Here is a 57,671-nt window from a genome sequence, read left to right on the forward strand (position 1 = left end):
AGCAGGGCGACGGGGCCGCTTTCGCTCGCCGTCTGGCGTGCCGCCAAGCCGCCAATGTCCTGCAGCGCGACCGTTTCGCTGCCTTCTCCACTGGTGCCGATCACCAGGATCTGCGACCAGGGCCCGATCCCGCGCAGTTGCAACGTGTCGCGGGCGCGGTAGCGGAACTCGGCGGCGGCAAGCGCGCGCGCAACGGCGTCGCGCGACTCCGGGTCGAGCATGGCGCCGCGCCTGCTCAGCTCTTCGGCGCTCCCGAGCGGGAGGACGAGCGCGCCGCCGGTCGGCGCCTGCTGCGAAAACTGGACGGGGCGGGCTGCCTGAGCGATCCCGGACGCGGTCAAGGCGAGAAAGGCGAAAGCGGCAAGGCGGTGCATATCATCTCCTACGAGCCCGCCGCTTCATTGGCGGAGGCCGGCATGGGGCACAAGCCTATCGTCGACAGTTGAAGGCTTCGCGACTCGGAGACGCGCAGGGGGTCGCGCGCGGCTCTCCCAATCGTTCGAGATCCGGGTTAATGGCGCCTCTGGGATGCTGACCCTGCCGAACCTTCTCACGCTTTCGCGCATCCTTGCGGTGCCGCTTCTCGTCGTTCTGCTGTGGAGTCCGGGTCGGGTCGATTATGCGATCACCTTCGTCCTCTACTGCCTTGTCGGAATCACCGACTATTTCGATGGTTATCTCGCCCGAGCGCAGGGGACGGTCTCCCGCCTGGGGGTCTTCCTCGACCCCATTGCCGACAAGATCATGGTTGCGGCGGTGATCGTCATGCTGGTGGCGCGACCATCGCTCAACGGTCCGCCGATCATCGCCGACTGGCATCTCATTCCCGCTTTGGTCATCCTGCTTCGCGAAATCATCGTCTCCGGGCTTCGCGAGTTCCTCGCCGGACTTCAGATTTCGGTGCCGGTGAGCAAGCTCGCCAAATGGAAGACGACGTTCCAGCTGGTTTCGCTGGGGGCACTGATCCTCGCCGGGGCGACTCCTCAATGGGAGTGGGTGGAACTGGTCGGTCTGACGACGCTCTGGGCTGCCGCCGTGCTCACCCTCGTCACCGGCTGGGATTATCTTCGCGTCGGCGTGAAGCACATGGACTGAGCCGGAGCGTGTGATCGGATTTTCCGCTCTCACTGACGGAATCAACTTGTTTCAGTAAGCACAATTCCCGTCCTAGCTTCCTGAGGGCAAACTGATGGAGGCATGGAGATGGACGCTAAGACTGGCCAAATGGGTTGTCCGGTAGACCGACCGACAACGGTCCGATCGCTGCTCGGACGCACGAACCGCGACTGGTGGCCGGAGGCTCTCCCGCTGGAAGTGCTCAACCAGGGCGGAACCTCGCCCGATCCGATGGGCGAGGATTTCGACTATGCCGAAGCCTTCAACCAGCTCGACTATCAGGCGCTGAAGGATGATCTCAGGGCCTTGATGACCGACAGCCAGCCCTGGTGGCCGGCCGATTATGGGCATTACGGCCCGCTCTTCATCCGAATGGCCTGGCACGCCGCCGGAACCTATCGCACCGCCGACGGACGCGGCGGCGCCAATAGCGGTCAGCAGCGTTTCGCTCCGCTCAACTCGTGGCCGGACAATGGCAATCTCGACAAGGCGCGTCGACTGCTGTGGCCGATCAAGCGCAAATACGGCAAGAATATCAGCTGGGCCGACCTCTTCATCCTTGCCGGAAACGTCGCCATCGAATCGATGGGCGGCCCGATCTTCGGTTTCGGCGGCGGCCGCCAGGACGTTTTCGAACCCGAGCGCGACATCTACTGGGGCGCCGAGGAGAAGTGGGTCAACGAGGGCGCGGAAACGCGCATCCAGCCCGACCGGGAAAAGGAACTCGAACATCCGCTGGCGGCAATCCAGATGGGCCTCATCTACGTCAATCCGGAAGGTCCGGGGGGAGTCCCCGACCCGCTTCAGTCGGCGCGCGACATCAAGGTGACGTTCGAGCGCATGGCGATGAACCATGAGGAAACGGTGGCGCTGACCGCCGGCGGGCATACGTTCGGCAAGGCGCATGGAGCCGGCGATCCAAGCCTCGTCGATGTCGCTCCCGAAGCCGCCGACATCGCGCTCCAGGGCCTGGGCTGGGCGAGCGCTCATGAAAGCGGATTTGGCGAACACACGATCACCAGCGGGATCGAGGGGTCGTGGGTGAACACGCCGACCGAGTGGTCCGAAAACTATTTCCGGCTGCTTCTCGACTATGAATATGAACTGGTCAGGAGCCCGGCCGGAGCCCAGCAGTGGCAGCCGATCAACCAGAAGCCGGAGGATATGGCGCCGGCCGCGCACGACCCGTCGAAGCGGGTTCCGACGATGATGACCACGGCGGACATGGCGCTGAAGATGGATCCCGAATTCCGGGCGATCTCGGAGCGGTTCCGCAACGATCATGAAGCGTTCAAGGACGCCTTCGCCCGGGCCTGGTTCAAGCTCACCCATCGCGACATGGGGCCCAAGATTCGCTATCTCGGACCCGAAGTTCCGGAGGAGGATCTCATCTGGCAGGATCCGGTTCCGCCTGGCACGATGCCTTCGGATTCGGACGTCGCCGAGTTCAAGTCGAAGATCCTCGAGTCCGGTTTCACCGTCGGTCAGCTCGTCAAGGCTGCCTGGGCATCGGCTTCGACCTATCGCCGGTCCGATCATCGCGGCGGCGCCAATGGCGCCCGGATCCGGCTTGCACCGCAAAAGGACTGGGCGGTCAACGAACCCGAGGAGCTGGGCCGTATTCTGGCCCGGATCGAAGAGCTTCGCGGACCATTGTCGATGGCGGATGCAATCGTCCTGGCGGGTACCGCCGCGGTCGAAAAGGCTGCAAGGGACGCCGGCTTCGACGTCGCGGTTCCCTTCACTGGCGGGCGCGGCGACGCCACCCAGGAATGGACCGATGTCGACAGTTTCGCGGTGATGGAGCCGGCGGCCGACGGCTTCCGCAACTATCTCAAGAGCAAGCATTCGGTGAAGACGGAGGAGCTTCTGCTCGACAAGGCGTCGCTGCTCGGGCTCTCGGTTCCGGAGATGACGGTGCTCCTCGGCGGGCTTCGAGTCCTCGGCGCCAATCACGATGATCGGCCGCACGGCGTCTTCACCCATCGCAAGGGGCAGCTCACCAACGACTTCTTCGTCAACCTGCTCGACAACGACACTTTCTGGCAGGTGGTGGATGAAAGTGCCGACGAGGAGTTTATCGGCTATGACCGAGGCGGCGGTCAGGAAAAGTGGCTCGCGACCCGGACCGATCTGATCTTCGGTTCGAACAGCCAGCTTCGAGCCACGGCCGAGGTCTATGCCGAGGGGGGCAATGAGGAGAAGTTCGTCCGCGACTTCATCAAGGCCTGGACCAAGGTCATGAATGCCGACCGGTTCGACCTTCCCCAGAATACCAAACAGGAAGAGCCGATCGGAGTCGCCGAACCGGCCGTGGCGAAATAGCCGGTCGACTGGAACGGAGCTGTGGCCGGCCTAAGCCGGTTGCGGCTCCGGCCCGATCGCTTCCAGGTCGGGAATGAGATCGCTCAGGATTCGCCGGAGCGCGGCTGCAAGCAGCTGGAACTCGCGTTCGCGCGGGCTCGATCGGCGCCAGATCAGGGCGATCCGGCGAAAACCGTGGTTCGAACGAAGCGGCTTGGCATCGACGCCCGTCCCGTCGAGGATACCCGCCTCGATCGCCATGGACGGGATGAAGGTAATCCCCAACCCATTGTCCACCATCTGCACGAGCGTGTGCAGGGACGTTCCCATCATCGCCGCCTGGGCGCGAAGCTCCGGGCGGTTGCATGCCGAGAGCGCATGGTCCTTCAGACAATGGCCGTCCTCAAGCAAAAGCATCCGGTTCTCGTCGATCGAATCGACATCGACCATCTTCCCGCGCGGAGCCTCGCCGGCCGGAAAGGCGACGAACAGGCGGTCGTCGAACAAGGGCGCCGAATCCACTTCGCCGCAGGCATAGGGCAGAGCCAGCAGGACGCAGTCCAGCCGGCCGCGGTGGAGCGCCTCGCAGGCGGCCTGGCTCGTTTCCTCCCGAAGATAGAGCTTGAGGCTCGGCCACTCGCTTCGGAGCCGGGGAAGCATGGCCGGAAGGAGAAAGGGAGCGATGGTCGGGATCACGCCCATCCGAAGTTCGCCATGAAGCGGCTGCCCTTCCGCCCGGGCCATCTCCGCCAGTTCCTCAGCCTCGCGTAGCACCCGAACCGCCTTTTCGGCGATCTTTTCGCCAAGCGCGGTGAATCGCACCACTCGGCGGGTGCGCTCGACCAGGATCACGGCGAGCGAGGTTTCGAGGTCCCTGAGGCCCGCGGACAGCGTCGATTGAGTGACGAAGCAGGCATCCGCCGCCTTGCCGAAATGGCCGTGCTTGCGGAGCGCAACCAGATATTGAAGCTGCTTGATGGTCGGAAGATGGACGGTCATGGTGATCGATATTTCCAATCAATCCATTTGCTATAATGGACTTGAACGATCAACGCCAGCACCATAGATGCTGCAACGCCGCACGAAATTCACCGCAACGCAACATAGAGGAGAATCCGATGCTCACCGTTGGTGACAAGCTTCCCGAACTCACGCTTCCGGTTCAGCAGGGAACCGACGCCCTTCCGGCGGGCGAGACGATCGATCTCGCCGAGACGAACGGAAAGTGGAAGGTGCTCTTCTACTGGCCGAAAGACTTCACCTTTGTCTGCCCCACCGAAATCGTCGGCTATGGCGAGCTGAAGCAGGATTTCGAGGATCGTGACGCGGTTCTGATCGGCGCTTCGACCGATACTGCTCATGTCCACTTCGCCTGGCGCCGCTCGGACGAGCAGTTGGCGAATGCCGATTTCCCGTGGATCGCCGACAATGGCCGTCTGCTCGCCGATGCGCTCGGAATCGTCGACAAGAACGAGCATGTCGCGTTCCGCGCCACGTTCATCATCGATCCGGACAATGTGATCCAGCACGTCACGGTCAACGGCCTCAACGTCGGCCGCAACCCGCAGGAGACTCTTCGAGTCCTCGATGCTCTTCAGACCGACGAGCTTTGCCCGTGCAACTGGACCAAGGGTGAAGAGGTCCTGAAGCCTGCCGCTTAAGGGCGAAGCAGGGTCGTGCTTCGGCACGACGGCGGAAGGCCCCTCCGTCCGCACCTGCTTTCCCCCTGGCCCTTAAGCAGTCCCGAACCAGGCTGGGACCTCGGAAGGGGCGCGGCGCGTGAAGTTTGCCGCGCCCCTTTTCATTGGAGAAGGAGATCAAGAATGTCTCTCAAGGAATTCGCCGACACCCTGCCGGATTACGCCAAGGACCTTCGGCTCAACGTCGGTTCGCTGCTCAACGACCAGACTTTGGGCAACGAGCGCAAATATGGGCTGATCCTCGCCTGCGCTCATGGCTCCGGCTACCGTCCGCTCGTCGCGGCTGCGGAAGCGGAAGTCGCGGACAAGCTCGACGAGGCCTATGCCAATGCCGCCCGGGCGGCTGCGGCGGTCATGGCGATGAACAATGTCTATTACCGGTTCGTCCACCTGGCATCCAACCCGGTCTATGGTACGCTTCCCGCCAAGCTTCGAATGAACGTGATCGGCACGCCCGGAATCGACAAGGCCGATTTCGAGCTGTTCAGCCTTGCGGTGAGCGCGATGAACGGTTGCGGCATGTGCATCGACAGCCACGAACGCGTCCTGACCCAGCATGGCGTCAAATCCGAAGTGATCCAGTCCGCCGCCCGCATCGGCGCGGTGATGAAGGCGGTCGCAACCGTCCACGCCACCCTCTGAACGTGCCGGGCCGGCCTGCACCTAGGTGCGGCCGGCCCGATCGAACCTGGCTGAAGGGCGCCAAGGAATGGAGCGAAGCTTCTGTTCCGCCGATCAAGACGGGTGATCGGTCGGTCGTCGTTCAGGATCGAGGGGTTCGAAGGTGGCAGCTCCAAACCGTTTCAGTCGCGGCGAACAATTGCCAGGAGAGGAGCTTTGAACGCGATCCGCTAGGGGATGGATCGCGCTCTTCGCTCCTCTCCTGATTTCCTCTCCCTCAGAACCGGATCTTGGCGCCGAGGCTGAAGGTTCGACCGAGATCGTAGCTGTTGATGTCGATCCGGTTGCCGTCGACGCTCTGATACTCCTCATAGTCCTGGCCGGTGAGGTTGCGCGCCTCGAAGCTGAACTCGACCGCCTTGCCAAGAAGTCGGGCTTCCTGCCGAAGCACGAAGTCGAGCCTCAAGCCCGGCCGCTCGATGAAGTCGGGCTGACGAAGCTCGCCCTGGATGGGGCCGCGGTTGGTTACACGCTCGCTCGCATAGGTGAGCAGAAGCGTGGCCTGGGAAAGGCTGTCCGTATCCTCGATCCCGAGCTGCAGGTTGACGAGATGGTCGGACTGGCCGGTGAGCGGAGCGCCGTCCTGGAACAGCAGGTTGGCCGCGATCGGCTGCAGATCCGGACCGATGATGATCGAGTCGTCGGATCTGATCTCCGACTGGGTGTAGGTGTAGTTGGCGATCACCAAGAGGCGGCGCGTGGCGAAGAAATTCCCACCAAGACCCTCAAGCGGCAGGTAATATTGGAGTTCCGCCTCCAGGCCGTAAAGTTCCGCCCCAGGCGCATTGGCAAAGCCCGCCCGAAGCTGGTTCTGGCCGCTGGCGAAGAAGGCCGCGGTTTCGATCGGATTCTCGATATCCTTGTAGAAACCGGCCAGGCTGAACCGCTGGTTCGGCGCGAAATACCATTCCCAGCGTGCCTCGGCATTGATCAGCTCGCTGTCGACCAGGAACGGATTGCCGGTGAACTCGCGATCGGATTCGAAGTCCTGATAGACCTGCGGCGCAAGCTCGCGGAACTGCGGGCGAGCGATCGTCTTCGATCCGTGCAGCCGGAGCTGCATGTCCGGAAGGAAGGACCAGGTCAGGGTCGCGGCCGGGAGCCAATACTGGTTTTCGAGGTTGGTCGGAGTCAGCGAGGTCCCGATCGGCAATACCGTCTGGTCGCCATCCTCGAAGCGGACTCCGAACTGGGCCCGGAGCCCGTCGATCGGCTCCACCTCCGCCTGGACATAGCCGGCATGCACCCTGAGATCCGCTTCATAGGAAGCGGCGCCCTCGACGCCGGAAATATCGCGCAGCTGGATATCGTAGAAGTTGATGTTGAAGTCGGAAAGCAGGAAATCCGGCCGCTGTTGCGCCACCTCGATCGGCAGAGCGCCGTCGGGCCGGAAATATTGGAACTGGAAGCGGTCCGATCGGCGCTGCGTATCGGTGTAGCCGTAGCCGGCGGAAACCGTCGCCGGGATCGCCGTCGGAAGCCGGTAGGCGAAATCCAGGCTTGCACCGTACACGTCCTCGTTCAGGTCGCTGAAGGAGATCGTCGCGCCCTGTCCAGAGGAAGTCAGGTCGTTGACATAATCGTCGACGTCGCCCGGCCCCTGGGTGCTCGGATCGTTGTCGCCCGCATAGCGATAGTTGATGCTTCGCTCATAGGGGGACTCGCGCTGGGTGTTGGCATAGCTGCCGCGCACGTCCAGGCTGAGGTCGCCGAACTCGAACTCGCCCACCAGCTGGGTGTTGATCAGCTGACGCTCGAACCAGTAGGTATTCTGTTCGAGCAGCGAGGGCGGCAGGTCCGGATCCTGGTCGTTGACGTTGCGGTTGAAACCGGCGGCGAGGCGCGCCTGCTTCAGAGTGTCGCGGATATAGAGGTTGGTCCAGCGGATCCGGTGCTCGGCAATGTCGAGCCCGAGCCCGAACAGACCGTTGACGATGATCCGGTTGTCGGTGGTGACCGCGTTGAACGAGGTCTGCGGAGTTCCCGCCAGCGACGGATCGGTCGACGTCTGCTGAAGCGCATCGCGGGTGCGCCAGGTATTGCTGTAGCCGGCCGAGGCCAGGACGCCGAGACGGGCGCTGCCGATGTCGAACGAAGTTCCGCCACTGATCTCGCCCGAGAAATTGGCGGGTGTGTCCTTCATCCGCTGGAGAAGCGTCGTTTCGGCATTGACGAGGCTCGTCGCGAAGTCGCGACGCTGCTGCGGTGTCGTACTGTTGAACGTCCCTTCCCGCATCACCTGGCGCAGGGCGGCGGGAAAATCTCGAGTTCCGTCGTCGAAGCCGAGCGGATCGAGATCGCTCCCGAAATAGCTATAGCCAATCTGGGCCGTCGTCTCGGTATCAGCGGTAACGCTTCCGCCAATCTCGAGAAAGGTGTCGCGCGGCACCGCGGGAGTGGTGAGGTTGATGACTCCGCCGCCGAACTCGCCGGGATAATTCACCGAATAGCTCTTCTGGACGAGCGCGCTGGCGATGACACTGGTCGGAAAGATGTCGAGCGGGACGACCCGGCGCAGCGGTTCGGGACTCGGCAGAGGCGAGCCGTTCAGCAGAGCAAGGCTGTAGCGGTCGCCGAGGCCGCGAACGAAGACGAAGCCGTTGCCGACCACCGAAAGGCCGGTGACGCGCTCGAGCGCGCTGGCGATGTCGCCTTCGCCGGTTCGGGCGATATCCTCGCTCGACAGGACCGACAGGACCTGCGGCGTGGAGCGCACAACGTTGCGCGTCCGCGATCCGGTGACGACGATATCCGGCCCCTGCTGGAGATTGGCTCCGGGTACCGAAATTTCGATGTCTGACGGATCGCCGCCGGCTTGGTCCGCTTGCGCGAATTCTTCTTCGGCCGGCGGGGGATTGTCCTGCGGCGCAGCGGTCGGCGTCTGGGCGAGCGCGGCCGGCGCGACCAGGGCAGTCGAGAGGAGCAGGCCTCCCAACAGGATCGATCTATTCATGAGGTTTCCCCCCTTATGGTAGCAAGAGGGGCGGCGACCATGGCCGCCGCCCCATTCTCACACAGTGGCGGCGATCAGGTGGTCGGAAGGGCGGTGCAGTTTCCGCTGCTTGCGCCGAACGACACGTAGCTCGAATTGCAGGCCCAGCCGGCGAACCAGGTGTCGCTGGCGTCCCGGACCGCACCGATATAGGTGACGGCCTGGAGCCGGTTCGGCGCCGACGCATTCGGCTGCCCGGTCCCGGCGAACTGGTCGGCATTGAACGGCGTCGGATCGGTGGCAGCCACCGTCGTCTCGTTCGCTCCGTTGACGTAGACGTTGGTCAGCGTCGACGTGTGCGTAGACGAATTGTTGTTGCTGCCGCTGCCGAAGATCGCCGCCACCGTGTCTGTGGTGACATTGTTGTCGTTGCGGAAGGCGGTCGGGCAGGCGAGCCGCACCGAGCGGAACTGCGGCGCACCGAGGTCCTGAACCGAAGCGTCGGCGGCGCGGGTGGTCGTGCCACCGGTCTCGTCGATGTCGAGGCAGGCCGCGGGGCTGACGACGATGCTGTTGAGCAGCGCGTAATCGGCACCGCCGCGGATCAGCATGGCGTTGCCGCCCGAGCCGACGCGGGTCTGGACCGCGGTCATGTTCGAGATCCGGGTATATTGACGCGGCAGCGCATCTTCATTGCCGCCGGAATCGGCTTCGATGATCGAGTCGCCGTCGCCGGTCGGCTTCTGTACCGCAATCACGAACTGCATGGTGCCGCGATAGCCGAGGTCGGTGTCGAGGCTGTCGTCGTCCGCGCCGCTGACGATCAGATATTTGAGGTTCGCGCGGCCACCGAAAATCTCGATTCCGTCGTCCGAGCTGTTGTGGATCTGGATGTGATCCAAAGTGGTCAGCTGGCCGACACCGCCAAGGGTAAGCCCCTGAAGCTCGTTGCCGGCCGAAATGGCAAAGCCGGAATAGCGGATCTGAACATATTGCATGGTGCCGCTATTGTCGTTGGGCGAAGAGCCGCCGTAGAGCGAGCCGGTCGTTCCTTCGATCACCTGCTGGCACCCTGCGGACCCGCCCGGGACCGAGGCGTTGCAGTCGCTGATCGGAGCGCGGCCAAGCAGGATCACGCCCCCCCAGAGGCCCTGGCTGCTATCGGTCACCGTGCCCTCGATATTGGCTCGAGCGGTGAAGATGATCGGGTTGGACGCGTTGCCGACGGCGTTGATCCGCGAACCCCGATTGACGACCAGATAGTCGTTGCCGGCCGACCCGAACAGAACGGTTCCGGCCTGGATGGTGAGCGTCACCGGCTGGCAGCCCGCAAGCGGCGCCGCGGTATCGCCACCGCAATCGGTGCCGACATTGACCGGTCCGGAGATGGAATAGGCGACGCCCGGCAGGTTCTGGATGGTCGTGTCCTGGGTGAAGCGAGTCGGAAGCTCGCACGACCGCTTGTTGGCGATCACGCCCCGGTCGACGGTGCCCGACGGGCAGCTTGCGGCGGGACCGCCTGCGGCCGGCGGCGGCGGCGGCGGCGGCGGCGGGGCGGGCGGGTTGACGACGACGAGGCCGCCTTCGCCGGGCGACGCGACGTCATTCGGTCCGCAGGCGACGGCAAGCGGAATCACGGTGGTGAGCAGGAACAACGTGCGAAGCTTCGACATGGCGGAATTCCCCTTTTGTAGTTCGGCAGGGCGATTCGCCGGGTGGCGCTGCCCTTGCCGCGCCGAGCTAGGCCGGCTTCATGATAATTATGTTACAAGTTGAACAAGTAACGAAGTGCAACAAGTCCTACACTGTACCGAAATAATAAAGTCGCGAAGGCGTAACATTATTGTAACCGGACTATCTTGCGCTCGTTATGGTCATCCGGCGACCATTGCGTTCAATCTCGAACTCCATGCGGTCGGAATTATCCATTTGCCAGGCAAGCTCCATCATCCGCTCCTCGTCGAACGTGCTTCCATTCACTCGAAGAATGAGGTCGCCTGGGCGCAGTCCGATTTGCTCGAGTTTGGGGAGGCGGGCGCCGGGCCGAATGGTGAAACTCGTAACCCGCCCGTCCACCTGGCGCGGTTCGAGGCCAACCCGATAGCGCAGCGTTTCTTCGCGCCAGCGGGCTTCGGGCCGCGCCTGGTCCGGAGTTTCCCGGCTTGGCTCCGGTGATCGCGGTTGGGCCACGCCGTCGAACCCCAGTCTCACCTCGCCGCCGGCCGACTCGAGGACGACGTGGCGAAGCTCGATCCTGGCGACGCTCAATCCGGGCAGGACTTCCCTCCCGACCTGAACGAAGCGTTGGCTGCCGTCGGCAAGCCCGATGATCGCTCCCCGCCCGAGCAGACCGAACAGCCGAAGTCCCTCGGTGGAGGGAATGGCTGCCGGAGCACTAGGCTGGGCCTGCGGAAGAGACGAAGCAGATGGGGCCGAGGCCTGACGCTGCTGGGGCGGGACGAGTTCGATCGCCGGAACGGGCTCCGATGTCCGTGGCGCGAGCAGGTATATGAGCAGAAGCCCGGCGGGCACGCTCGCCGCCGTCCACAAACGCCGGTCGCGAAACTCAAGCCGCGTCATCGTCAAGTGCATATCCGGCCGATCGGACCGTCCGGATCAGTTCCGGATGGCCTGGTGTGTTGATCGCCTGGCGCAGCCGGCGAATGTGGACATCGACCGTTCTGAGTTCGAGATCCTTCTCGCGCCCCCAGACTGCGTCGAGCAGGCGCTCGCGCGAGAAAACTCGCCGGGGATGTTCGAGGAAGTGGCGAAGCAACCGGAACTCGGTCGGGCCGAGGGCGATCGTCTTCCCGGAGCGCCGAACCTTGTAGGCGGTGAGGTCCATGACGAGGTCGGCGAAGCTCAGCTGCTCGCCGGCAAGCGCCGGCCTCATCCGGCGAAGCACCGCGCCGACCCGGGCGATCAGCTCACGCGGCGAAAAGGGTTTGGTGACATAATCGTCGGCGCCGGTCTCGAGGCCGCGAATCCTGTCCGCTTCATCGCCGCGTCCGGTCAGCATGATGATCGGCACGTTGGAGGTACCCGGGCAGCGGCGAAGCCGCCGGCAGACTTCGATCCCGGAAAGCCCTTCGATCATCCAATCGAGCAGGACGACATCCGGCGGCGATTCCTTGGCGAGCAGCAACGCCTCCTCGCCGTCGGGCGTGTGGGCGACTTCGAACGCTTCCCGCTCGAAATGCCAGGTCAGCAGCTCGGTGAGGCTCGGATCGTCCTCGACGAGAAGCAGCCGGCCCTTCACGCGCGGCTGCCTTCTGCGCCGGAGAGCGGGGTCGATGGTCTTATCACATTGTCGGGCTTAGCGTGTCAGCGACACGCTCTTGTGACTGAGTGATGACGGTTTGATGAAAGCTGGCGGCTGCCCTCAGCTTGGACGGGGCTTGTCGATCCAGCGGCGGCCGGCTTCCAACCGCGCCATTTCCCGTGCGCTCATTTCCGCCACGAGGCGGCTCGCCGACGCCGTGCCTCGCGCGAGGGTTTCCAAGGCCGAGTCGATGTCGGGCTGAGCCGTAGCGAGTTCGCGCAGAGCGGCAAAGCGAATCCGGTCGCAGGGGTGCCGCCCGGCGAAGCTTTCGACCAGGTCCCGCCCGTTGCCACTGTCGCGATTGGCGGCGAGCGCGAGCAACGCCTCGATCGACGTGCGATTGAGAATGCCGGCGATTTCGCAATTCTTCACGTCGAAACGATACTGATCGAGGAAGGGAAGGGTGTCGGTCGCTTCCATGATGTTGATCGAGACCGAGAGTTCGTCGGCCGGCAACTGGTTGTGAACGTCGCGATGGGCCCGATAGAGCATCACCTTGCCCTGCTCGAGTCGGCTCTTTTCGACGAACTTGAGGTCGACCTTCTCGCCCGGAACCCCGGCCACCTGTTCATAATCATATTCATAATATTCGCTCCAGTAGCCCGGCCCCAGGTAGCCGACGGTCAGGAACGAAAAGTTGTGGTCATGCGGCACTTGGTAGAAGAAGGGGGAGGTGCCGCTGGCCTTGAACAGGCTGTCGCGAGGGGACGGCCAGAAATTGGCGCGGATGAAGTATTTTTCCGAGGCCCGATGAAGCATGAGAACCTGCGCGCTGTAGCGATTCTCGAGGCTTTGCCGGCTGCAGCGATCCTTGAGCTCGACAACGGCGAGCTCGGCAAGAAAGTCTCGATTATTGGAAAGCCGCTTCAGAAGCGGGGCGGCCGCGGCGAAACTCTCCTCGTCGGCCGGATCGAAGCTTTCGTCGTTCAGTGCCTGGATGAGGTCACCCAGGCTGATGGCGTCCGTCTCCGAAGCGGGAATGACCCGTGCCATCAGGCCGCCTTCTTCTGGTCAGCCGCGGCCTCGACATAATCGAGGGTCGCTCGAGCGGCATGGCGCACTTCCGGGTGAGGATCGTGTGCGGCCATACGCTTGAGGTGCGGAAGCGCGGCTTGTGCGTCGAGTCCGAGCAGTTCTCGCATCACGTGCCAGCGAACGAAGAAATGCGGGTGTCGAAGATATTCGGAAATGACCGGGAATGCCGCTTCGTACCCGAGCTTGCGCAGCAAGGTCGTGAGCATCTGAATCCGAGAGGCGCTGTCGTCGGCGGCGCTGGAGCCGACATATTCGTGCGTCTGTGCATCATACTCGACGCTGAGTGGCGCCTGATCAGGCTTGATGCTTGCCTGCAAGATGAAGAGGTTCGCGCGCGCATGCTCGACCACGAAGCTTTGGTGGCGGCCGTCGACGATCAGTGTCTCGCCGTCTGCAATCGCTCGTTCGCCCGTGCGGATGCACCTGCCCGCGTCGGTTGCAGTAAAACTTCCGTCAATAGTCGGCGCTTCCCAGAATGAGAGTCGCGCCTGTCCCGATTTCAGGAACCTGATGACGGACATCTGTCCGGAGAAGACGATCGAAGTCTTGCCACGGGGGCCACCCTTGCGGGCCGCCAGATCGATGACCCGGCTGACTCCCGCCGCCAGTGAGAGATGATCGTCCTCGAACAGAACAAGCCCGGTATGGAGATCGCCGCTCAAATATCGGAACGGAGGATTGAAGTAGGGCTGTCGACTAGCGGCGTCCGTCAGCTCGTCGATGACATTGGAAACCCACTCATCCTCGTTCAACAGTCTTGCGGCAACCGAGGCGATTTCCTCGGCATCCATGCTCGCCGCCGAAGCCATGACGGCCGAGATTCTCTGGTGTACCGGGCCGTCGTTCCAGCTTTGGGCGAGTGTGTCCGCGGCTTTCCGGGCGGCCCGGCGCGCAGGCTGGTCGCTCAACCAGCGCCGAAGTTCGTCACCAGCGATCATTGATCAGACGTCCTGGATGGTCCCGAGAATGTCGGCCCGTCGGAAGTTGCAATGCCGATCGGACCCGGGCGCGCCTGGACGTTCCCGGAGATCAGTTGGCGACGTAGAGCGCGATCCCCGCAGCAACCATGAAGCAAGCGGCTCCGCCCACCTCCTGCTGCTTCGTGGAGCTCGAGATCGCGACTTCTGTCCTGAGCTCAGGGAGCTTCTCGACTTCGAGACGGAGGGGTAACGAGTTCGTGCTCATCCGCAGCGCTCCTCTAGATTCATTCGGATGGCACTTGTCTCGCAGCGAAAGATTGAAAGATCGCTAATGGCGATTGCGGGTCCGCTACTCCGGAAATCCGGTCGGCTACTCCTGGCGATAGGCTTGCCGAAGCGACCGCAGTCTCTCCAGCTCCCTTCGATTCTGCCGATAGGAGCGGATGAGGTGAATGGCACCGATAACGAGGGCTGCTCCAACGCCGAAGTCGATCACTATGGCGACAAGCGACCCGGGCTGTAATTGCGGGAGGAGTTTGCCCTCCGAACTCCTGTCGACGATGTAGGCGAAGAGAAGGCCGAGCATCATTCCAGGCGCAGCGAGAAAGGCCGTCAACCGAATTCTCTTCTGTCTCACCTCGATCCGGTCGATGGACTGACTCAACATTTCCTCGACAGTTCCGGTCAAACTCTTGATTTCCAAGCTGCGAAGCTTCCGCTGGCGCACATGGCTGGCAAGCAGGAACAGCAAAACGGCGACGCCGATCAGAATCGTGTCGGGTTCCGGGTTCAGAGCGACGAGCGAGACCACGACTCCGCCCAGAGCGAGAGCGGCGATCATGTCCAACAGCTCGGCCCAGCGGGCGCGGCGGCTAACTCCGGCGGCGGTGCGCTTGAGGGCGTCGATTTCTTCAGGATCGGGCTGCTGGCGCCACACGTCGCCGAGCCGGTCGAGATCGAAGTCCGTCATCGACCCTGCTCCAGCATGGACTTGAGCGCCGCCTTTGCGCGCGACAGGCGCAGTGCCAGCGCGTTCGGCGCGATGTTCAGCATTTCGGCGATTTCGGCATAATCGAAGCCTTCGAGGACGAGGATGATCACCTGGCGCTGCGGCAGCGGCAGGCGTCGGGTCGCTTCAAGCAGGGCGCGGCGCTGGCTGGCGCCGATTGCGTCATCCTCGGGGGTGGGCAGGTCCGATTCGATCCGCTCCGGAATTTCGGCGACCGGCGGCTGGCGGACCTGCCTGGCAACATAGGAAATGGCGCGGTTCTGGGCGATCTTCGCAATGAACGTCTTCAGGCTCGAATCGGCGCGGAAGCTTGGCAGGGCCTGCCAGATGGCGAGGAATATCTGCTGGGTGAGGTCCTCGCGAAGCACGGGATCGGCTTCGTAGGACATGGCGATACGGGAGATCAGGGGCCCATATTCGCCGACGATCTGGTCGAACGGCGGCGGGTCGCCCACGGCAGTCACGGCGCCCTCATATCCCAAAGCTCAGGCTCGGCCCCCCGCATGATCGTGCGCTAATCACATTGCTGACAGGCTTGCCAGCCTGCTGCAACCTTCGTCCCGCCGCGGAACAGCGGTGCCCGCCTGTCGCCTGCTCGGTAGACGTGCCAACTCCAGTCGGCTTCAATATGAGACCATTCGATGAGCGGGGTACAAGTCGAAAACGGGCCTGAGAACGCGCCACCCGTCGGGTTCGCGCTTCGACATTGGCGAACGATTGCCGCAATTTGGGTGATGTCGGCCGCCGCATGGAGTCCAGCGGCCAACCTCGCCAGCAACGACCCGGATCTGTCCATGGGGGGGATTGCGGCTTCGTTCGCCCAGATGCTGCTCCACTTCGCACCTTGGGCGCTCGCCACGCCGATCTTCCTTGGACTCAGCCGACGATTTCCCATCGGACTTCGCCGAACTACGCGTCACATCCTGGTTTTCGTCGTCCTGTCCCTGGTTGTCACGCCTCTTCTGACCGCGATGGGAATCGCCGCGGCCCGGCTCCTGATGGCGGCGTTCTCCGCAACGGGCGTGGAGCAGGCATTCGTCAACTTTGCGCCGGCGACTTTGATCACCAGCCTCTTCGCCCTGCCGACCTATGCAGCGATGGTCGCGATTGGGCAGACCGTCGCCTATTTCGGCCGCTACCGGGCCCGTGAGCGGCTTCTGTCGCAAGTCAAGGCCGAGGCCCTGCGCGCGCAGATCGCCCCTCACTTCCTGTTCAACGCGCTCAACGCCATCTCCGCGCTTGGCTATCGGGATCCCGCCTCGGCGGATCGGGCAATGGTCCGGTTGTCGGCGCTGTTGAGGGCGACTCTGGAGCGGCCGGACTCAAGTGCCCTTCGCGACGAGCTTGCCTCGATCGCCGACTATGTCGAACTGCACCGTCTGCTGCTTGGCGATCGCCTCGATTTCACCCTCGAAGTCGCGCCGGAAGTTTGGGAAGCGCGGCTTCCTTCCATGTTGCTCCAGCCGTTGGTCGAGAATGCCATCGTTCACGGTGTTTCTCGAATGCCCGACGGCGGAGCAATCGCGGTTTCGGCCTCGCAGGACGGAGGCATGCTTCGGATCGAGATCACCAACGATATGGCGGCCGAGCCGGCGGCTTCCGGCCCCGGCCTTGGACTCGCCAACGTCAGGCAGCGCCTTGCGACGATCTATGGTGAGCATTCGGAGTTTCAGTTCGAGCGCACCGCCGGCCGTGCCCACGCCATCCTTCGAGTGCCGTTGGAAGTCGATCCGTGATCATTCGGACGGCGATCATCGAGGACGTGGTGCTGGCCCGCGAGCGTCTGCGCCGAATGACCGAAATTCATCCGGATCTGCGGATCGTCGGGGAGGCGGGAGACATGCGGACCGGGGCCGCCCTGCTTAGATCGGCCGAGCCGGATCTACTCTTCCTGGACGTGACGCTACCCGACGGAGAAGGGCCGGACCTGATCCGCGCAACGCCCGTGGAGGTGCGTCCGCTGATCGTCTTTCTGACTGCTCGGGCCGATCATGCGCTGCCTGCCTTCGAGCTTGAGGCGATCGACTATCTGTTGAAGCCGGTCGGAGAAGCCGAGCTGGCCCGAGCCCTGGATCGCGTACGTCGGCGGCTGATCGACGTGCCGAGCGACGGCAATGCCGATGATCATATCGCCGTTCGCAACGGTCGCCGGACGGACCTGATCCCGGTCGACTCGATCGACTATGTCGACGTCGCTGGCCATTATCTCTGCCTTCATGTCGGCCGGGAGGTGCATCTGCTTCGTGAGCCGATCGGAGTTCTGGCGGAACGCCTCGGCCGGTTCGGGTTCGTGCGCTGCCATCGATCCGTGCTGGTGCGCGTGAAAGCCGTCGAAGCCGTGACCGAGCGGCGCAACGGCGATGCGGATCTCACCCTCACATGCGGCGCTCGACTCCCGTTGAGCCGGACTTTCCGTGCCGAGCTGGAGGCGCAGCTGCGGCTCCGTCGCTGATCGCACGGTTCGCGCCACCCCTGGCCCGATTCCCGCCATTTCCTCGCTGACGCTCTTTCCGGCGGGCTCCTGGGTGCGCACAGGCGGAGCATTGCTCAAATGGGAGAATGACATGCACCTGATGCGCTTCTTCATCGCCGTCTGCCTCGCTGCCCCGTGCGCCGCGGCTCAGAACGACGCGCCGGAAGCGACGGAAGCGACCGCCGCCGTTCGAGCTGCGACTCCGAACATGGCCTTCGTCAACGGCCGCTGGTTCGATGGAAGCGGCTTTGCCCCGGCAACCTGGTACTCGGTTGGCGGTAGGCTCACCGCCGCACGACCGGCCCGAATAGATATCACCGTCTCGCTTGACGGCCGATGGGTGATGCCGCCGCTCGTGGAAGCGCACAATCACGATCTGCAGAACGCTCACATGGCGCCGAATTCGAACGACAAGAACCTCCGGCAGGGCGTTTTCTATTCGGTTCAGATGTGCTCCCGCCCCGACCTGCGCCGGGACTTCGCCGGTTTCTTCAATCGAGCGACCAGCATGGATGTCGTTTATGCCGACGCCTGCATCTCATCGTCTGACGGCCACCCGCTGGGAATCGCGCTCGCTTCGATGCGCGAGGTCGGGATGGAGGCCGATGTCGATGAGATCCGCCGCAACTATGATCCGATCGACACGCTCGCCGACCTGGATCGCCTCTGGCCGGAGATCGTCGCCCGCCAGCCAACATTGATCAAGGTCATCCTCATCAATTCCGAACGGCGGGAACAGGATCGGTCCAATCCTGAGCTATTCGGCTATCTCGGCCTGGACCCCCAACTTGTCCCAGTGATCGTCGAGCGGGCGCATGCGTCCGGGATCCGAGTGGTTGCCCACGCGGACAGCGCCGCCGATTTCGCTATCGCCGTTCGGGCCGGTGCAGACATCATCGCCCATCTTCCCGGCTACCGGATTGCCGAAGGAATGACGGCAGCGGACTACCGCATTGCCGACGCCGTGATCGCGGAGGCGGCACGACGTGGAACGGTGGTCATCACGACGGCGAGTGCGGCTCGGCACGACATGCTTCGGCGACCGCAGAATGCCGAGGCACTTCGTGCTCAGCAGATCGACAATCTCGCTCGGCTTCGAAGCGCCGGGGTAAGGCTGGCGATCGGCAGCGATGCAGTGATGGGAACGGTGGTCGAGGAGATCCTCTACTTGGACGGTCTCGCAATCATGCCGCGGGCCGAGCTTCTGCGCCGGGCGACCGTGGAGACTGCGCATGCCCTGTTCCCCGGACGGGCGATCGGAAGCTTTGGCGAGGGGAGCGAAGCCAGCCTGCTCGCCTTCGACGAGAACCCGCTGGGCAACCTGGAAGTGCTTCGTTCGCCGAGCCTCCGAGTGAAGCAGGGTGCTATCCTTGGCGACTAGACGATTTCGCGTCCCTGGCTGGAAATCTGTCCTCTTCGGGTCTATCTCACGGTCGTAACGGCAAGAGCATCGACGCTATGGCATCCGGCCTCCTGGCCTATCTCGATTCCATCAAGACGCGTGACCCGGCGCCTCGAACCCGATGGGAGATTTTGCTCTATCCGGGCGTCTGGGCGCTCGGGCTCCACCGGATCGCGCACTGGCTGTTCAAGGGGGAGCTTTACTTCCTGGCCCGCTTCATAAACCATCTTTCCCGGATGCTCACCGCGATCGACATCCACCCAGGCGCGACGATCGGCCGCAACTTCTTCATCGATCACGGCTTCGTCGTGATCGGCGAAACCGCCGTGATCGGCGACGACGTCACCATCTATCAGCAGGTGACTCTTGGCGGAACCAGTCCGCACGACGGCGTCGGCGGCAAGCGTCATCCGACGATCGAGGACGGAGTCGTGATCGGTTCCGGCGCTCAGGTGCTGGGCCCCATCACCGTGGGCAAGCGCGCGCGGATCGGCGCCAACTCCGTGGTCACCAAGGACGTACCGGAAGGTGCCACGATGATCGGGATCCCGGCCCGGTCGACGCTTGTCGACGCGCAGCAGAGTTCCGCCAGCTTCCTGCCCTACGGAACGCCTTGTTCCGAGGTCTACGATCCAGCGACCCAGAAGCTCGAAATCCTCCAGTGCGAGGTCGAGCAGTTGCGCAAGCGCGTTGCGGAGCTGATCGAGGAACGCGATCGGACCCGGGGCGGGGCTTCCAAAGAACGACAGACCAGCGATCGGAGCCGGGCCTGATGGGCACCGTCCTGCCGTTCCCCGGGCCCGGACAGGCAGGACAGGTCGGTTTCACACGGTTCGAGCTCAACCGCATTGTCGACCTGTATGGCCGGATGGTGGCCGCTGGCCTGTGGAAGGACTATGCCGTCGAGTTTCGTCCGGACGTTGCCGCCTTCTGGGCCTTCCGACGCACGGCCGACCGTCCGGAATATCGAATCGAGAAGCGGCCCGCTTTGCGGCATCGGCAGGGGCAGTGGGCGCTGATCGGCGAAAGTGGGCAGGTGCTGCGCCGGGGCCATGAGCTCGGGCCCGTCCTGGCGCCGATCGAGCGACGCCTGCTCAAGCTCGTCAGGGGCGGCTGAGCCGCCTCAGGACGGCTTTGGGGATGCTTCGCGTGCGGGCTTGTGCGGCGCTTCGAGCAGTTCGTTGAGGGCCGCTCCAACCCGGTCGCCGATGATCGGCTTGGCGATGACCGGCGCGTCGGCGAATCTGTTGTCCGGATCGACCAGCTCATAGCCGGTGCAGATCACGAAGGGGACGCCTCGCCGTGCCAGTTCCTCGGCCAGGGTATGGACCCAGCGCCCCCGAAGGTTGACGTCCAGCACTGCCGCGTCGAGTTCGACCCCTGCCGTCACCAGCGACATCGCTTCTTCCAGCGTCGCCGCCGGGCCGACGATCCGCCAGCCGCGACGGTTCAGCGACTCGACGAGATCAAGGGCGACCAGCTCCTCATCCTCGACGAGCAGAACATTGCGCTCCTTCTCCGAACTGGAGGCGGCTTCGGTGTCGGACATGTCCTCCTCCTCCTGGACGACGGGTTCAATCCTCCCAACCTGCACCGGGCGCTAGGGTTCCCCAACAAAAATCCCTCCGGCCGAAGCCGGAGGGAAGCGGGGTTCGACCGGTCGAAACTAGGCGGTTGCCGTGGCCGCGGCAGGACGATCGAGGACGGGTAGCCGGTTCTGAAGCCGATCCGGCAATGGCCGGACAACCGCCCGCCGCGCCGTGGTCCAGAAGGCGGAAAGAAGCAGAAGGGCCGACCCGATCACCAGTGCGGTGAGGGCCACCGACAGCTCGACGGCGCCATAGGTTTCGAACAGGCTGTTGAGCGCGTACAGGACATAGGCCAGAGCCGAGACGAGCAAGGCGCGGCGATCGATCGCCAGCGCCACCAGCCCGAGAATCACGTAAAGCAGGACCACCGCGATCCCGCCAAGCGCCCCGAGCTGGCCTTCCGTAAGGCCCATCAGCGAGAAGATCGGGTGAACGATCAGCGGCGCCGCCAGCAGGTGGAGCCAGAACGCGACGTCCGATCGCCTCGTCTCGCGGCGGGGATCGGTGGAGTCCCAGCGCATCGCGAACAGGAAGGTGCCGATGCCGAGCAGCAGCGCGGTCGCCTCCAGGATCGAACGGACCTGCTCGGCGCGGGCCTCGGTCATGTTGTCGCCATCGCCGATCAGGGCCGAGGCGATCAGACCGATCACCAAGGCAACCGCCGCGGCGACTCCGGCCGCCACGGTGATGGGTACCCGGAAACGCCGCCAGTGCAGCCAGGCCCCCAGCGTCCCAACAGCGGCGGCGGCGGCCAGGATGAGCGTGCCCGCGCGCGGCGCATCGCGGAAATATTCCTCGCCCAGGATCACGGCGATGGAAAAGGCCGACGCGGCGAGCAGGCCGCCGACGAACGCCAGCAGGAGGAGGATGCTGGGCAGCGCCATGCGTCGCTTTCTTGTGAAGAATTCCGCCAGACCCCAGGCGGTGGCGGCGACCAGGATCCCCGACGTCGGCGAGGGGCCGTCGATGCCGAGATTCGGGCCGATGGAATGGCCGATCCAGGCCATCGCCACCAGCAGGATCGCGGTCGCGATGGCGACGAAGATGTCGTTGAACCCGGTCAGCAGTCGGAAATGTTCCTCGTCCACGACCGGCATGTGCCGCCCCGCCGCGACGAACTGGCGAAACCGGCTCGCCTGCTCCGGCGTCAGTGCGCCGCCGGCGACCGCGGCTTCAAGATCGCTCTCGCTGTACATAAAGCTCTCCTCCCTGGAGAGCCGTCTCTACCACACGTGTTATAGCTGAACAACACACCTTGTGTGGCGCTATTGATCCTGCAGCCTCTGAAGCGCGGCCATCGCCTGCTCGGCGCCGGATTTCGGGACGATTTCCCCGTTTCGATCGGTAATTCGCGTCCATTGTTCGGCAACGGCTTCGGGGGTGGGCTCGGGCAGAGCCACCCCTCGGGTCAGCGTGACATAGGCGGCCTGGACAACGCCTGCTCCCGCGCCGACGATGGCGCTGGTCGGAGCATCGTCCGAAACAAGGAACAAGGCGGCGGGTGCGACCAACTCGGGCCTGAATCGCTCGAGCAGCTCAGGCGGAAAGATGTCCTCGGTCATCCGGGTTGCGGCAGTCGGGGCGATGGTGTTGACTCGGATGTCATATTTGGCGCCTTCGAGTGCCAGCGTCTTGGCGAGGCCGGCCAGGCCCAGCTTGGCGGCGCCATAATTGGACTGGCCGAAATTCCCGTAAAGGCCGGTCGAGGAGCTGGTCATCAGGATTCGCCCATAGGCCTGGTCGCGCATCGTATCCCAGACCGCTTTCGTGCAATTGGCCGATCCGACGAGATGCACGTCAACCACGGCTTGGAAGTCGGCCATCTCCATCTTGGCGAAGCTCTTGTCGCGCAGGATTCCGGCATTGTTGATCAGAATGTGAACTCCGCCCCATTCGCGCTTGGCGAGAGCGATCATGGCCTCGACCTGATCGAACTCCGTCACGCTGGCGCCGTTGGCCATGGCGATCCCACCGGCGGAGCGAATCTCCTCCACCACCCGCTCGGCCGAATCGGAGCTGCCCGAGCCGTCGCGAGCGCCGCCAAGATCGTTGACGACGACCTTGGCACCCCGGCGGGCGAGTTCCAGGGCATAAGCCCGGCCAAGCCCGCCGCCGGCGCCAGTAACGATCGCGACCCGGCCTTCGAAACTGATGGTCATCGGCTGATATCCCCCGCTCCACGCGACATCGAGGCGCGCGGAGTAGGGGATTTGGCGGCAGGCGAAAAGCCGTCCTTCTAGCGCGGTCGGCTTACGCCCCGCTCATAGGCCTGAACGCAATTGTCGGTCACGGTGCGCGAACAGACGGGATAATTCTCCGTCGCTGGCTGGGGGGTCGGCGTCGCCGAAGGGCTTGCGCCGGTCCCGCCGACCTGCGGGGGCTGATTGAAGCCGGGAGGCGCCTGGGCGGGGTCGGAGATGACGGGGATACCGCGTGCGTCGCGCTCCGGCGCCTGATTGCCGGGGGCGACGGTCTGACCGGCCGTCTGGCCGCCGGTGTTGGTGGTCTGGGCGGCGGCAGTGCCGCCGATCGCCAGCGCGATCGCCATCATGGCTGTTTTCATTGAGTCCTCCTTGATCACTCGCGCCGAGACGACGCGCTTGCTCGCCCCCGCAGGAACGCGGGATCAGCGATTGAGGCTCAACGAAGGCGAAACGATTTTTCTCCGGCGGCGGCGCCAATCGCGCTTCGACTAGACCCGGCCCTCTGCATCGAGGGCATAGCCGGCCGACCGAACCGTCCGGATGATGTCCGCCTTTCCGCCGGCGTTGATGGCCTTGCGCAGCCGGCGGATGTGAACGTCGATCGTCCGCAGTTCGATGTCGCTGTCATGACCCCAAACGGAGTCGAGCAGTCGCTCGCGCGAGAAGACCCGGCCGGGATGCTCGAGGAAGTGCCGGAGAAGGCGGAACTCGGTGGGACCGAGATTGATGCCCTCGCCGTCGCGCTTCACCTTGTGGCTGACCAGATCCATTTCGATGTCCGCATAAGCGAGCCGGTCGCCGGCAAGCGCCGGGCGAACCCGGCGAAGCACGGCGCCGACCCGAGCGACCAGTTCGCGCGGCGAAAAGGGCTTGGTGACATAATCGTCCGCGCCGGTTTCGAGGCCACGGATCCGATCGGTCTCCTCGCCTCGGGCGGTCAGCATGATGATTGGAACGTTCGCGGTTTCGTTGAGTCGACGAAGCTGGCGACAGACTTCGATCCCCGAAACGCCTTCGATCATCCAGTCGAGGATGACGATGTCGGGCGGCGATTCGCGCGCCATGAGCAGCGCCTCGTCACCGTCGCCGGTCGTGTCGACCTCGAATTCCTCGCGCCGGAAATGATAGGCGAGCAGTTCAGTCAGTGCCTGGTCGTCCTCGACCAGCAGGATACGCGCTTTAGCTGCCAAGGTCGGCGATCCCGATATCGGTCACGTCGGGGCCCTTCGGACGATCGGCAATATGCTCGCCCTTGGCGGCAAAATAGACCATCTCGGCCATGTTGGTGGCATGATCCCCGATCCGCTCGAGATTCTTGGCGACGAACAGCAGGTGCGTCGCTGGCGTGATATTGTGGGGATTTTCCATCATGTGGGTCAAGAGCGCACGGAAGATGCTGTTGTAGAAATCGTCGACCGCCGCGTCACGCTCGCAGACCTGGGCCGCCTTGTCGGCATCCCGCGCCGCAAAGGCGTCGAGGACGTTGTGGACCATCTCGCCTGCGATCCGCGCCATTTCCGGAAGCAGCGAGATCGGCCTGATCATGCTGTCCTCGATGTTCGAGACGCGCTTGGCGATATTCTTGGCATAGTCGCCGATCCGCTCGACCACTCCGGCGATCTTCAGCGCGGCGACGACGTCGCGAAGGTCGTCCGCCATCGGCGCGCGCAAGGCGATGATCTGGACGGCCTGCCGTTCAACATCGGTTTCGAGCGAGTCGATCTTCCGGTCGCGTTCGACGATTGCGGCGGCGGCGCTCGTGTCGCGGCGCACCAGTGCCTCCATCGCGTCGCGAATGGCGGCTTCCGCCAAGCCGCCCATTTCAGAAATGGTCGCTCGGAGTTGATCGAGATCCTGGTCGAAGGCTTTGACCGTGTGACCGGTGGTGGGCATGATTTGATCCTCGTCCTCAGCCGTATCGGCCGGTGATATAGTCCTTGGTGCGGGTTTCGCGAGGATTGGTGAAGATCTCGCTCGTCTCGCCATATTCGACGAGAACGCCAAGGTGGAAAAAGGCCGTGCGCTGCGAGACTCGCGCCGCCTGCTGCATGTTATGGGTCACGATGACGATCGCGTAACGTCCGCGAAGCTCGTGAATCAATTCCTCGATCTTGGCCGTCGCGATCGGATCGAGAGCCGAGCAGGGCTCGTCCATCAGGATCACTTCGGGATCGACGGCGATGGCCCGGGCGATGCACAGCCGCTGCTGCTGTCCACCGGAAAGGGCGGTGCCGCTTTCGCTCAGGCGATCCTTGACCTCTTCCCACAGGCCCGCCCGCTTCAGCGAACGCTCGACGATCTGGTCGAGCTCGCTCTTGCTTCCGGCAAGGCCGTGGATTCGCGGACCGTAGGCCACATTCTCGTAGATCGATTTGGGGAAGGGGTTCGGCTTCTGGAACACCATGCCGACACGGGCGCGAAGCTGAACCACGTCCATCGACGGAGCGTAGATGTCCTCGCCGTCAAGCTCGATACGTCCCTCGACCCGCGCATTGGCGATGGTGTCGTTCATCCGGTTGAGGGTGCGCAGGAAGGTCGACTTGCCGCAGCCGGACGGGCCGATGAAGGCGGTGACATGTTCGCGGCTGACGTCGATCGAAACCTCGTCGATTGCCTTCTTGTCGCCGTAGAAGACGCTGACGCCCCGCGCCGTCATCTTGGCCATGTCGTTGGTCTGATTGTCCATTACCAGCGCTTCTCGAACCTGTTGCGTAAATAGATGGCGAGGCCGTTCATCGCGAGCAGGAAGACGAGGAGCACGATGATGGCCGCGGAAGTCTTCTCGACGAAGCCGCGGCTGACCTCGTCCGACCAGAGGAAGATCTGAACCGGCAGAACCGTCGCCGGTTCGGCGAAACCGCCTGGAGGAGTCGCCACGAAGGCGCGCATGCCGATCATCAGCAGCGGCGCAGTTTCGCCAAGGGCCCGGGCCATGCCGATGATCGTGCCGGTCAGGATGCCCGGCAGCGCCAGCGGCAGGACGTGATGGAACACGACCTGCACCCGGCTTGCACCAATTCCGAGCGCGGCGTCACGGATCGACGGCGGAACCGACTTGATCGCGTTCCGGCCGGCAATGACGATCACTGGCATCGTCATCAGCGCGAGCGTCAGTCCGCCGACGATCGGCGCCGACCGCGGCAGATGCATCGTGTTGAGAAAGACCGCCAGTCCCAGCAGTCCAAAGATGATGGACGGCACTGCGGCGAGATTGTTGATCGACACCTCGATGATGTCGGTCCAGCGGTTCCGCGGTGCATATTCTTCGAGATAGACTGCCGAGAGAACGCCGATCGGGAAGGCGATCAGAAGGGTGACGATCATCGTCAGGAGCGAGCCCTTGAACGCGCCCCAGATGCCGACGAGCGTCGGATCGGTGGCGTCCGATCCGGTCAGGAAGCTCCAATTGATTCCGGTACGGATCGCGCCCGCTTGCGCCAACTGGTCGTAGCGACCTTCCGCCTCCGCCGAACCCCGGCCCTTGGCCGCAATGTCGATCGCGGTCGAAGCGGGCAGCCACAGGGTCGCGCGGCCGGCCAGGATCGACGGATCGCTTCGTACCGCCTCGCGAAGCCGGAGGCGCGCCCCACTGGAGAAAAGGGCTGAAGCGCCGGGACCATATTGGGCTTCGGCTGCTTCGGCGAGGGCGCGGTCGAAGTCGGCACTCGCCAGCGCCTGCTCGGCTCCGAATCCCTGAAGCACCGCCGGGTCGAGAAAGAGGGCGCTCCGGGGGAAGTCGATGTCGAGCCGGACTTCCGACTGGGTGAAGCCTCGGATCCCGTTCGAGAACATGGTCACGAGCAGGAAGGCGAGGAATCCGGCCGAGAGCAGAACGGCCCCGAGACCGATCAGCTTGAATCGGCGCTCGGCGGCATAGCGCCGGCGAATGCGCTGCTGCATCGCCGTTCCGTTCCACTCGGTCGGCGTGGGGTCGAGGAGAGCGAGGTCACTCATAGGCTTCGCGATACTTTTTGACGACCCGCAGGGCGATGATGTTGAGCGCGAGAGTCACCAGGAAGAGTACCAGCCCGAGCGCGAAGGCGGCGAGAGTCTTCGGACTGTTGAATTCCTGGTCCCCCGTCAGCAGCTGGACGATCTGGGTGGTCACCGTCGTGACGCTTTCGAACGGGTTGGCCGTCAGGTTTGCGGCAAGACCCGCGGCCATCACCACGATCATGGTTTCGCCGATCGCCCGGCTGACGGCGAGGAGGACGCCGCCCACCACTCCGGGAAGTGCGGCGGGGACAAGAACCCGCTTGATCGTTTCCGACGTCGTCGCACCCATGGCCAGCGAACCGTCGCGCATCGCCTGCGGTACCGCGGCAATCGAATCGTCGGCCATCGATGACACGAAGGGAATGATCATGATCCCCATGACCAGGCCGGCCGCGAGGGCGGACTCGGTCGAGGCGGAAATGCCAAGCGAGAGACCGAGATCGCGGATAGCCGGAGCGACCGTGAGCGCGGCAAAATAGCCGTAGACGACCGTCGGCACGCCGGCGAGGATCTCGAGCAGCGGCTTCATCCAGGCGCGCACCTTCGGCGAGGCATATTGGGTGAGATAGATGGCGCTCATCAAACCCAGCGGGATCGCGACCGCCATCGCGATGATGGCACCGATGAAGATCGTTCCCCAGAACAAGGGAATCGCGCCGAACGCGCCCGACGATCCGGCCTGGTCGGCGCGGATCGCCATTTGCGGGCTCCAGTTGAGGCCGAACAGGAACTCGATCGGTGAAACCATCGAGAAGAAGCGAAGCGATTCGAACAGGAGCGACGCGATGATCCCGAGCGTGGTCAGGATGGCGATCAGCGACGCGACCAGAAGCACGGCCATCACCAGCCGCTCGACTCGGGTGCGGGCTCGAAAATGGGGCGAGACCCGGGTGAAGGCCCAGCCGCCACCGGCGAAGGCGACGAGCAGGGCGATTCCGGCGCCGATCCAGTTGTAGAAGGCGATGGCCCGCTCATAGACGGGCACAAGCGCCATGGCCTGAGGATTGAAAGCCGTTCGAGCCTGCCCGGAGGCGATCGCATAGGCTTCGCCCAGGATTGCGGATCGCTCCATCCCGAAGCCGGGAAGGTTTGCGGCTTCCGGGCTCGCCATCACCTGATTGTAGATGAGATTGCCGGAGACTTCGCTCCAGATTGCAAGCACGACAAGAGCCGGCACGACTGCCCAGCCGGCAACGTACCAGCCATGATAGCTCGGGAGGGAATGGGGCCTTGCCTTGCCCGGCCCGGCGAAGGCCGCCGCCCTCGCGCGCGCCGACAGCCAGGCGATCAGGCCGAGCCCAAGAATCAGCAATGCGATGGCGGACAGTGACACTGTGATTTCCGTGGCAATTGGCGCCGGACCGAGGGTCCGGCGCCTTTAACGCAACTACTGAAGATCGGCAGCCGTAATCGGCCGCGGATTCTGGGCGATCTGCTCCGCAGCCTGCCGTTCGGCATCCGGAAGCGGGATGAGGCCACGCTGAGTCAGATAGCCACCCGGTCCCCAGCCCTGCGGCCAGGCGGCAAGGAACTCGCGAAGACCCGGAATGGCAGCGAGATGCTCACCCTTCACATAGATGTACATCTTGCGCGCACCCGGATAGGTGAAGTTCTGGATCGTCTCCGCGGTCGGCGCAACGCCTCCGAGCGGAATGCCTTGAACCCGCTCCGAATTCTCTTCCATGAAGCTGTAGCCGAGCACGCCGATGGCGCCCTGATTCTCGGCGACCCGCTGGACGAGCAGATTGTCGTTCTCGCCCGCCTCGATATAGGCGCCATCCTCACGCAACTGGGTGCAGGTCTGCTTGTGCTGGTCCTCGTCCTGCGCCTTTAGCGCCTCCATTGCCGGATCGCTGTCGCAGCCTTTGGTGAGGATCAGCTCCGCGAAGCTGTCGCGGGTGCCGGACGTCGGCGGCGGACCATAGACCCGGATCGGCACGTCCGGCAGCGACGGATTGACGTCCCGCCAGGTGCGAGCGGTCTGCGGCCGACCGAACGGATTGGCAGCCAGTGCGGCATAGACGTCGCGGGCGGTAAGCTGGAATCCGGTCGGGCGCTGAGCGGATTCGATCAGTGCGAGCCCATCGATCCCGATCGGAAGTTCGATGATCTGCTGGACTCCGTTGCGGTTGCACTGTTCGATCTCGCTCGCCTTGATCCGGCGCGAGGCGTTGGCGACGTCCGGGTGCTGGGGACCGACGCCGCCGCAGAAGAGGTTGATCCCGCCGCCGGTTCCGGTGGACTCGACGATCGGTGCGCCGAAGCCGGAATTACCCTGCGAGAAACGCTCGGCAACGGCAACTGCGAACGGATAGACCGTGGACGAACCGACGATCCGGATCTGCTGACGCGAGCTGGCCTGGCCGCCACCTTCGCCGGTCGGACCCTGGCCGCAGCCAGCGAGCGTGAGCGCCGCCGCCGCGAGTGCAATGAGTGATTTCTTCAAGTGCGCCTCCATCTGGTGCTCTAGTAAGGCTTGGCGGCCGGAATCATGTCAGGGCCGCGCCGCTTCTGTGACCAGTGCGTGACAGCATGATGACAGGCTTTCCGGGAAACGCTGCACGCGCTGAACTGGGTCCGAATCGATCGCCGCGCCGGAGAAATGCCGAGGCCCTGGCAAGGCTTGTCGACGGGCTCTTCTGGTCACGAAGGCGAGGTCACGTCGTCCGTTCGGACCGCCGGAAGGCGTTCCATGGACCGGTGATGGCGAGCGTCTTCGTCGGGTGGTAGACATTGACGAACATCGTCGACCCATCGGGCGAAAAGCATGCCCCCGCCAGTTCCGTCTGCGCGTGCAGTCTGGCGAAGCTGTAAAGCTCTCCGGTGGGCGTCACCCCGCGCAGATGATTCGCCACCTCGTCGGAATATTGGTCCTCGCAGATGATGAGATGGCCGGTCGGAGCGACGGTGATGTTGTCTCCGAAGTTGAGCATCGAGGCGTCGGTCGACTCGACGAACAGCTGGATCCTGCCAGGCGATGAACGCTCCCCAGGCTGTCCTTCGAAACGCGACGGCTGATAGCGCATGACCTGGCTGAGCTTCGCCGAGCCGCCATTGGTGCAGCAGAAATAGAGTTCGTCGTCGCCGAAATGAATACCTTCGCCCCGGGCGAACAGAACGGCGCCGCGGGCGTGGCCGCGAATCCGAAGATCATCGTCGGGAGCTTCGACCTGGTCGAGGTCGATCCATTCGACCTCTCGCCACTGCTGGACTGGAAAGACGACGCCCGACCAGTTGCGACTGTCTGAACCGAGCTGTCGGTCCCGGAACGCCAGCACCTGGAGACGCCCTCCGCGGAACAGCTCGCCCCGGCGATCCGGGAGGAAGCGATAGAAGAGGCTGTCGTCACGATCCTCGGTCAGGTAGACGATTCCGGTCCTCGGATCGACGGCGGCGGCTTCATGGTTGAAGCGACCCATGGCTTTCAGGGGAACCGGTTCGGTCAGCCCAGGACGGCCGGCGGGAACCTCAAAGATCCAGCCATGGTCCTGCGACTGACCGTTGCTTCCCGATCGGCTCACATCCTCTTCGCAGGTCAGCCAGCTTCCCCAGGGCGTGGTTCCACCGGCGCAGTTGCGGATCGTTCCGACCAGACTGAGAAACTGCTGCTCGATCCGCTCGGTGCGATGATCGTAGACGATCGTGGTAGTGCCGCCGGGCAAGGGCCGTCCGTCAGCGCCTCGATCGAAGGCTTGGACGTTGCTCGCCGCTGCACCCTGGAATGGCCCGGCATCCGAGTGGCGGGGCGTCAGTTCATGGTTTCGAACCAGCGCCAAGCGGCGATCGTCGATCGGGATGGCGCCCATGCCATCGGCGCGATCCGGGACGATGAAGCCGTCGTCCATCCGGTCACCGAAGCTGGAGATGATCCGGTAGGAAAAGCCCTGCGGAAGATCGATCAGTCCGGCCGGGTCGGGCTGGAGAGGGCCATAGCCCGCGCTATCGCGAACCGAACCGGTCGCCAGCGATGTCGCGCAACCGCTCAGCGCCAGTCCGGCAAAGGCGGTGGAGGTGAGGCCGAGAGTGAAGCTTCGTCTGGTCAGCATGCTGGATTCCCGTCAGGAGGCGCCGTGCCCTATCGTCGAAGTGTGGCGATCATGTTGCGCCGACGCAAAGCCTTCCGGAACGAATGTCGAGCCACGCTCCTGGAGCGGCGGGTAAGCTGCTTCTGGTCACCAGCTCAGCCGCAGGGCGGTGGTCCAGGTCCAGCCGTCATACGCGCCGCCGTCCGAGGCGCGGTCGCGCATGTTCGCATAGGTCACGCCCGACTGGAGCTTCAGCCTGTGCCCGTGAATGAGATAGCTCAGTCCGGCATAGATTTCGTGGTAACGGTCGCCGCGACCTCGAACCACCGCATTCTCATAGCGGCCGAGCCGGAGTCCGTTCGGCTCCTCGCTCCTCAGGAAAGTGTAGCGGCCGGCCAGCTGGAGTCGATCAGTGAGGCTGACCCAGGGCAGGGCGGTAGCGCCAATGGCGTCGCTTTGACCGAGGAAGCCGTCGCCGGCAACAAGGTCGCCGGAGAAACCCCAGCCGCCCGAATCCAGGATCCAGACCAGGGCGAAGATGTTCTCGAAGGGCCTGGTGAAGTTGCTCCCCGGATCAGGCTCGTTGCGAACATAGTCGATCCGCAGCAGCGCTCGCTCGATCCCCAACTGATCCGCGAAGTCCCGGCCGACGCTCCCAAGCCAGAAATAGCCGGCGTCGAACTCGCCGAACTCCGAATTGCTTCGCCCGCCGCTGAACAGCCCCGTATTGTAGCTCCACCGACCGGACCGGCCGCTCAGACTCACGCCCGGTATATATTCCTCGGTGAACCAGAAATTGTTGGCGACGTTGCTGCGATCGATGGTCAGCAGCTCGTTGGAAGAGGTTGAACCGTCGAGGGTGAACTTCACCGAATGCTTGCCGACGGTGAGCCGCGCGGCGTCACTGAACCGCCAGGCGAGATAGGCATCGGTCAGCCGATCGTAGAGCGGGCCACCTTCGAGATCGAGGTCGGCTTCGACATGGGCTTCAAGCCTGCTGAACAGCCGCGCCCGCACGCCGAGGCGCGCCCTCCGCACCGTCAGATCGCTCTCGTCGCCCGCTTCCGAATCGACGACATAATGATCCAGGTGGAGCCGCCCGACGATCCGGACCTCGTTGAGGATCTCGGCATCGTCATTCTTGAAGAGGGTGGGCGCACTCCAGATCCTGTCGAACCGGCTTCGCGTGTCCGAAGACGGCGGCCGATCGGAGCTGGTCGCCGGCAGGACCGAAGGGGTTTCGCCCGTCTGCGAGGACGAAGTCCCGTCCTGGGTTCCCAGACCCGAGTACGACCGGTCGGAACCGCCGGCAAGAGCGTCCGCTTGTTCGCCACGCGCCGGGGCGGCACTGGCGACCATGGTCGCCGCCAGCAGCAATATCGAGCATTTCGGGATCATCGGCCCCTCGCTGGAATATGACGATTAGTTTACGTCGTCATGACGGTTTCTATTACCAGCAAATGACTGAAACGCGTCACCCAGGTGACAATCGTGTTACACCGTCTCTGGTTCCGCTCTGGGCAGGTAGACCTGGACGGCAGTGCCTTCACCGACACTGCTCCTGATCTCCAGTCGGCCGCGGTGGCGAAGGACGATATGCTTGACGATGGCCAATCCAAGTCCGGTGCCGCCGACCGAGCGGCTTCGCCCCGCGTCGACCCGATAGAAGCGTTCGGTCAGTCGGGGGATATGCTCGGCCGGTATGCCTTCGCCCTGATCGATCACGCTGACCCTGACCAGACCCCCTGAATGTTCCAGAAGAACCCTGACGGGTGTCCCGGGGCGGCCATATTTGAGGGCATTGACGATGAGATTGTTGAGCATCTGCGCCAATTGCGGCCCGTCGCCCTGAACGATGGCCGTCCCGGCGCGATTGTCGACGACAAGATTGGACTGGCGCTGCTCGATCAGCTGGGCGACGGCCGCTCGAACTTCCTCGATCAGCGGCATCAGAGCTACCGGGTCGCGCGGAAGCGCAAAGCGTTCCGCTTCGATCCGCGACAGCGAGATGAGATCGCCGATCAGGCTTCGCATCCGAGTCGCCTCGTCGAACATGATCTTCAGGAAGCGCTGGCGAGTCGGCGGATCGATCCCCTCGCCATCCTCCATCAGGGTCTCAAGAAAACCGAGCAAGGTGGCAAGCGGCGTTCGAAGTTCGTGACTCGCATTGGCGACGAAATCGACCCGCATCTGCTCGGCAGCCCGCGCCTGGCTCTGGTCCGACAGCCGAACCAGGCGACTTCCGTCCGGCAGGGGGGTCACGGTCATCGTCCATTGCCGATCGGGGTCGCCGATTCCGACCAGTTCGGTACGGCTGGCGCTGCCATTGCCGGCGGCCGTGCCGGCGAGCCGCTCGGCAGCGGCCGGGTGGCGGATGGCAAGCCGCACGTCGACGCCTTCGATATGATCGCCGAGCAGGGTTCGAGCGGCCGTGTTGGCGGCGAGGACGCGCCGCTCGCGGACGACGAGCATCGGATCCTCGACGGCGCGCAGCAATTCGGCGAGCCCTGGAAGGTCGTCCCGAACCTCTTCGGGCGGGGGCGGAGGCGGGGTCGGGACTTCGGCTTCCGGTCGAGGCGCCAGGGCATAAGCGGCGACCCCCGCCAACAAGGCGAGCAGGGCCGCGCCGGGTGGCGCTCCAAGCGAGACGGCGGCAACTGCGCCGACCAACAGCACCGAGGCCGACGCCAACGCCCAGATCGCCTGCCTCCGCGCCATCAACTGCTCCGTCCCGTAGCGGGACAATCAGCCCGCTTCCCTCGATTCGGATCGGCTTTACCCTTAATAAAGGGCGGGCGTGTATCGGAAAATCCATGAGCGGCACTGACGAGAATGACAGCCCCCTTGTGCCGTCGCGGCGAACCGTGCTCGCGTTCGGCGCAGCGGCCGCCTCAACGGTCGTGACCATCCGCCCGGCGCTTGCGCAGACGGCCGGTTCGGTGCTGAACTGCGAAATCCCGGTTCCTGGCCCGCACGCGGCCGGCAGCTATATCGCCCCCGACGGCAGCCTGGCCTCACCCGGAACGCCCGGTGCGGCGCCGCCGCTGGCTCGCCCGCTCAAGGGCGAAGAGGTGAAGCAGCTGCTGAACAGCGGGGCGACTCCGCCCGGCGTCGACCCTCAATCCGCTCAGGCTTACGCCAACTATATTCGCCGGCTGCAGGCGGGGATGAGCGGCTTCACCTGCTACGCCTCGCTTCAGATGCCGCGCTGACGGGCTCATGCCCGGCCATCGCTACATCGCCGATCCCGAGGAGTGCGTGCAAAGCGTCGCGCTCGACGGGCTCTGGCTTCTGTTCCACCGCCCCTCTGGAATGACCCATATCGTGGCGCCACCCGCGCCGCAGATTCTCGAGGCCCTGCGGCTCGGCCCGGCCGATTCGGGCGAGATACTGGCGCGAATGCGCGCATGGTACGATCTGGAAGGCGAAGGAACGGCCGAAGCGGTGGAAGCCCGGCTCGACGAGCTCGAGGCCGCAGGTCTGGTGAGTCGTCTGTGAGGCACAACCTTGAGCTGCAGATCGGACCGGTCGCATTCCGGATCGGGTCGGCCTGGCCGGAGCCGCTCGATGCTTTGGCGGCGCTCTATTCTGGCTATCCCAGGCCCCTCGACGGGATCTGCGACTTCACCGTTCGCCTGGAGCCGGAAAGACCCTGGCGGCGCTGGGCCAGGCCATCGGTCGCGATCCGAGGCGACTATATCCTTCCCGACGCTTCTCCCATGGCGCTCGAGCACGGCCTCCTCGCCGCCGAGATGGGGATGAACCTGCAGATGGCGCTGGGGCAGAAATCCTACCTCCTTCTCCATGCCTCCAGTGCCGAGAAGGACGGTCGGGCGCTGCTCATGACTGGCGAGTCCGGTGCAGGAAAATCGACGCTCGCGGCCCTGCTCGGCGAGCGCGGCTGGCGTCTGATGGGCGACGAATTCGCGCTGCTCGACCTTCGCACCGGCCGGCTGCTTCCCTTTCCTCGCGCCGTCAGCCTCAAGAACGGGGCGATCCGGGTCATGGAAGAAAGGGTTGCCGCCGACCGCTTCGGTCCGAGGCTCGAAAATACGCCCAAGGGTGCGATCCGGCACATGCGGCCCAACGACCAGGCGCTGACTCGAATGGGAGAGGGGGGTGTCCCCGCCCTGATCCTTTTCCCGCGCTTCGGCGAAGCGCCGGCCATGCGACGGGTCGGCGAGGCCGAGATATTCATGCGCCTGACCCAGGCCTCGACCAACTATGTCGCGCTCGGCCAGGCCGGATTCGATGCCCTCATCGGACTCGTCGGCGCCTGTCCGGGCGTGGCGATCGATTATCCGGATGCCGAAACGGCCCTGTCGATGGTCGACCAGTTGTGGGAGCAAGCGGGTTGAGCGGCGCTCGACTTCTGGTCGGCCTGCTGAGGGAGCCCGGAAGGCTGGGCGACTGCGACTGGACGTCGCTGATCGCCGTCGCCCGAGCCGAGCAGTTGATCGGCAGTCTCGCCTTCCGGCTGCAGGGGCAAAAGCTTCCGGAGAAGGTCGAAGCCTTGTTCGAGGCCGCTCGGCGGGATTCGCACCAGGCTCGGGTCCAGGCCTTGTGGGAGGCGGAGATGTGTCGACGCGCCCTGGCGTCGCTGAACGTGCCGGTGGTCCTGCTGAAGGGCACGGCCTTCCATGCCGCCGGGCTCGAGGCGAGCCTTGGCCGCTCGGTCGGAGACCTCGACATCCTCGTGCCATTCGATGCGCTCGACGGGGTGGAGACATGCCTGATCGGCCATGGATGGGAACGGCTCAAGGAAGCCGAAGGCTATGACGATCTCTACTATCGCCGCTGGATGCATGAGCTTCCACCGCTGATCCATCGCACCCGCGATCGGATGATCGACGTCCATCACACCATCCTTCCGCTCACCGCCCGGCCGAAACCGGATCCGGAGGCGCTGATCGGCGACAGCCTGGAGCTGCCTGGCGGCCTCCGAATCCTGTGCCCCGCCGACATGATCGTCCACGCTTCGGCGCACCTGTTCGCCGACGGCGACCTGGCGGGAGGGCTCAGGAATCTGTGGGACATCGACCGGCTGCTTCGCGAGTTCGATTCCCCCGATTTTCGCCAGGCGCTCCGCCGCCGCTCCGAACTCCACCTACTGGTGCCGCATGTCCGTCGGGCCTTGCGCCTTTCCGAACGCCTTTACGGAACGCCAGTGGACCGGGATTTTGCCGGCCGATTCACGTTGGCGGATCGCCTGTTCGAGGCTCGGCTGCTGGCTCGCAACGGCTGGGGCCAGGATTGCCGCAAGGCGCTTCGACTGGCTTTCTATGTGCGCTCCCACTGGCTTCGAATGCCGCCGCTGATGCTGGCTCGCCATCTCTGGACGAAGGCGCGAGCGGGCTTGCCGTAGTCACCGCAATCCATCTTCAAGCCGCGATTAGTAACCGGTGTCATAGATTTCCCCCGGGGAAGGGGAAAATGGTCTCAATCGTCCTGTTGCTCGCCGCTGGGGTGCTGGTTCTCGCCACTCGGGAGTGATTCCGAGTCGCTCATCCCGAACTCGTTGCCAAAGCTGGAGCGATCAAAGCCGCTCAAGCGCGGACAGGAGCTCGGAATAGCTGTCGATCAGCGCATCCGCGCCGAGCTCGCCGGCTGGGCGATCGGAAAAGCCGAAGCTCACGGCGACAAAGGGGACGCCGGCCGCCCGTGCGGTGTCGGCGTCGGTGATCGAGTCGCCAACGAAGGCCGCTCGGCCGCCACCCGCCCGAGCGATCGCCTCCCGCAACGGGAGCGGATCGGGCTTTCGGGCAGCGGTCGTGTCCGCGCCGACGATGGCCGCAAAACGATCGTTCCAGCCGAGCGCTTCGACGAGCAGATGCGTCAGTCGCTCCAGTTTGTTCGTGCAGATGGCCAGAGCGACGCCGCGCTGGGCTAGGGCGTCGAGGGCTTGCTCGAGGCCCATATAGGGCTTCGTGCCCACGCAGATATTGGCCGAATAATGTTCGAGGTAGATCGGCAGGGCCCGCTCCACCAGTTCTTCGGCTGCGTCCCCGCTGGCGGCGAGCCCGTTGCGCAGCAGCGCCCGCGCCCCGTGGCCGACGAGATGTCGGACCGATTCCGGTTCGATCCTTGGCCGCCCAAGCTGTTCCAGCACATGGTTCAGGGTCGCGGCGAGATCGGGTGCCGTGTCGGCAAGCGTGCCGTCGAGATCGAAGGCGACGACATCGAAGGGAAAGTCGGCCATGACCGAGCGCCTAGGGCGACGGCTATGGAAATGGCAAGTTTTCCGTGGCACGAGGCCGCCCATGACGAAGCCCCTGGCCGCGATCGTCCTTGCCGCCGGCAAGGGTACGCGAATGAAATCCGATCTCCACAAGGTGCTGCACCCGATTGCCGGTCGGCCGATGATCGCTCACCTGCTCGACAGCGTGAACCGGCTTGCGGCGGAGCGCGTCGCCGTCGTGGTCGGCAGCGGGCGCGAACAGGTCCAGCCGCTGGTCGAGGAGCATGGCGGAGTCATCGTCGTCCAGGAACCCCAGCTCGGCACCGCGCATGCGGTGCTTCAGGCCCGGCAGGCCTTTCATGGGTTCGACGGCGAGATATTGATCCTTTACGGCGACACTCCGTTCGTCACGGTCGACACGATGCGCCGGATGCGCGAGCGGCTCGCAGCCGAGGATGCCCCCGCAATCGTCGTGGTCGGCTCGCGTCCTGCCGACCCGAAGCGATATGGGCGGATTCTGGCGCGGCCGGACGGCACGATCGAGAAGATGGTCGAGTATAAGGATGCGACGGAGGAGGAGCGGTCGATAGACCTGTGCAATTCCGGCCTGATGGCGGTTCGCTCGGTCGACCTGTGGCCACTGCTCGCGAGAGTCGGCAACGACAATGCCGCGAGCGAATATTATCTTCCCGACATCGTCATGCTTGCCGCGAAGGACGGGCGCCGATCCGCGGTCATCGAAGTTCCCGCCGACGAGGTGGAGGGCATCAACAGCCGTTCCGAGCTGGCGGCGACCGAAGCCGCCTGGCAGGCCCGCCGGCGTGAGGAGATGATGGCAGCCGGAGTGTCGCTGCTGGCACCAGAAACCGTCTGGTTCGCCTGGGACACCGAGATCGGCCGCGACAGCCTGATCGAGCCGAACGTCGTCTTCGGCCCCGGCGTGCGGATCGGCGAAAACGTCCGGATCCGTGCCTTCAGCCATATCGAGGGCGCGAGCGTAGCCGCTGGCGCCGAGATCGGCCCCTATGCCCGCCTTCGTCCGGGCACGGAGATCGGCGAACAGGCCAAGGTCGGCAATTTCGTCGAGGTCAAGAAGGCCAGGCTGGGCAAGGGCGCCAAGGCCAGTCACCTGACCTATCTCGGCGATGCCGAAGTCGGTGCCGGGGCCAATATCGGCGCGGGAAGCATCACCTGCAATTATGACGGCTTCTTCAAGTACAGGACAGTCATCGGCGAAGGGGCGTTCATCGGCTCGAACTCGGCCCTCGTCGCTCCGGTCTCCATCGGCAAGGGCGCTCTCGTCGGCGCCGGATCGGTTGTGACCAGGGACGTCACCGAGGATGCGGTCGCGATCGCGCGCGGAGAACAGGTGGAAAAGCCGGGCCGAGCCGCAAGGTTTCGCCAGGCGATGACAGAGAAGAAGAAGGCGACCTGATCGCGCTCTGACCGCCGCGGCGACTTTTCGTCAGAGAATTCAGCGCCTAAAGAACTGCAGGCAATTGAGGAAGCAAGCCAAGATGTGCGGGATTATCGGTATTGTCGGGCGATCGGAAGTGTCCACCCGATTGATGGACGGCCTGAGGCGGCTCGAATATCGCGGTTATGACAGCGCCGGCATCTGCACCATCCGCGACGGCGCGCTCGAACGGCGCCGGGCGGAGGGCAAGCTCGACAATCTGGAGCGCGAGCTCGAATCCTCGCCTCTCCCGGGCTTCGTCGGTATCGCGCATACCCGCTGGGCGACCCATGGCGCGCCGACCGTCGGCAACGCGCATCCCCATGTCGTCGACGGGGTTGCAGTCGTCCACAACGGGATCATCGAGAATTTCAAGGCGCTTCGCGAGGAATTGCAGGCGGGGGGACGAGTCTTCCAGAGCGAAACCGACAGCGAGTGCGTCGCTCATCTCGTCGACGACCAGCTCAAGCAGGGGAAGGGACCCCAGGAAGCCGTCGCGGCCGTGCTGCCGCGCCTTCACGGCGCCTTCGCCATCGCCATCCTGTTCCGCGACCATCCCGGGATGATCGTCGGCGCTCGCCTCGGAGCTCCACTCACGGTCGGCTACGGCAATGGCGAGGGCGAGAATTATCTCGGCTCCGACGCTCTCGCTCTCGCTTCGCTCACCCAGAGGATCGCCTATCTCGAGGAAGGCGACTGGGCGGTGGTCACTCATGACGGCGTCCAGATCTTCGACCGGGAGAACAATCCCGTGAGCCGCGAGGTCGTGGCTTCCGGCGCGAGCGCGGCCCGGATCGAGAAGGGCAATTACGCCCATTACATGCTCAAGGAAATTCACGAGCAGCCGGTCGTCGTTGCCCAGACCCTGCAATCCTATCTGCGCCCGCTCGAGCAGAAGGTGGCGCTTCCGGCGATGGATTTCTCCTTCGCCGAGGTTCCTCGGATCACCATCGTCGCCTGCGGAACCAGCTTCTATGCCGGAATGGTCGCCAAATATTGGCTGGAGCGCTTCGCCCGAGTGCCGGTCGAGCTCGATATCGCTTCCGAATTCCGGTACCGCGAGCCGGTTCTGGAGCGCGACGGGCTGGCGCTTTTCATCTCCCAGTCCGGCGAAACGGCGGACACGCTTGCCGCTCTTCGTCACGCCCGGGCGCAGGGGCAGAAGATCGCGGTCGTGGTCAACGTGCCGACCAGCTCGATGGCTCGTGAAGCGGACCTGCTGCTTCCCACCCATGCCGGACCTGAGATCGGCGTCGCTTCGACCAAGGCGTTCACCTGCCAGCTCGCCGTCCTGGCCGCGCTCGCCGCCAAGATCGCGCGCGACAAGCGGGTGATGAGCGAGGCGGAGGAGCGGGAAATCGTCGTTCACCTGTCCGAGGCTCCGGCGGCGATGAACGCGGCTCTGGCGCATGACGACGAGATCAGGGACATGGCGCCGATCGTCGCCCGAGCCCGCGACGTTCTCTACCTCGGCCGGGGCCAGGACTATCCGCTGGCGCTGGAAGGTGCCCTCAAGCTCAAGGAAATCAGCTATATCCACGCCGAGGGTTATGCCGCGGGCGAGATGAAGCACGGCCCGATCGCTTTGATCGACGACAATGTCCCGATCATCGTTCTCGCGCCTTCGGGACCGCTGTTCGAGAAGACCGTCAGCAACATGCAGGAAGTGCAAGCGCGCGGCGGCAAGGTGATCCTGATCAGCGACTCCGAAGGCCTCGTCCAGGCCGGCGACAACACCATTGCGACGATCGAGATGCCCAAGGTTCACCCGCTGATCGCGCCGCTCGTCTACGCGGTGCCGGTGCAGCTTCTGGCCTATCATGTCGCGGTGGCGAAGGGGACCGACGTGGACCAGCCGCGCAACCTGGCCAAGAGTGTCACGGTCGAATGACCGCGCGGCGTCTCCGGCCTCAGCCGGTGCAGAGACTGTCGATCATCTCCAGCAGGGCGTCGGGCGTGAACGGCTTGCGCAGGTAAAGGGCGTTCGAAAATCGCCGCTCCTGGAAGCTGGTCACCGGGCGGCCGGATGTGATCAGTAGTGGCAGCTCCGGACTTCGCGAACGGGCCTCCGCGGCAAGCGTCAATCCGTCGGGTCCGGCTCCGAGGTCGATGTCGGAGACGAGCAGGTCGAACCTCCGGTCCAGACAGGCCATCGCCTCGGTGGAAGAGGCCGCCGTCACCAGCTCATGGCCTTGCTCCGTCAGCAGTCTTGCGGTCATGGCGCGCTGTCGTTCGTCATCTTCGACGAGCAGGATCCGGCGGCTGCGGCTGCCCGGCATTCGCATCGGCGGCCTGGCGCAAGCAGAGGTCGAAAGGACAGAAGCGGCCTGAGTCGACATGAGACGACCATTCCACAGCCGGGCACCATCTCAGCGTCAAACCTTGTAAAATGTGGGTGTTCGCTATGGTGAACGAAGATTGTAGGACCCGTTGACGACAGTTGCCGTCGCACTCCCAGCCGGGATATGGGACGGGTTCATGCCGATACGCTCCTTTCCCATCCGGATCCTGGCTGGTTCTGCGTTTCCGATACTTGCGGGCTGTGCCGGAAACCCGCTTTCGGTTACTTCGTCGGGCAGCCTTCCCGCTTCCGGCACCTTTGCCATCGTCGATGCCGGCGGATCGGCCACCACCGAGGCGAGCGAGCGCTTGACCGAGCGGCTCGAACTTCGGGGTCTAGCCCGCTCCGAGACGCCCTCTTACCTGGTTCAGGTGGGGCTGGCGGAGCGGCCTGCCGGGGTGGGAAGCCTTGTTCCTGTCGGTGAGCAGCCGGATTGGCTTCGACCTCCGAACCTGCGGAGCCGAAGAGCTCCAGTAGCGGTTCTGAACGTCACCATCACCGACGCCGCCAACGGAGAAACGGTCTACAGCGCCTCGGCGAACCGGCGCGGCGCCGCATCCGACAATTGGCCGGTCCTGCTGGACTCGGCGCTCGACCCGCCTGTCGGATCGGATCAGTCGTCGGACTGATCCGGCCCGAGCGGGAGCTTCAGAGTGAATGTGGTGCCCTGGCCAGGCTGACAGGCGCCGCTGATGGATCCGCCGTGGCGGACGGCCACGGTTCGGACGAAGGCGAGCCCCAGTCCGGTTCCGCCGCCCGGCGCAGCCGAACCGCGCTGAAACTGCTCGAAGAGGGAAGCGATCGCCTGTTCCGTCAGGGCTTCTCCCTGGTCGCGGATGGAGCAGACCGCCATCGGCTCGGGCCTATCGTCCTCGACCGACAAGCGGCAATTCAGCCGCCCGCCTTTGGGACCGTATTTCAGGGCATTGTCGAGCAGGTTGATGAGCGCTCGGGTGATGAGCGAAGGCTCGCCCAGCACTGGAAGAGGGCGGATCCCGGTGACCTCCACCTGCACCTTTCGCTCCGTCACCTGGGGCCATAGCTCGTCAATGGCGTTTTCGAGCAGTTCGGCCAGGTCGAGCGGAACCGGCTGGTAGGCGAGGGTCTCGGCGCGCGCGAGATGAACGATTCCGTCCGCGAGCTCGAGCGTTCGGCGGGCGTATCGCGCGATTCGCTCGGCGAGCCCCGGAGCGATCCCTGCGTCATCTCCACTGGCCGTCAGGGCAAGGATCGAAGCCTGCGGCGAACGCATGTCGTGAGTCAGGAAGCGCAGCATGTCGTCCCGCTGTCGCTGGGCGACCCGCATCGCCGTGATGTCGCTCATTCTGACGATCCAGCCGAGCGTGGTCTCCTTTGGCCCGAGGCGGGCGGTGAACAGGAGGTCGAAGATCCGTCCGTCCGGAGCTGCAGCTTCTAAACGCAGGTCGGGACGAGGTGGCCAGGCAATGCGGTCGAAGTCGTCGGCCGAAGGCTGAAGTCGACCCGCAACTTCGAGGAAATCCTCGCTGTTCACGCCGAACTCGCGGCGCAGGACGTCGGCGCAACGGTTGGCGAGGGTGATCCGTCCGGCCTGGTCGAGCACGAAGACGGCATCGGGAAGCTGGTCCAGGCTTTCCCGAATGAAGCGCCGGGCAGCCTCGATCCGCCCGATGGCTTCGCTGAGCAACATGGATTCGCGCATCAGCGGATCGAGCGGCGCTTCGGCAGGCGCAATGATTTCGTCCCGCTGCGAATGGAGACGCTCCAGTTCTCCGACCATGTAGGCGCTCACGCCCTCGAGCCGTCGCCAGCTCCAGAGCGGATAGACGAGCAACATCCCCGCGAGTGCCGGGACCGGCGTGATCCAGACCCGGAGGAGGAGGAAGGCGAGGGCGGTCGCCACCGCCACCACCAGCACCAGCCCGGCCAGAGTGAGCATCGAAGCGCGCGGGCGCATCAGTCGAAGGGCGCCGAGCAACAGCCAAAGGGGCAGCAGGCCGGCGACCGTTCGGACAGCCTCGTTCGCTTCGGCGATCAGACGGTCGTCGAGCAGAGCATCGAGAAAGTTGGCCTGGAGTTCGATCCCCGCCATCACCCCTTCGGGGCCTGCGAGCGGCACGGGATGACGATCGCCGAGACCCTGGGCGGTCGCGCCGACGATCACGATCCGGTCCTTCACGAGCTCCGGTGGAAGCTCCCCCCGCAGAACCATGGAGGCCGGGATCGAGGGATAGGTCCCGGCCGGCCCGGTGAAGGGAATAAGGACCGTCTCGGCGGCCGGTGCGGACGTTTCGCCCGATACGGTCTGGCTCAGCAGGACCATGAGATGCGGCCAGCGGCTCGCGCCGTCGCGCTCCACGGGCCTGATGCGGCGGATCACGCCGTCGGAATCCGAGTGAAGGTTCACGTGACCGATGCCCGCCGCGGCGCCACGAACCGGCGCAACGGGCATTCTCGGTTCGAACCGGGCACCGTTGCGGCCCGGTGCGTCGAGAAGGAGCGGCAGGAACAGCGGCGGCGCTGCCTGGACTGCCGCACCCAATTGCAGGTCGCCCGGCGCCGGCTCGACGAACAGGACGTCGTAGGCGATGGCCCGGGCCCGGCCCTCGCTCAGCCGATCGATCAGTCTTGCATGAAGGTCGCGTGGCCAGGGCCAGCCGCCCACTTCCTGCAGGCTGTGACTGTCGATGGCGACGAGCAGGATCCGGGAATCGGGCTGGTCCGATTCGAGGCGAAGCAACTGATCGTAAGCGAGATTGTCGAGCCGCTCGGCGATCTGGCTGTTAGCCAGCAACAGGACGAGCGCGCTGGAAAGCAGCGCGACGAGCCACCATTCGGCGGCCAGCCGGCGGGCGCCCGGCGCGCCCCTCATTCGTCGGCGCTGATCGTCAGTTGCTGGACGGCCGACCATTTCGAGTGAGCGGTTCCATCGGAATGCTGGATCGTCATCACTCGCCAATAATAAGTGCCGGGCTCGAGGTCGGTGAGCACGAAGCGGTCGGCCGTGAGGCCCGGTTCGTCGACAACCGGTATTCCGTCCGGCCCGTCTTTCATGAGCTGGAAGCGGTAGCGGTGAATTCCGGCGCCCTCGGCAGTCCAGCGGAACAGATATTCGCGGTACCGGCCGATCCGGCGGCGCTCCGACGCCGTGGCGATTTCCAGCCGTCGACGCTGGAAACTGTAGGTGGAGGGAAGGCCTTCCAGCCCACTTGAGTCGATCGCGGAAGCGCGGACGAACCAGGTCCCGTCGGGCAGGCCCGCAAGCCTCACCTCCGGGCCTTCGGAGACGGCTTCGCCGACGACGTCGATGAACCCGGCATCCTGAGCCACCTGGATCCGGTAGCTCGCGGCGCCGGCGAGCGGTTCGACGCGGAAGATCAGCTCGGCCTCGTCCTGCACCCTGCCGGGTCGTGCCAGCGAAGGGGCGGGGAGGAGCGGAACGGCCGCGCTCGTGCCCTCGGCGGTCGAAAGCGCTCCAAAGCCGGCACCGATGGACACGGTGTCGCCGCGGCTGCTGACGCCGATCTCGCCTTCGATGACTTCGGTGGCGCCTCGTTCTTGCTGCTCGTCATAGCGGGTCCGGAACTCGGTGCCGCGAACCGCGGACACGGCAACTGGAGTAGAGATCCGGAATTCGCCCGGTGTTTCGCCCATCGGGACCACGACCGCCCGGGCGCGGCCGGTCTCGAGCGCGAACAGGCGCTCGACTCGACCGGTCAGCAGGACCCGACGCAAGCGCTGGACGAGGATCCGGCTCTGGGAGGGAAGGGAGACGGTCGAGCCGTCCTCCACCCGCAAGGTGATGAAGGAATTGGCGCCCGTGATGATCCTGTCGCCCTCCGTGATGCTGGCGCCGACGGTCGCTGCTTGCGCTCCGCCGCCCCGAGCGATCCGAACCTCGCCGCGAAAGGCGACGATCCGGGCCGTCAGCGGCTCGTCGCGGAGCAGCCGGCGAGGGATCCGCAGGACTCGGCCGATCGCAAGCCGGTACGGGTCTGTGACCCGGTTCAGCCGCTGGACCCGGGCATAATCCTGAATCCGGACGAGATAGCGCTCGGCAAGCGTGTAGAGATTGTCGCCTGCCTTCGTCGTGTAGAGCACCTGCTCGTCCGGCTGGGCAGCGACGACGGGCACGGCCATCGGGAGAATCGCGAAAGCGGCGGCCAGCAGGGCAAGCAGCGCGCGCAAGATCACGAGTCTCCGAAGCTCATCCCAGCCCCTCGCCGGTCGTTTCGAGGCGATAACCATAGGCGTAGATGGGGACAAGCCGGAAGCCGTTGCTCGCCCGAAGCGCGAGCTTGGTCCGCACCTTCGAGATATGGGCGTCAAGCGTTCGGGTCTGGAGGTCGGGATTGCCGCCCCACAAGGCTTCGAAGATGTAGGAACGGGACAAGGTACGGTTCAGGTTCCGGAACAGCATCAGCCCCAACGCGAATTCCTTCGCGGTAAGTTGCACGGGCTCGTCCCGGACCAGGACCGTCTCGGCGCTGGTGTCAAAGGCATAATCGCCGAACTGTTCGATCCTGGCGCGCGGCGGCTCCGGATAGGCGCGTCGGCAGAGCGCTTCGATCCGGGCGAGGAGCACAGCTTCCTGAACCGGCTTGATCACATATTCGTCGGCACCCGCCTTCAAGGCGGCAACGATATCCTCTTCGGCCGAGCGCGCGGTGAGGACGACGATCGGCGGATGCCGCGAGCTTTCGCTGCGCACCCATCGAATGACGTCGATCCCGGGAACGTCCGGAACGTTCCAGTCGAGGATGAGGAGATCGACGGTTTCGCGTGTCAGCAGACCGATGAGCTTCTGACCGCTCTGATAGAGAAAGCAGCTATGGCCCTCGCGCACGAGCAGGCCATGGAGCTGCTCGGCAAGTGCCGCATCATCCTCGAGAATGCCGATCCGCATCTTCCTCGCTTCTGCTCCATCAGATGTCGAATCCGTTCATGGCCCTCGCAAGCGAGAACCGGCTCCGACGCGCACCTAGCAGGGTGTCGCCCAATTGTTACGGGTCTGACTGCGAGATTTCACAAAGCTTTACATTCTTGTGCCGGACCGTTCCATTCCTCTTCTGAGGACTTCAGATCGAAATGTAAAATCTTATGAAATAAGGATTTTGGTTACTTCTTATTAACGTTCCGCTCCCGTAATCGCGGGCGACAAATTCGTCTGAAGCGGGGGCCTCGAAGTGTTTCGTTCCAATCTCGCCGTGCGCGCTCGCGTTGCGGCCTCGATCCGCTCCGTTCTGTTCGCGGCCTTTCTGCTCGCCGGCGCGCCGGCCATCGCCGCCGACCTTCAGATTTCCGCCTATAGCTGGCTGCCCGATCCGGTTCCCAATGGCGCTCGCACGACCTTCACGGTTCGAGCCACGAACAATGGGCCGGGAACGGTCAATGATGCGGTGGTGACGGTCGCCGTCTCGAGCCGCTTCCGAGTCGACTCCGGTGACTTTCCGGCGTTCTGCAGTCTTTCCGGTGCGGTCGGTTCGCAGTCTCTGACCTGCAGTCTTTCGGCCTTTGCCGTCGGCGACCGCACTTTCGATTTCGACGCCACCGCGATCGCGACCGGCTCGGCGAACACGACCGCCTCGATCGCGAGCGCTACGGCCGGCGACACCAACCCTGCAAATGACAGCCTGACCGTCACTCCCGCCGTTCAGAATGGCGCGGATCTCACGGTGTCCAAGGATGATGGCCTCGCCGACAACACAATCGCTGCCGGCGGGATCGTCTCCTATGTCGTCAACGTCACCAACTCGGGTCCGGATCCGACGGCCGCGATCCGCCTGACAGACAACCTGCCGCCCACCTCGGATTTCCAGTACCAGTCGGCGAACGGAACGAACTGGACTTGTTCGCAATCGGATACCACCGTCACCTGCAGCTATACCGGCGCCGCCGTGACCGGGGCACTGCCGCCGATCACGATCACCGGCCGGGTTATCCGCCAGTCGAGCGGTACGATCACCAACACCGCGTTCGCGGAACTCACCAGTCCGCTGGTGCTGGATCCGAACGGCTCGAACAACACGGCGTCGGTGGTGACGAACATCATCGAAGGCAGCGATCTTCGCGCCGCCAAGTCCATGCCGGCGACGATCGTCGAGGGAACGTCGGTCAACGTCACCTTGACCGTCTTCAATGACGGCCCGCGAACCGTCGACGGAGCGACGATCAGCGACACGTTCGCCAGCAACTTCACCCTTGGCGCGTTGCCTCCGGGCTGCTCCGCCGTGGGTCAATCGGTCACCTGCAACGCCGGCAATCTCACCAACGGCGCCAGCCGGCAGTTCGTCATCCCGGTAACCGCCAACAGCCCGACGGCCGGCAATCAGATCAACAGCGCGACGATCACGCCGCCGGCAGATCTTGCCGATCCCAACACGGCCAACAACACCGCCACGGCCACCTATCGGATCGTTCAGCCGACGGCCGATCTCAGCGTCCAGAAGTCGAAGACGCCGAGTCCGGTCGCGGCCGGCGGGGACATGACGAGCACCATCACCGTGCGCAACAATGGGCCTTCGGTGCTGACCTACGGCCCCGGAACGCCGCTTCGCGTGACCGATTCCGTCTCCGCCGACGAAACCTTCGTTTCTTCGAGTGCAGCCTGGAGCTGCGGTCAGACCGACAACGTCATCACCTGCGACACGGTCAATGCGGGAACGCTGGCCGTGAACGGCACCATCACTCTCACTCTCGTCACGCGGGCGAGCGCAAGCGCCAATTCCAATCTGAACAATACCGCTTGTACTGGTTCCACGGCGGGGTCCCAGGCAACCCCCACCGATACCAACACGGCGAACGACTGCCAGGGTGCTGGTGTTCGGGCGACCACCGTGACCACCGACCTTGCCGTGGTGAAGGAGGTTTCACTCAACCCGGCCGGCCCGTGGAGCCAGACTCCATCGCTGACGGTCCCTGCGACGGCCCCGAGCTTCTACATCCGACTCACCGCCAGCAATGTCGGCACGGCGACAGCAGGCACCGTCATTGTCGAAGATGTGCTTCCCAACCGGCTTAACACCGGCGGTTTCATTACTGGATTCGCCCAGATCAGCGCCTCCAGCGGTTCCACCTCCTACACGGCATCGAACGGCCAGATCCGCTGGACGCTCAGCGATCTCGGCGCCGGCGACAGCGAAACGGCGATCATCCGCATCGATCGGCCGGTGAACAGCGGCAGCTATACCAACACGGCGACGATCACCTCTTCCGACACGATCGACAGCAACAATGGAAACAACAGCTCGTCGGCTCTGTATACGGTCGATCCGCTTGCCGACATGGCCGTCACGCTCAAATCGGTCGCGCCCAACCCGACGCAGGTCGGAGTCCTTGCGACCTACACCATCAGCATCCGCAACAATGGCGCCAATCCGGCTTCCAATGTGGTCGTGACGGACACGATCGACCCCGACCGGTTCGAACTGGTCGGCAATCCGGCGAGCACGAAAGGCGGAACGACCTGCACCAGCAATCCGGCGACCGGGGAAATCAGCTGCAACATGGGCCAGTTCGCCCGCGGCGAGACCTTCCAGATCAGTCAGCAGATCCGGCCGCGTTTTCCGTTCGGCGGAGCCACTGACGGCTTCCCGATCAGCCACACCAATACGGCGACGGTGGCGACCAGCACGGTCGAAAGCGACGCCACCAACAATAGCGGCTCCGTGACCCATAACGTCATCGCGCCCGGCTTCGACCTTTCCCTCACCAACTCCGAGCCGGGAGCCGACTTCGACCCGCGGCGCTTCGGCGAAGAGCTCGTCTACGACATCCGCCTTTCCAACTTCGGACCCTCCCGGGCCAGCAACGTCCTGATCACGGATTTACCGCAGCCGCCGCCCGGCTATACGATGACCCTTGCGGGTTTCGAGGTGAACCCAGTTCCGGCGACCGGCGGTTTGACGCTCTACACGCCGCCGGCGCCGTCCTGTCTTCAGAACGGGGACGGCAGGGTCGAATGCCGCCTCCACGCTTCGTCGACCGCCAGCAACTTCCTCGATCCGCTTCGGCAGGTCGTGTTTCGGCTTCGCTTCACGCCTGGCGGAACGCCGCCGAGCGGCTCGCTGACCTTCACCAACGAAGTTCAGGTGGTGGCGTTGGAGCAGGACAATGTCAGCGTCAATCAGGCCGACAGCCAGCTCGCGAACAACCGTGCGGTACAGACAACCACGGTGCTGCCCTCCGCAGACCTGGAGGTGGTTTCGAAGACTCGCGTGACCGCTTCTCCGGCAGGGATCAACGAACCCGTCGAATATTCGATCGTCATCCGCAACAATGGCGTGTCGCCGACCACCCAGGTCCGGGTCACCGACAATCTTCCCGCCGGGTTCGTCGTCGCCGGGGCCGCGCCGACCGCCACCGCATCGGGTGCCGCGAACGTCAGCGCCATCAACTGCACCGGCACGACGAGCGTGCTTTGCGTGCTCGACGGCAGCTTCCCGCCGGACGGCTCGCTGGTCACCATCCGGCTCTTCGCTCGGGCCGACTATCCCTATTCCGGTCCGTTCGGAAGCGACCTCGCCAACACAGTGACGATCTCCCCCGGCCTGGATGGGGACGGACGTGAGCTCAGCCGCGATTCCGATCCGACCAACAACAGCAAGACCGCGACCGTCCAGGTCGCCCAATCCTCGATTGCCGGAACGGTCTACGCCGACGACAATCTCGACAATGTCATCCAGTCGGGCGAACGGCTCGCCGGAGTCAGCATAGCCCTTTCCGGAACTGACGCCTTCGGCAATCCGATCCCCGCCCGAACCGTGGCGACGAGTGCCTCGGGCGACTTCCTGTTCGACGGCTTGCCGCCGGGAACCTACACCCTTGTCGAAACCCAGCCGGGCGGTCTGCTCGACTATCGGGAAACGGCGGGAAGTTCGGGCGGAACGGTCAACAATGCGGCCTTCGGCAGCGATCCGGCGACCAACAGCATCAGCGCCATCGCGCTCCCGAACGCCACCGCTGCGACCGGATATATCTTCCAGGAAGTTCGGGCCGCTTCCCTGTCCGGAACGGTGTTCCGCGACGCCAACAATAATGGCTCCATTGACGCTGGCGAAGCGGGCGTGCCGGCGAGTGAATTCCTGTCGACGCCGCACATCCGGCTGACCGGCAACGATTATGCGGGCAATCCGCTCAACCTCACCCGAACGGTGGACGCGAGCGGAAACTATAGCTTCGCCGACCTGCCGCCGTCCGATCCGACCGGCTATACGGTGACTCAGCTGGTCCAGCCCAACGGCCTGTCCGACGGGCTCGACAGCAACGGCGCCGGCAATGTCGTTGCCGGCTCTGCAAGCCGGTCGGCGCCCGAGGACATCGTCGTCGGCCGCCTTCTTCCGGCCGCGGCGCTCACGAACCGCAATTTCGGCGAGATTCCGACGTCGACGCTTTCCGGCATCGTCTATCTCGACCCCAACCAGAACGCGACCCGGGACCCGACCGAGGTGACCGGGCTCGCCGGCGCCGTGATCCGGCTCACCGGAACCAACGATGTCAGCCAGGCGGTCGACTGCTCGATTACCACCACCGCGTCTGGCGAATATCGCTTCCCGTCGGAAAGCGATGCCAATGCCGCCTGCCGGGTCCTAAGGCCAGGGACCTACACGATTGCTCAAACCCCGCCGCCGGGCCTGACGCCAAGCGGCGCCTTCATTGGCTCGGCCGGCGGCAGCTCGGGCGGAGTTTCGGGCAGCAACGTGGCGGCGCCGGGCACCGCCAATACCAGCATCACCGGGGTGACGATCACGGCCGGCACCATCGCCTCGCGCTACGACTTCGGCGCGACCGGCGAGGGGCTGAGCGGCTACGTCTATGTCGACCGCAACAATAATGGCGTGCGCGATTCGGGCGAAGTCGGGATCGCGGGCGTCACCATGACGCTTTCCGGCGACACCGCCGGCGGGCAGAATGTGTGCACCATCACCACCTGCACGGCGACCACCGACGCCAGCGGCAACTTCATCTTCATCAATGTGCCCGGATCGTCGCCCGCCGGCTACGAGATCGGCCAACAAGACCAGTCGACGCCGCCGCTTTCGGCCTTCGCCGACGGCATCGATTCGCCCGGCACCGTCGGCGGCAGCCCGCGCGGCACGGCGGGGAATGACGAGATCACGGCCATCATCCTCGGCGCCGGCGAACTCGGCACCAACTACGCATTCGGGGAGCGGGCAGGCTCGCTCGTGGGCGCGGTCTATATCGATGGCAATGACGATGGCGTCCGCCAGCCGGGCGAGACGCCCCTGCCTGGGATCACCGTCACCCTGTCCGGAACGACCCGGAGCGGCGAGGACATCTGCGCCGTCCGTGCGGCGCTCGATCCGGCGCTGAACTGCACGGCGACGACGGCCGCCGACGGCAGCTACCGCTTCGACGACCTGCCCGATGGCAGCTACACGCTGACCGAGTCCCAGCCCAGCGACTATGCCGACGGCCGCGAAGCGCCGGGCACGCCCTCCGGAACCGTCGACAATGGCAGCTTCGGCCCGACCGCAGCCACCAATCGGATCGCCTCGATCCCACTGGGCGCTGGCGTGCAGGGCACTGGCTACGATTTCGGCGAGCGCGCGACCACCATCTCCGGCCGAGTCTATTTCGATCCCGAAAGGGACGGAAACGACAATGATGAACGCGGCCTCCCCGGGGTGACCATCACGCTCCGCAGGGACGGCTCGGTCGTCGCCACGACCGTTACGGGAACGGACGGCAGCTACCGCTTCGAGAACCTGCCGGCAGGCAGCTACACGGTCGATGAAACCCAGCCGGCGGGCTACGGCTCGTCCACCCCTGACAGCCGATCGGTCAACGTCAGCGCAGGGGCGAACCAGACGATCGACTTTGGCGACACGCTTTCCAGCATTGCCGGGTCCGTCTTTGTCGACAGCAACAATGACGGCCTCCGCGAGCCTGGCGAGCGCGGTATCGAAGGAGTTTCGGTTCGACTGACCGGGACCGACGCCGCCGGAGCGGCGGTGGATCGCACCCTGACCACCGGTTCGACCGGCGCCTTCATCTTCGACGAAGTCCTGGCCGGCACCTACACGCTGACCGAAACTCAGCCGAACGGCTTCGGCGACGGTCTCGAAAGCGCCGGCACTTCGGGCGGGACTGTCGGGAACGACGTCATCTCAGCCATCGCGCTCGCAACCGGCATCGACGCGATCGATTACGTCTTCGGCGAGGTCGGCCAGGGCTTCGGCGGAATCGTCTATGTCGACAGCGACCTGAACGGCACCCGCAACGAGGGCGATCCCGGAATTCCGGGCGTGACTGTGGAGTTGCAGCGTCCTGACGGAAGCGTCGTCGAGACCACGATCACCGGGCCCGACGGCAGCTACAGTTTCGCCGACGTCGAGGCGGGCGACTATGTCATCGTCGAGGTACAGCCCGCCGGTTACGGCGAGGCTCCTGAGAACCCGAACAACCGCGTTCCGGTGACGATCGGAGTTGGTACACCGACGCCCGTCGTGAACTTCGGCGAGCGTACCGGATCCATTTCCGGCCTCGTCTACAATGACAGCAATGGCAACGGCCGCCGGGACTCGGACGAACCGGTCATTCCGGGGGTGACCTTGACCCTCACCGGAACGGATGCGCGCGGCAATTCCGTCACCCAGTCGGCGGTCAGCGGGCCCGACGGAACCTATCGCTTCACCGGCGTCCCCGGAGGGACCTATTCGATCATCGAAAACCAGCCGGCCGGCTATGGCGATGGCGCGGACTCGCCGGGATCGGCGGGCGGCTCGGCGAGCGGCGACACGATCTCCGCCATCACGCTCGGTGCGGCGGAGGACGCGACGGACTATCTTTTCGGCGAGGTGGGCGAGGGCGCCCGGGTCTCCGGCCGCGTCTGGATGGACAATGACCATGACCGCGCCCTCGACCCGGGCGAGCCCGTCCAGGCCGGCTGGATCGTCGAGCTGCTGCTCGGCGACACTCTGATCGCCACCACCGAAACCGATGCGGATGGCACCTACGCCCTCACCGGAATCGCTCCCGGCTCGGGCTACCAGATCCGTTTCCGCAATCCGGAGAATAATGCGCTCTACGGAAGCGCTCGTCCGAACGAGACCGGCGCGCCGGTGACCGAAGGCGCCGTGTCGCCGGCCAATCCGGCGGGCGCGCGCACCGAGGGCGGAACCCTGACCGGCCTCACGCTGACTCCGGGTGCCGACATCCCGCAGCAGTCGCTGCCGCTGGATCCTTCCGGCGTGGTCTACGATTCCGTTCGCCGCGTTCCGGTCGCTGGGGCCACGGTGACTCTCAGCGGGCCGACGGGCTTCGATCCGGCGATCCATCTGCTCGGCGGCGCGGCGAACGTCATCCAGGTGACCGGGGCCAGCGGAATGTACCAGTATCTGCTGCTTCCCGGCGCACCCAACGGCGTCTACTCGCTGTCGGTCACGCCGCCGAACGGCAGCTACAATCCGATCCAGCCGTCGACGATCATTCCGCCCTGCAACGGTCCGCTCGTGGTCGGCCCCACGCCGGATCCGCTCCTCGTCTCTGCCTACGAGGGCGCCCCGCCGACCAGCGCGATCCGGGCCTGCACGACCGGGGGCGAGACCACCGCTTACTTCCTCAGCTTCACCCTCACGGCCGGCGTGTCGGCGGATGTCGTCAACAACCACATTCCGATCGACCCGATCCTGGAGGGCGCGATCGAAGTCACCAAGCGCACGCCGATGACCAATGTGTCGCGCGGCGGCCTCGTTCCCTATGTCGTGACGGCTCGGAACACGCTGTCCGGAGCGATCACCGGGATCACCATCACCGATCGTGTTCCAGCCGGTTTCCGCTACCGCGAGGGCAGCGCGACGATCGACGGCACGCCGGTCGAGCCGCAACAGAATGGGCGTTTGCTTGCCTGGCCGAACCAGAGCTTCGCGGCCGGCCAGGAACGGACGGTCCAGCTGATCCTGGTGGTCGGTGCCGGAGTCGGGGAAGGCGAGCACGTCAACCAGGCCTATGCCGTGAACGCGCTGGTCGGTCAGACGGTCTCCAACGTCGCCGACGCAACCGTCCGGATCGTTCCGGATCCGGACTTCGACTGCTCCGACGTGATCGGCAAGGTCTTTGACGACCGCAACATGAACGGTGTCCAGGACGAAGGCGAACGCGGCCTGCCGGGGGTCCGGCTGGCAACGGCGCGCGGCCTGCTCATCACCACCGACTCCGAGGGCCGGTACCATGTCACCTGCCCGATGATCCCGAACGAGGATCGCGGCTCCAACTTCATTCTGAAGGTGGACCAGCGAACTCTGCCGACCGGATACCGGATGACGACCGTCAACCCGGAAACGGTGCGTCTTACCCGCGGAAGAATGGCGACGCTCAACTTCGGGGCAGCGCTGGGGCGAGTGGTCCGGCTCGACATCAACGGCGATGCCTTCGACGGCGAGCAGGTCCGAAGCGAATTCCTCGCCCGGATCGACGCCCTGGTCGGAACGCTGGCCGAGCGACCGTCGGTGCTTCGGATCGCCTACGGTTCGCGCGGCGAGGAGGGTCGGCTCGTTCGTCGGCGAATCGCCGCGATCCGCGACATCATCGAGGAGAGATGGAGGTCAGGCGAGGATCGCTACCGATTGATCATCGAGGAGGAGACGACAGTCCCGGCCGCCGCCGACCAGGGAGACGCCCAATGAGCCCGCTGACTATCCGCTCGCTTGCGGCCCTCGCTCTTGGCGCGTCATCGCTGGCCTTGAGCAGCGCAACCGCTCAGACGCCTCTGCCGGTCGATCATTGCGGCGATGACGAGCGTCCTTGTGGACCTCGCAACGACGACAGCTCGGTCGAGCACCGCACCGTCGCGCCGAATCTCGAGCGCGGACCGGCCGCCGGTGCATTCCGGGTCACCGTCGACGGCGAAGGGGAGGGGGCCAGCCCTGCCGACGTCCAGCGCGCCACCGACGTCGCTCTGTCGGAGTCCGGCATAGGCGTTCAGGTCACCCGGTTGGACGGTCAGCCGATGCTGAGCGTCGTAGCGGCGGAGGCCGCGGCTGCCCCGGGTCAGCCGATGCGCTTCGAGGTGATGACCAATTATGCCGCGTTCATCAGCCGTGCCGAGCTGCGCATCTTCGGTCCCGACGAGTCGCTCGAGGGCACGCCTCGAACCATCGTCCCCATCACCTTCGGTGAGCCGGTGCTCTGGACTCCGGACGACGTCGAAGACCGGCCGCTCCGGGCGGTTCTTCGGGTCTATGACTCGGAGGGACGATTCGACGAGACCGCGCCCGCCAGCTTCCGGGTGAGTGCGGCGCCTCGCGATCCGTTGCGGGACACGCGCGATGGCCCGCTGTTCGAGAATATGCGCACCACCGGCAACATTCCGGTGACCGGCACCGAAGTGACGGTGAGCGGCGGGGTCGATCATCCGGAAACCCGGGTGACCGCCTTCGGGATGCGTATTCCGGTCGATCGCGGCCGGCGCTTCGTGGCCCGTCAGATCGTCCCGTCCGGAACTTCCGAGATTGTGGTTCGGCTCGACCCGCCGGGCGGGGAAAGTCGCGAATTCCGGCGGGCGCTCAATGCGCGACGGGGCGATCACTTCCTGGTCGCCATTGCCGATCTCACCGTCGGCCATCGCAGCTTCGATGCCGCCAAGCTGGAGCTTCAAGGCGAGGATCAGGCCGATGCCCGAAGGGATTTCGCCGATGGTCGGCTCGCTTTCTACTATCGCGGCCGGATCTCCGAAAATTGGCGACTCACCGCCTCGGCGGATACCGGGGAGCAGCCGATCGAGGCTCTGTTCGACGGCTTCCTTCGCCGCGATCCTCGATCACTTCTGCGCCGGCTCGACCCCGAGCGCCATTATCCCGTTTATGGCGACGATTCGATCACGATCGACGATGCACCAACCTATGGCCGGTTCTACATTCGCGCCGAGAGCGAGGATGCTCTCGCCATGTGGGGCAATTTCCAGACCCAGCTGACGGGCACGGAGCTGATCCGCTACCAGCGTGGACTTTATGGTGCGCAGGCGAGCTGGCGCAATTCCGACACCACCGCCGCCGGTGAGCGGCGTACCGAGATCAACGCCTTTGCCGCCGATCCCGGCACGATCGGAAGCCGGGAGGATTTCATCTCCACCGGCGGCTCCGTCTATTATCTCCGCAACCAGGACATCGCCGCGGGTTCGGAGCGGCTGTTCGTCGAAGTCCGCGATCGCGACTCGGGCAGGGTGCTCGAACGCCGCGAGCTGATCGTCGCTCGCGACTACGACATCAACTACATCCAGGGACGGGTGCTGCTTCGCGAAGCGCTTCCGATCACGGCCGATTCCAGCCTGTTTGTCCGCAACTCGTCGCTTGCCGGAAATCCTGTCTGGCTGGTCGCCACCTACGAATATGTGCCGGGACTTACTCGTCCCGACGCCCTCACCCTCGGTGGTCGGGCACAGCACTGGCTGACGGACAATGTCCGGATCGGAATCACCGGCTACCACCAGGGCGAGGATCAGGCGTCGCAGGATCTTTACGGTGCCGACATTCTGCTTCGCTACCGGCCCGGCACCTGGCTTCGCGGCGAGTTCGCGCGGTCGGACGGGGCCGGCACGGGCGTGGCTTATTCGTCCACCGGCGGCTACGACTTTACCCAGCTCAGCACCATCGCGCGCGAGGCGGACGCCTACAATATCGAGGGCGCTCTGGACGTCGCGGAAGTGCTCGGCCGCGGCAGCGGGCGCGTGGGCGCCTATTGGCGAAGCCGCGAGCGCGGCTTTTCGGGGCCGGGCGAGCTCACTTTCAACGAGAGTCTCGACCAATATGGCGGGATTGCCGATCTGCAGCTCGCCCAGGGAACGAGACTGCAGGTCAAGGCCGACGTCACCGAAGGAACAGTGACCGAACGCCACGCGATCGAGGCCGGGCTCCGGCACGAGCGCGCCGATGGCTGGTTCGGAACGGTCGGGATCCGGTCGGAAGGTCAGCAGGGCCAGGCCACTCCGCAAACCCCGTTTCCGGCTCCGCCCGAATTTACCGGATCGCGGACCGACGTTGCCGCCAGTATCGGCTACCGGCACGTGCCGGCCGCAGCCGCCGCGCCGACCCAGGATGGCGAGGCGGAGAGCGTCGAACGCGACCGGCCCTGGTCGGTTTCGCTGTTCGGACAGATGACCGTCGATCGCAGCGGCGGTCGGCAGGAGAATGACCGGATCGGCGTTGCCGGCGAAGTCGAGCTCACTGATCGTTTGTCGGTCGATGCCGAAGTTTCCGACGGCGATCTCGGCCTCGGCGCCGATGCGCGCGCGACCTTCGCCATGGGCGATCGTGGCTCGCTCTATCTGGGTTATGCGCTTGCCGCCGAAAATCCCGATGCATTCAACACCGGAAGGCTGGGACGGCTCACCGTCGGCGGACGTCGTCGTCTGGGCGGCAGTACGTCGGTTTTCGCCGAAGGACGCTACGAGCATGGCAGCGGCCCCACCGGCCTCACCCAGGCCTATGGCGTCGATTTCACGCCGATCCCGGGCTGGACGTTCGGAGCCCGCTACGAGCGCGGTTCGCTGTCCGACGCGCTCGGCAACCGGATCCGCAGGGAAGTCGTCGGCGCCACGGCCGACTATGGCGACGACCGCCTACGCTGGAGCAGCGCGGTCGAATATCGCCGCGACGGAAGCGCGGTGCTCGGCGAGCGCGAGACTTGGGCAACCCGCAACCAGGTCACCTTCCGCGCCACGGATGCGCTTCGACTGTTCGGCCGCGCCAACCTGGCTCTGTCGAGCGGCGGCAATCCCGCCAGTTCGCTCGATGCCGATTATTACGAAATCGTCGTGGCCGGAGCCTACCGCCCGACGACGAACGACCGGCTCAACCTTCTCGCAAAATATACCTATCTCTACGATCTGCCGTCACCGGCGCAGGTCGACAGCCTGGGCCTCAATCTCGACTTCGCTCAGCGAAGCCATGTCTTCGCGATCGACGGCACGTACCAGCTGACTCCCCAGCTCGCCGTGGGCGGCAAGCTTGCCTATCGCGTCGGCTCGCTTCGGCCCTCGCGGGATGCCAGCG

Annotated in this window: 46 protein-coding genes (2 of these 46 only partly in view); 18 read left to right on the forward strand and 28 right to left on the reverse strand. The window is 64.8% G+C overall.

All coding sequences use genetic code 11. The annotated features are described in order from the left end of the window. Window positions 1-374: the 5' end (the start) of a leucyl aminopeptidase gene (locus ACRYLT_RS10945; RefSeq protein WP_482664127.1), read on the reverse strand. 1,180 nt of this gene lie to the left of the window's left edge; only the first 374 of its 1,554 coding nucleotides appear in the window; the start codon lies at window positions 372-374; the stop codon falls past the left edge of the window. A gap of 154 nt (window positions 375-528) precedes the next feature. Between ACRYLT_RS10945 and pgsA the strand changes: the two genes are divergently transcribed. Both pgsA and katG read left to right on the forward strand, forming a co-directional pair. Then, complete coding sequence (pgsA, locus tag ACRYLT_RS10950; protein WP_482664128.1) at window positions 529-1,095, forward strand: CDP-diacylglycerol--glycerol-3-phosphate 3-phosphatidyltransferase; 567 nt, start codon at window positions 529-531, stop codon at window positions 1,093-1,095. A 108-nt stretch (window positions 1,096-1,203) separates the two neighbouring features. Next, window positions 1,204-3,441 carry a catalase/peroxidase HPI gene (gene katG / locus ACRYLT_RS10955; protein ID WP_482664129.1) on the forward strand — a complete coding sequence of 746 codons (2,238 nt, stop codon included), beginning with the start codon at window positions 1,204-1,206 and terminating at the stop codon, window positions 3,439-3,441. A gap of 30 nt (window positions 3,442-3,471) precedes the next feature. On the opposite strand, the gene ACRYLT_RS10960 is transcribed toward katG, so the two are convergent. Then, window positions 3,472-4,419: a LysR substrate-binding domain-containing protein gene (locus tag ACRYLT_RS10960; RefSeq protein ID WP_482664130.1), complete on the reverse strand. Its 948-nt coding sequence runs from the start codon at window positions 4,417-4,419 to the stop codon at window positions 3,472-3,474. Window positions 4,420-4,538: 119 nt separating this feature from the next. Here ACRYLT_RS10960 and ACRYLT_RS10965 point away from each other — a divergent pair, with 119 nt between their 5' ends. Together ACRYLT_RS10965 and ahpD are read left to right on the forward strand one after the other, a co-directional pair. Beyond that, complete coding sequence (locus ACRYLT_RS10965; protein ID WP_482664131.1) at window positions 4,539-5,081, forward strand: peroxiredoxin; 543 nt, start codon at window positions 4,539-4,541, stop codon at window positions 5,079-5,081. Window positions 5,082-5,243: 162 nt separating this feature from the next. Further along, window positions 5,244-5,762 carry an alkylhydroperoxidase, AhpD family gene (gene ahpD, locus ACRYLT_RS10970; RefSeq protein WP_482664132.1) on the forward strand — a complete coding sequence of 173 codons (519 nt, stop codon included), beginning with the start codon at window positions 5,244-5,246 and terminating at the stop codon, window positions 5,760-5,762. A 256-nt stretch (window positions 5,763-6,018) separates the two neighbouring features. On the opposite strand, the gene ACRYLT_RS10975 is transcribed toward ahpD, so the two are convergent. The 8 genes from ACRYLT_RS10975 to ACRYLT_RS11010 form a co-directional block, all read right to left on the reverse strand. Continuing rightward, window positions 6,019-8,754, reverse strand: a complete 2,736-nt coding sequence (locus tag ACRYLT_RS10975; protein ID WP_482664133.1) for a TonB-dependent receptor domain-containing protein — start codon at window positions 8,752-8,754, stop codon at window positions 6,019-6,021. Between the two features lie 74 nt (window positions 8,755-8,828). Continuing rightward, the gene (locus tag ACRYLT_RS10980) at window positions 8,829-10,406 is read right to left on the reverse strand and encodes a hypothetical protein (protein ID WP_482664134.1); all 1,578 of its coding nucleotides are present in this window, start codon (window positions 10,404-10,406) and stop codon (window positions 8,829-8,831) included. Between the two features lie 181 nt (window positions 10,407-10,587). Next, a complete protein-coding gene (locus ACRYLT_RS10985; RefSeq protein WP_482664135.1) occupies window positions 10,588-11,313 on the reverse strand; it encodes a hypothetical protein in 726 nt (241 codons plus the stop codon). Beyond that, entirely contained in the window at window positions 11,300-11,992 is a 693-nt protein-coding gene (gene phoB / locus ACRYLT_RS10990) for a phosphate regulon transcriptional regulator PhoB (RefSeq protein ID WP_482664136.1), read from the reverse strand. Before phoB (ACRYLT_RS10990) ends, ACRYLT_RS10985 begins: the two co-directional genes overlap by 14 nt. 123 nt (window positions 11,993-12,115) lie before the next feature. After that, window positions 12,116-13,048: a transposase gene (locus ACRYLT_RS10995; protein ID WP_482664137.1), complete on the reverse strand. Its 933-nt coding sequence runs from the start codon at window positions 13,046-13,048 to the stop codon at window positions 12,116-12,118. Continuing rightward, window positions 13,048-14,028 (reverse strand): HEAT repeat domain-containing protein, encoded by a 981-nt coding sequence (locus ACRYLT_RS11000; protein WP_482664138.1) that lies wholly within the window; start codon window positions 14,026-14,028, stop codon window positions 13,048-13,050. Before ACRYLT_RS11000 ends, ACRYLT_RS10995 begins: the two co-directional genes overlap by 1 nt. 352 nt (window positions 14,029-14,380) lie before the next feature. Further along, on the reverse strand, window positions 14,381-14,980 hold the full coding sequence (locus ACRYLT_RS11005) for a hypothetical protein (protein WP_482664139.1): 600 nt from the start codon (window positions 14,978-14,980) through the stop codon (window positions 14,381-14,383). Beyond that, window positions 14,977-15,483: an RNA polymerase sigma factor gene (locus ACRYLT_RS11010; protein ID WP_482664140.1), complete on the reverse strand. Its 507-nt coding sequence runs from the start codon at window positions 15,481-15,483 to the stop codon at window positions 14,977-14,979. Before ACRYLT_RS11010 ends, ACRYLT_RS11005 begins: the two co-directional genes overlap by 4 nt. Window positions 15,484-15,660: 177 nt before the next feature. On the opposite strand from ACRYLT_RS11010, the gene ACRYLT_RS11015 reads away from it, so the two are divergent. The 5 genes from ACRYLT_RS11015 to ACRYLT_RS11035 all read left to right on the forward strand — a co-directional run bounded on the left by ACRYLT_RS11015 (window position 15,661) and on the right by ACRYLT_RS11035 (window position 20,011). Further along, window positions 15,661-16,755, forward strand: coding sequence for a sensor histidine kinase (locus tag ACRYLT_RS11015; RefSeq protein ID WP_482664141.1), 1,095 nt, complete (start codon window positions 15,661-15,663; stop codon window positions 16,753-16,755). After that, window positions 16,752-17,471 (forward strand): LytR/AlgR family response regulator transcription factor, encoded by a 720-nt coding sequence (locus tag ACRYLT_RS11020; protein ID WP_482664142.1) that lies wholly within the window; start codon window positions 16,752-16,754, stop codon window positions 17,469-17,471. The genes ACRYLT_RS11015 and ACRYLT_RS11020 overlap by 4 nt, the downstream gene beginning before the upstream one ends. A 112-nt stretch (window positions 17,472-17,583) precedes the next feature. After that, on the forward strand, window positions 17,584-18,873 hold the full coding sequence (locus ACRYLT_RS11025) for an amidohydrolase family protein (RefSeq protein ID WP_482664143.1): 1,290 nt from the start codon (window positions 17,584-17,586) through the stop codon (window positions 18,871-18,873). 77 nt (window positions 18,874-18,950) lie between these two features. Further along, window positions 18,951-19,667 (forward strand): serine O-acetyltransferase, encoded by a 717-nt coding sequence (cysE, locus tag ACRYLT_RS11030; RefSeq protein ID WP_482664144.1) that lies wholly within the window; start codon window positions 18,951-18,953, stop codon window positions 19,665-19,667. Next, window positions 19,667-20,011 carry a DUF2794 domain-containing protein gene (locus ACRYLT_RS11035; RefSeq protein WP_482664145.1) on the forward strand — a complete coding sequence of 115 codons (345 nt, stop codon included), beginning with the start codon at window positions 19,667-19,669 and terminating at the stop codon, window positions 20,009-20,011. Before cysE ends, ACRYLT_RS11035 begins: the two co-directional genes overlap by 1 nt. Window positions 20,012-20,017: 6 nt before the next feature. Here the strand turns inward: ACRYLT_RS11035 and ACRYLT_RS11040 are convergent, their stop codons facing one another. From ACRYLT_RS11040 to ACRYLT_RS11100, 13 genes are all read right to left on the reverse strand, one after another. Beyond that, a complete protein-coding gene (locus tag ACRYLT_RS11040; protein WP_482664146.1) occupies window positions 20,018-20,443 on the reverse strand; it encodes a response regulator in 426 nt (141 codons plus the stop codon). Window positions 20,444-20,560: 117 nt separating this feature from the next. Then, window positions 20,561-21,679, reverse strand: a complete 1,119-nt coding sequence (locus ACRYLT_RS11045) for a hypothetical protein (RefSeq protein ID WP_482664147.1) — start codon at window positions 21,677-21,679, stop codon at window positions 20,561-20,563. 69 nt (window positions 21,680-21,748) lie between these two features. After that, window positions 21,749-22,642 (reverse strand): SDR family NAD(P)-dependent oxidoreductase, encoded by an 894-nt coding sequence (locus ACRYLT_RS11050; protein ID WP_482664148.1) that lies wholly within the window; start codon window positions 22,640-22,642, stop codon window positions 21,749-21,751. A gap of 77 nt (window positions 22,643-22,719) precedes the next feature. Continuing rightward, window positions 22,720-23,046 carry a hypothetical protein gene (locus ACRYLT_RS11055; RefSeq protein ID WP_482664149.1) on the reverse strand — a complete coding sequence of 109 codons (327 nt, stop codon included), beginning with the start codon at window positions 23,044-23,046 and terminating at the stop codon, window positions 22,720-22,722. A gap of 129 nt (window positions 23,047-23,175) precedes the next feature. Continuing rightward, complete coding sequence (phoB, locus tag ACRYLT_RS11060) at window positions 23,176-23,877, reverse strand: phosphate regulon transcriptional regulator PhoB (RefSeq protein WP_482664150.1); 702 nt, start codon at window positions 23,875-23,877, stop codon at window positions 23,176-23,178. Then, window positions 23,867-24,580, reverse strand: a complete 714-nt coding sequence (gene phoU / locus ACRYLT_RS11065) for a phosphate signaling complex protein PhoU (protein ID WP_482664151.1) — start codon at window positions 24,578-24,580, stop codon at window positions 23,867-23,869. Before phoU ends, phoB (ACRYLT_RS11060) begins: the two co-directional genes overlap by 11 nt. 16 nt (window positions 24,581-24,596) lie before the next feature. After that, window positions 24,597-25,373: a phosphate ABC transporter ATP-binding protein PstB gene (gene pstB / locus ACRYLT_RS11070; protein WP_482664152.1), complete on the reverse strand. Its 777-nt coding sequence runs from the start codon at window positions 25,371-25,373 to the stop codon at window positions 24,597-24,599. Beyond that, window positions 25,373-26,641, reverse strand: coding sequence for a phosphate ABC transporter permease PstA (gene pstA / locus ACRYLT_RS11075; RefSeq protein ID WP_482664153.1), 1,269 nt, complete (start codon window positions 26,639-26,641; stop codon window positions 25,373-25,375). Before pstA ends, pstB begins: the two co-directional genes overlap by 1 nt. Beyond that, a complete protein-coding gene (gene pstC / locus ACRYLT_RS11080) occupies window positions 26,634-28,016 on the reverse strand; it encodes a phosphate ABC transporter permease subunit PstC (protein WP_482664154.1) in 1,383 nt (460 codons plus the stop codon). Before pstC ends, pstA begins: the two co-directional genes overlap by 8 nt. 54 nt (window positions 28,017-28,070) lie before the next feature. Next, a complete protein-coding gene (locus ACRYLT_RS11085; RefSeq protein ID WP_482664155.1) occupies window positions 28,071-29,141 on the reverse strand; it encodes a substrate-binding domain-containing protein in 1,071 nt (356 codons plus the stop codon). A 199-nt stretch (window positions 29,142-29,340) separates the two neighbouring features. Beyond that, window positions 29,341-30,729, reverse strand: a complete 1,389-nt coding sequence (locus tag ACRYLT_RS11090; RefSeq protein WP_482664156.1) for an alkaline phosphatase PhoX — start codon at window positions 30,727-30,729, stop codon at window positions 29,341-29,343. A 126-nt stretch (window positions 30,730-30,855) separates the two neighbouring features. After that, window positions 30,856-32,106 carry a porin gene (locus tag ACRYLT_RS11095; protein WP_482664157.1) on the reverse strand — a complete coding sequence of 417 codons (1,251 nt, stop codon included), beginning with the start codon at window positions 32,104-32,106 and terminating at the stop codon, window positions 30,856-30,858. Window positions 32,107-32,202: 96 nt separating this feature from the next. Further along, complete coding sequence (locus ACRYLT_RS11100) at window positions 32,203-33,426, reverse strand: ATP-binding protein (RefSeq protein WP_482664158.1); 1,224 nt, start codon at window positions 33,424-33,426, stop codon at window positions 32,203-32,205. 95 nt (window positions 33,427-33,521) lie between these two features. On the opposite strand from ACRYLT_RS11100, the gene ACRYLT_RS11105 reads away from it, so the two are divergent. The 4 genes from ACRYLT_RS11105 to ACRYLT_RS11120 are packed head-to-tail and all read left to right on the forward strand — an operon-like array spanning window position 33,522 to window position 36,073. Then, window positions 33,522-33,920: a hypothetical protein gene (locus ACRYLT_RS11105; protein ID WP_482664159.1), complete on the forward strand. Its 399-nt coding sequence runs from the start codon at window positions 33,522-33,524 to the stop codon at window positions 33,918-33,920. Window positions 33,921-33,927: 7 nt separating this feature from the next. Then, entirely contained in the window at window positions 33,928-34,206 is a 279-nt protein-coding gene (locus ACRYLT_RS11110) for an HPr-rel-A system PqqD family peptide chaperone (RefSeq protein WP_482664160.1), read from the forward strand. Then, entirely contained in the window at window positions 34,203-35,066 is an 864-nt protein-coding gene (locus ACRYLT_RS11115) for an HprK-related kinase A (RefSeq protein WP_482664161.1), read from the forward strand. The genes ACRYLT_RS11110 and ACRYLT_RS11115 overlap by 4 nt, the downstream gene beginning before the upstream one ends. Next, entirely contained in the window at window positions 35,063-36,073 is a 1,011-nt protein-coding gene (locus ACRYLT_RS11120; protein ID WP_482664162.1) for a nucleotidyltransferase domain-containing protein, read from the forward strand. Before ACRYLT_RS11115 ends, ACRYLT_RS11120 begins: the two co-directional genes overlap by 4 nt. 171 nt (window positions 36,074-36,244) lie before the next feature. Here the strand turns inward: ACRYLT_RS11120 and ACRYLT_RS11125 are convergent, their stop codons facing one another. Further along, window positions 36,245-36,907 (reverse strand): HAD family hydrolase, encoded by a 663-nt coding sequence (locus ACRYLT_RS11125; protein ID WP_482664163.1) that lies wholly within the window; start codon window positions 36,905-36,907, stop codon window positions 36,245-36,247. A 61-nt stretch (window positions 36,908-36,968) separates the two neighbouring features. On the opposite strand from ACRYLT_RS11125, the gene glmU reads away from it, so the two are divergent. After that, entirely contained in the window at window positions 36,969-38,321 is a 1,353-nt protein-coding gene (gene glmU / locus ACRYLT_RS11130; protein WP_482664164.1) for a bifunctional UDP-N-acetylglucosamine diphosphorylase/glucosamine-1-phosphate N-acetyltransferase GlmU, read from the forward strand. An 82-nt stretch (window positions 38,322-38,403) separates the two neighbouring features. After that, window positions 38,404-40,233 (forward strand): glutamine--fructose-6-phosphate transaminase (isomerizing), encoded by a 1,830-nt coding sequence (glmS, locus tag ACRYLT_RS11135; protein ID WP_482664165.1) that lies wholly within the window; start codon window positions 38,404-38,406, stop codon window positions 40,231-40,233. A gap of 19 nt (window positions 40,234-40,252) precedes the next feature. Here glmS and ACRYLT_RS11140 read toward each other — a convergent pair whose 3' ends face one another. Further along, complete coding sequence (locus tag ACRYLT_RS11140) at window positions 40,253-40,621, reverse strand: response regulator (protein ID WP_482664166.1); 369 nt, start codon at window positions 40,619-40,621, stop codon at window positions 40,253-40,255. 199 nt (window positions 40,622-40,820) lie between these two features. Between ACRYLT_RS11140 and ACRYLT_RS11145 the strand changes: the two genes are divergently transcribed. Then, on the forward strand, window positions 40,821-41,312 hold the full coding sequence (locus tag ACRYLT_RS11145) for a hypothetical protein (RefSeq protein ID WP_482664167.1): 492 nt from the start codon (window positions 40,821-40,823) through the stop codon (window positions 41,310-41,312). On the opposite strand, the gene ACRYLT_RS11150 is transcribed toward ACRYLT_RS11145, so the two are convergent. The 3 genes from ACRYLT_RS11150 to ACRYLT_RS11160 are packed head-to-tail and all read right to left on the reverse strand — an operon-like array spanning window position 41,297 to window position 45,568. Continuing rightward, window positions 41,297-43,534: a CHASE2 domain-containing protein gene (locus tag ACRYLT_RS11150; RefSeq protein WP_482664168.1), complete on the reverse strand. Its 2,238-nt coding sequence runs from the start codon at window positions 43,532-43,534 to the stop codon at window positions 41,297-41,299. The genes ACRYLT_RS11145 and ACRYLT_RS11150 overlap by 16 nt on opposite strands. Further along, window positions 43,531-44,856, reverse strand: a complete 1,326-nt coding sequence (locus ACRYLT_RS11155; protein ID WP_482664169.1) for a FecR domain-containing protein — start codon at window positions 44,854-44,856, stop codon at window positions 43,531-43,533. Before ACRYLT_RS11155 ends, ACRYLT_RS11150 begins: the two co-directional genes overlap by 4 nt. 13 nt (window positions 44,857-44,869) lie before the next feature. Next, window positions 44,870-45,568 carry a response regulator transcription factor gene (locus tag ACRYLT_RS11160; protein ID WP_482664170.1) on the reverse strand — a complete coding sequence of 233 codons (699 nt, stop codon included), beginning with the start codon at window positions 45,566-45,568 and terminating at the stop codon, window positions 44,870-44,872. A 280-nt stretch (window positions 45,569-45,848) separates the two neighbouring features. Here ACRYLT_RS11160 and ACRYLT_RS11165 point away from each other — a divergent pair, with 280 nt between their 5' ends. Together ACRYLT_RS11165 and ACRYLT_RS11170 are read left to right on the forward strand one after the other, a co-directional pair. Continuing rightward, window positions 45,849-54,308, forward strand: coding sequence for an SdrD B-like domain-containing protein (locus ACRYLT_RS11165; protein ID WP_482664171.1), 8,460 nt, complete (start codon window positions 45,849-45,851; stop codon window positions 54,306-54,308). Then, on the forward strand, window positions 54,305-57,671 hold the 5' portion of the coding sequence (locus tag ACRYLT_RS11170; RefSeq protein ID WP_482664172.1) for a hypothetical protein. The gene runs 269 nt beyond the window's last position; the window shows 3,367 of its 3,636 coding nt (coding positions 1-3,367); the start codon lies at window positions 54,305-54,307; the stop codon falls past the right edge of the window. Before ACRYLT_RS11165 ends, ACRYLT_RS11170 begins: the two co-directional genes overlap by 4 nt.

This window comes from Sphingosinicella sp. SM1-17 (assembly GCF_056821765.1).

Excerpts from the sequence above, each read along its gene's own strand:
- ACRYLT_RS11050 (WP_482664148.1), bottom strand. The coding sequence starts at position 22,642 with ATGACCATCAGTTTCGAAGGCCGGGTCGCGATCGTTACTGGCGCCGGC.
- ACRYLT_RS10985 (WP_482664135.1), bottom strand. The coding sequence starts at position 11,313 with ATGACGCGGCTTGAGTTTCGCGACCGGCGTTTGTGGACGGCGGCGAGC.
- ACRYLT_RS11035 (WP_482664145.1), top strand. The coding sequence starts at position 19,667 with ATGGGCACCGTCCTGCCGTTCCCCGGGCCCGGACAGGCAGGACAGGTC.
- ACRYLT_RS11000 (WP_482664138.1), bottom strand. The coding sequence starts at position 14,028 with ATGATCGCTGGTGACGAACTTCGGCGCTGGTTGAGCGACCAGCCTGCG.
- ACRYLT_RS11055 (WP_482664149.1), bottom strand. The coding sequence starts at position 23,046 with ATGAAAACAGCCATGATGGCGATCGCGCTGGCGATCGGCGGCACTGCC.
- ACRYLT_RS10995 (WP_482664137.1), bottom strand. The coding sequence starts at position 13,048 with ATGGCACGGGTCATTCCCGCTTCGGAGACGGACGCCATCAGCCTGGGT.
- pstA (WP_482664153.1), bottom strand. The coding sequence starts at position 26,641 with ATGAGTGACCTCGCTCTCCTCGACCCCACGCCGACCGAGTGGAACGGA.
- ACRYLT_RS11125 (WP_482664163.1), bottom strand. The coding sequence starts at position 36,907 with ATGGCCGACTTTCCCTTCGATGTCGTCGCCTTCGATCTCGACGGCACG.
- glmS (WP_482664165.1), top strand. The coding sequence starts at position 38,404 with ATGTGCGGGATTATCGGTATTGTCGGGCGATCGGAAGTGTCCACCCGA.
- ACRYLT_RS11110 (WP_482664160.1), top strand. The coding sequence starts at position 33,928 with ATGCCCGGCCATCGCTACATCGCCGATCCCGAGGAGTGCGTGCAAAGC.
- ACRYLT_RS11085 (WP_482664155.1), bottom strand. The coding sequence starts at position 29,141 with ATGGAGGCGCACTTGAAGAAATCACTCATTGCACTCGCGGCGGCGGCG.
- ACRYLT_RS11040 (WP_482664146.1), bottom strand. The coding sequence starts at position 20,443 with ATGTCCGACACCGAAGCCGCCTCCAGTTCGGAGAAGGAGCGCAATGTT.
- ACRYLT_RS11090 (WP_482664156.1), bottom strand. The coding sequence starts at position 30,729 with ATGCTGACCAGACGAAGCTTCACTCTCGGCCTCACCTCCACCGCCTTT.
- phoU (WP_482664151.1), bottom strand. The coding sequence starts at position 24,580 with ATGCCCACCACCGGTCACACGGTCAAAGCCTTCGACCAGGATCTCGAT.
- ACRYLT_RS11150 (WP_482664168.1), bottom strand. The coding sequence starts at position 43,534 with ATGAGGGGCGCGCCGGGCGCCCGCCGGCTGGCCGCCGAATGGTGGCTC.
- ACRYLT_RS10965 (WP_482664131.1), top strand. The coding sequence starts at position 4,539 with ATGCTCACCGTTGGTGACAAGCTTCCCGAACTCACGCTTCCGGTTCAG.
- ACRYLT_RS11100 (WP_482664158.1), bottom strand. The coding sequence starts at position 33,426 with ATGGCGCGGAGGCAGGCGATCTGGGCGTTGGCGTCGGCCTCGGTGCTG.
- pgsA (WP_482664128.1), top strand. The coding sequence starts at position 529 with ATGCTGACCCTGCCGAACCTTCTCACGCTTTCGCGCATCCTTGCGGTG.
- ACRYLT_RS10960 (WP_482664130.1), bottom strand. The coding sequence starts at position 4,419 with ATGACCGTCCATCTTCCGACCATCAAGCAGCTTCAATATCTGGTTGCG.
- ACRYLT_RS10980 (WP_482664134.1), bottom strand. The coding sequence starts at position 10,406 with ATGTCGAAGCTTCGCACGTTGTTCCTGCTCACCACCGTGATTCCGCTT.
- ACRYLT_RS11145 (WP_482664167.1), top strand. The coding sequence starts at position 40,821 with ATGCCGATACGCTCCTTTCCCATCCGGATCCTGGCTGGTTCTGCGTTT.
- ACRYLT_RS11045 (WP_482664147.1), bottom strand. The coding sequence starts at position 21,679 with ATGTACAGCGAGAGCGATCTTGAAGCCGCGGTCGCCGGCGGCGCACTG.
- pstB (WP_482664152.1), bottom strand. The coding sequence starts at position 25,373 with ATGGACAATCAGACCAACGACATGGCCAAGATGACGGCGCGGGGCGTC.
- ACRYLT_RS10975 (WP_482664133.1), bottom strand. The coding sequence starts at position 8,754 with ATGAATAGATCGATCCTGTTGGGAGGCCTGCTCCTCTCGACTGCCCTG.
- ACRYLT_RS11095 (WP_482664157.1), bottom strand. The coding sequence starts at position 32,106 with ATGATCCCGAAATGCTCGATATTGCTGCTGGCGGCGACCATGGTCGCC.
- ahpD (WP_482664132.1), top strand. The coding sequence starts at position 5,244 with ATGTCTCTCAAGGAATTCGCCGACACCCTGCCGGATTACGCCAAGGAC.
- glmU (WP_482664164.1), top strand. The coding sequence starts at position 36,969 with ATGACGAAGCCCCTGGCCGCGATCGTCCTTGCCGCCGGCAAGGGTACG.
- cysE (WP_482664144.1), top strand. The coding sequence starts at position 18,951 with ATGGCATCCGGCCTCCTGGCCTATCTCGATTCCATCAAGACGCGTGAC.
- ACRYLT_RS11015 (WP_482664141.1), top strand. The coding sequence starts at position 15,661 with ATGAGCGGGGTACAAGTCGAAAACGGGCCTGAGAACGCGCCACCCGTC.
- ACRYLT_RS11160 (WP_482664170.1), bottom strand. The coding sequence starts at position 45,568 with ATGCGGATCGGCATTCTCGAGGATGATGCGGCACTTGCCGAGCAGCTC.
- ACRYLT_RS11005 (WP_482664139.1), bottom strand. The coding sequence starts at position 14,980 with ATGACGGACTTCGATCTCGACCGGCTCGGCGACGTGTGGCGCCAGCAG.
- ACRYLT_RS11140 (WP_482664166.1), bottom strand. The coding sequence starts at position 40,621 with ATGCCGGGCAGCCGCAGCCGCCGGATCCTGCTCGTCGAAGATGACGAA.
- katG (WP_482664129.1), top strand. The coding sequence starts at position 1,204 with ATGGACGCTAAGACTGGCCAAATGGGTTGTCCGGTAGACCGACCGACA.
- ACRYLT_RS11105 (WP_482664159.1), top strand. The coding sequence starts at position 33,522 with ATGAGCGGCACTGACGAGAATGACAGCCCCCTTGTGCCGTCGCGGCGA.
- ACRYLT_RS11025 (WP_482664143.1), top strand. The coding sequence starts at position 17,584 with ATGCACCTGATGCGCTTCTTCATCGCCGTCTGCCTCGCTGCCCCGTGC.